Genomic DNA, 56,493 nt, shown 5'->3' with positions numbered 1-56,493 from the left:
TGCCGGGTCCGGGCAGTTCGGGCCAGGCATTTGCGTCAGCATGCCGACGAGCTCGGATCGCAGCGCCGCCAGCCGGGTCATCTCGGCGTCGATCTCGTCGACGTGGCGGCGCAGCAGGCCTTCGGCCGGCTCGCAGGCGCACACCCCGGTCTCCCGCACGGTGAGCAGTTCGCGGATCTCCGCCAGCCGTAGACCCAGTCGTTGCGCACCCCGGATGAACAGCAGCCGGTCCACATCACGCCGGTCATAGCGACGATGCTCGCCGGTGGTGCGCTGAGGGGCGGGCAACAACCCCGCCCGTTCGTAATAGCGCACCGTGTCGGCCCGCACTCCAGCGCGGGCCGCCAACTGTCCAACCGACAGCGCATCGGCCACCTGGTGAACCCTCATACCGCGAGGCTAAGACTTGGACCGCGCTCCAAGTTCAAGCCCATTCCAGCGGAATCTTGAAGCTCGCACTCACGCACCGGCAGTGGCATACTCCCGCACGTGCGGTAACGTATCATTCTGTGATGATGTCAGTTGAGAATGATGTGTTGAGGCTGCTGGCCGATCCGCTGCGGGCGCAGATCGTTTCACTGCTTGCGAGCGAGGCGCTGTGCACGTGCCATCTGGTCGAGGAGACCGGCGCCAGGCAGACCAACATCTCCAACCACCTGCGGGCGCTCCGTGAGGCGGGCCTGGTCGATACCGAGCCGTGCGGCCGCTTCACCTACTACCGGCTGCGTCCGGAGGCGCTGGACGACCTGGCCGGCCAGTTGACCTGGCTGGCAGAGGCCGCCCGGCAGGCGGCCGCCAACGAGCGAAAGAGACCCTGTCCTTGACCAGCACCGAATCGGCGTCCGCCTCTGTCGGCCGCCGGGAGCCCAACGTCGTCGCCGGGCTGTCGAGGCTGGACCGGTTCCTTCCCGTCTGGATCATCGCCGCGATGGCGCTCGGCCTCGGGCTCGGACGCGCCATCCCCGGCTTGGACGACGCGCTCAGCAAGGTCGAACTCGGCGGCATCTCCGTCCCGATCGCGCTCGGTCTGCTGATCATGATGTATCCGGTGCTGGCCAAGGCGCGCTACGACCGGCTCGACACCGTCACCGGCGACCGCCGCCTGATGGTCTCCTCGCTGGTGCTGAACTGGATCGTCGGACCCGCCGTGATGTTCGCGCTGGCCTGGATCTTCCTGGCCGACCAACCCGAGTACCGCACCGGGCTCATCATCGTCGGTCTCGCCCGCTGCATCGCGATGGTCATCATCTGGAACGACCTGGCCTGCGGCGACCGGGAGGCCGCCGCGGTGCTGGTGGCGCTGAACTCGGTGTTCCAGGTCGTCGCGTTCGGCGTCCTCGGCTGGTTCTACCTGCAGGTTCTTCCGGGCTGGCTCAACCTGGACACGAGCGGCCTGAACTTCTCCACCGGCAAGATCGTGGTGAACGTGCTGGTGTTCCTCGGCGTCCCGCTGCTGGCCGGCTACCTCACCCGCCGCTTCGGCGAGAAGTCCCGCGGCCGCGAGTGGTACGAGTCGCGGTTCCTTCCCCGCATCGGGCCGGTCGCGCTATACGGGCTGCTGTTCACCATCGTGATCCTGTTCGCCCTGCAGGGGAAAACGATCACCTCCCAGCCCGCCGACGTCGCCCGCATCGCGATCCCGCTGCTGGCCTACTTCGCGCTGATGTGGGGCGGTGCGTTCGCCCTGGGCCGGGGCATTCGGCTGCCCTACCCGCGCACCGCGACCCTGGCCTTCACCGCCGCCGGGAACAACTTCGAGCTGGCCATCGCGGTCGCGATCGGCACCTTCGGCGTCACCTCCGGTCAAGCCCTGTCGGGTGTCGTCGGGCCGCTGATCGAGGTGCCCGTGCTGGTCGGGCTCGTCTACGTCTCGCTGTGGCTGCGCCGCCGCTTCACCGCGCCGCCCGAACGGCCGTCGAGCCGACGATGAGCGCGACCGTCGACCGGGCCGTCTTCGACCGCATAGCCGCGCGACTGGCCGCCCGCTTCCACGGCCTGGTCTCCGCCGAGACCGTCAAGCGTCTGGTCATCGACTCCTACCAGCAGCTGCATTCGACCTCCCGCGTCGGCGGCTACGTCGTGGTGCTAGCCGAGCGGTTCGCGACTGAGCGGCTCACCGCGCTTGCCCAGGCCGACGGCCGGCTCGCCAAGCCGGTTCCCGAGGTGCTGTTCGTCTGCGACGCCAACGCCGGACGCTCCCAGATGGCTGCGGCGCTCGCCAAAGCGAGGGAACGAGGCCGGGTGCATGCGCGCTCGGCGGGCACCACGCCGGCGGCCGAATTGGAGCTGGCCGTTGTCGAGGTCTTGGCCGAGATCGGCGTTGACCTGTCCGCCGAGTTCCCTAAGCCGCTGACCGACGAGCTGGTTGCTGCCACCGACCTGGTCGTCACGCTGGGCTGCGGCGGTGCCTGCGCCCTTGTGCCCGGCGTCCGCTACCTGGACTGGACCGTCCCCTACCCTGCCGGCCAGCCCCTGGACGAGATGCGCCGCATCCGCGACGACCTCGACCTGCTCATCACCGACCTGCTCGCAACTCTCGACCCGCAACGGAGCCCCGATGCCTGACAAGCCCAGCGTGCTGTTCGTCTGCGTCCACAACGCTGGACGCTCGCAGATCGCCGCCGCCTACCTGACCCATTTCGCCGGCGACCGGGTCGAAGCCCGCTCCGCCGGATCCGAGCCTGCCGACCATGTCAACCCCGCCGTCGTCCAGGCCATGGCAGAAGAGGGCATCGACATCTCCGCCGAGATCCCCAAGGTCCTCACCGTAGACGCCGTCCAAGCCTCCGAGATCGTCATCACCATGGGATGCGGCGACACCTGCCCCGTCTTCCCCGGCAAGCGCTACCTCGACTGGCAACTCGACGACCCCGCCGGTCAAGGCGTCGACGCCGTCCGCCCCATCCGCGACGAGATCCGCAGCCGCATCGAGAAGCTCACCGCCGAACTCACCAGCGCAGCCGAGCGGTCCTGACCACCGCGCTCTATTCAAGGGGCGATCAAGTCCGACTCGCCGCCGGCCGCACGCTTGAGGCTTACTGTCTGCTCGCCGATGCCGTCCTCGCCGGTCACGCCACGACCGTCTAACCGGCCCTGCGCTCGCCTAGATCGTTCGATGTGCCGCCGTCCAGTGCGGGCCACTCGGCAGGGAACGCCTCACGGAGACGGTCCTTCACTTTCTGCCGGATTTCGGCCGACCCGTGTTCGACGATCGGCTGGATGCAGTACTGGCGGACGGCCCAGTGACGACGGGGTTCCCGGCACATCAGGACGGCCAGGACACGGGCGGGCCAGATCAGGCGGAACACGTCGCCGACGGCCACACCACCGGTCACGAGCCTCGGCAGTTGCTCGAAGACCAGGTCCACGGCTCGTTCGATCACGACCCGCTCCTTCAGCAGTGCGGCCCAGCCGTCCGGATGCTGGTCGCCCTCCCCGGTCAGCGCCGTGACGACCGTGCTCTTGGCCTCACCACAGATCCTTTTGGACACGCACAGCGCCTGAGCGGTCTGGGCCAGCAGTTCGCACCAGAAGTGCACCTTGCCGGCCTGTTTCTGGAAGTCGTTGATCTTCGGTACGCCGAAGTCATCCCGCAATCGTGGGATCACATGCTTCTCGATGAACTCTCTTTGCTCCTCAGGCGTGAGCTTTCGGCGTGGCTGATCCGGATCAGTGTCGCGGGAGATGCGGAACGGCTCGCCGAGCCGCCTGGTGTTGTTGTGGAGACTTCGGTCGCGCCGCAGCCACTTGATGACGTCCGCAATGAACGATCTGATCGCCGCGTGCTGCCCCTCGACGGTCTCCGGGCCAGGCTTGCGCTGCCCAAGACGAGGCTGCGTGGCCTGCACCCAGGATTTCTCGGCAGCCTGCCTCAACCTGTCCAAGCTGGCGGAAGATGAGGCGGCGGCGATGGAGAGGGCGCCCTGCCAGCCGTGCTCGGCTCCTCCGCACGCGCAGGCGCACGGCGGCTTCTCTGCTTGCTCGCAGTTCTTGCTGTGACCGGTTCGCTCAGCCGACGTCATGCAGACCTCCAGGTGATCGGACTGGACAACGCATCGTCCGTTGGTTCCGGCTGACCATGAATATACTCGTCGGCTATTCAGGTCTTACCAAAGAGTTTGCTGCCATCGATGACCAGTGCGTTCGCTGGAGAATCGCTTCGCGACCGTCCAGTTGAGGCCATTGAAAAGAGGATCGCTGCCAGCTGGTTGCCTTCCTGGCCTGGGGAGTCTCGTCTCGACGGGAGCCCGACTTTTTTGGTGTCAGAAGTTGAGCACGCGAGAACTGGGACGGACGGTACGGCCCTGCTGGACGGAGGGGCCAGCGCTCGCGCGCCGTCTGCCGAGTATGCGAAAGAACCAGCCAAGATCCTCCGGAGCGCACCGAGACCTCCCCGCTGGGGTGAACGAGCCGACCCGGCGATAAATCCGGATGACCTTTCATGTTTGGAGGGGGGTCTGTCGGGGTTTGCGCTGGCGTCTGATTGGTGAATGACCTCCTGCGCCGCCGGGGTCGACTCCATAGACTCGGTGGCATATCGAGTACAAATGAGGTCGCGTCCGGTGTCGAGTAAGGGCGCTTCCGAAGGCGACGGGGCAGCGTCGTCGCCGGATGCGACCACGGTGCACCTGTCCGAAAGGCGTATGAGCGACGAGCTAGTGTCATGCGCCTGAAATTCGGCGGCTAAGTCTCTACTGTGTTGGCCATGGCGTCTTCGGGTCCTTCTGCGGTTGAGGTCAAGCTGACCGATGTCGAGCGTGCTCGGCTGGTCGGGGTGTCGGCTGAGCCGTCGCGGGTGGCTGTACGCGCCCGGATCGTGCTGGCGTGTGCCGAGCCGGGGGCCAGTAATGCGCAGGTGGCGCGGGAGCTGGGGATGTCGGTGGCGACCGTGCGCCGGTGGCGGGCGGCGTTCGCCCGGGGCGGGCTGGACGCGCTGCTGGACGCGCCGCGGGAGGGGAGGCCCAAGGCGGAGCTGGCGGTGAGCGAGGCCGAGCGGGCGACGCTGGCCCGGTGGGCTCGCCGCGCCGAGTCCGCGCAGGTTTTGGCGATGCGGGCGAAGATCGTGCTGGCGTGCGCGGACGGTAAGAGCAACACCGACATTGCCGCCGAACTGCGGGTGCACCCCGGCACGGTGTCCAAGTGGCGCACCCGGTTCATCAAGCTGGGTCTGGAGGGCCTGATGGACGAGGACCGGCCGGGCCGGCCGCCGTCGGTCACCCTGGACCAGGTGGAGCAGGTGGTGGTGGCCACCTTGGAAGAGACGCCCACGAACGCCACGCACTGGTCGCGGGCCTCGATGGCCGAACGGTCGGGGTTGAGCCGCTCCACGATCGGGCGGATCTGGCGGGACTTCGGCCTCAAGCCGCACCGCACCGGCACCTTCAAGCTGTCGACCGACCCGCTGCTTGTGGAGAAGGTCGTCGACATCGTCGGGCTCTACCACGACCCGCCGGAGAAGGCGGTGGTGCTGTGCACTGATGAGAAGTCCCAGATCCAGGCGCTGGACCGCTCGCAGCCGGTGCTGCCGATGATGCCCGGCATGCCCGAGCGCCGCACCCACGACTACGCCCGGCACGGCACCACGACCCTGTTCGCGGCGTTCGACATCGCCGGCGGCACGGTGATCGGTGAGCTGCACCGCCAGCACCGCGCGACCGAGTTCAAAAAGTTGCTGGCCACCATCGACAAGAGCGTCCCGGCCGAGTTGGACGTCCATCTGATCTGCGACAACTACGGCACGCACAAGAGCTGCCGCACGAAGATGATCGGCATGATGACAAGATTGACGTGAAATGAGAAGTTGGTCAGCGCGCCGGCGAAGGCGATCGGCCGCAGAATCGGGTGGCCGAGGACGAACCGCAGCCCTTTCCACATCTGTCAGCAGGTGAGCCGGGCTTCGAGGCACTGATTTATATCCGTGAGATCACCGAGCTGAATCCGTACAGCCGTTAGGCGCGGTAATGATAGGAGCACGCGCCGCTACCGGGACGAGGGGTGCAGCAGAGGAGATTCGAAGATCACCATTCTCGTGTGCTGGTCTGAGACCTCGGGCGTCACGAAGATCCGGACCATGGTCTTGCACTGCTCCAGGATGCTAACTATGCTCTTGACTACCCTGATATCCGGTGGGCCGTAATGATCTTTCACGCTGCAGGCTGATGCCACCGACTCTGTGACGTCTCCCGTGCAGAAGTCTTCCCATGTCGACCTAATGGTGAGCGCCCCGCACAGCATCATCCGTCCGATGATATTTGCAGGCGGGAGAATTGTGCCTACACGGACCCCCGGTACTCCATCAGGCGAAGAGTTCACTCAGCGCGCCTCAGGCAGGTGACACGCGTGTCCGATGAACTGGCTGAACTGCGCGAAATCCTGGTGATGGCGCGGCCAGCGGAATTGCGTGCGAGCCGGAGCGAGTTGGCGCGACGTCTGGGCACCGTCGCCCGGCGGAACCCGGCGAACATCGTTCATCTCCTGTTCGACCTGCTGTCGGCGGACCCGGAATTCGTGCGCTCGGACGCCATGAACGAAGTCATGCGCGTTTGGCTCACTGCCGCGGCCCGTGACGAGTCCCCACGCGCCTGGGGGGCGCTTTACGCCCTGCTCCGGCGATATGACGCCGATCTCGTCGCATGCTTGTCCGCCGCGCTGCCGCGGTCCGCGGCGCTAGAACTGAGGGACTCGGTACGGCGCTGGCTGGCCCGAAGGCTGCTGTCCACTCTCGACGCGATCCCGGACGTTGAGACCGGCGACCACAGGACCTCATGGAATCTGCTGTCGCGCGTGGCCCCGCCCAAGACTCCGGCCAAGGCCGCCGACTGGCTGTGCGTTCTCGGTGACCTGGCTCTCCGCCGCGGTGACACCGCCACGGCCATGCGGAGATATCTGGCGGCCGTCGCCGGTGGAAGGAGGGACGCCGCGGCACGCGCGGGGGAACTGTCGCAGCGTGAGGCCCGGCGGTTGCTCGCGTCCGGCGACATCGCGGCCGGACGGTCCTGGCTCGCCGACGCGCTCCGCTTGGAGAAGCCCACGCCCGAGCTTCGCCTGCTCGACGTCTGCACCCGCATCGCGACATCGGACACTGATGCGGTCGACGACATACGCCAGCTCACGAAGCGGCTCCCGGCCGCGTCCTTCTGGTCGGGCATCGCGTCGGTCATCCGCGGCGACGAGACACATGCCGCCGACGCGTTCCGTGCCTTCCTGGCCGATCCGGGCGTCGCCGGCACCGAAACAGCCGAGGTGGCGACAGTGCTCCTGGGCGCGCTCGACGGCAACGCCGGACGAGTGGCCGCTGGTGCCCGAGCGTTGGTCGAACGGCATGGCCCCGCCTGGAAGGACCGCGCACCATTCGTTCCCGGCGCGCTGACGTCCCTCCTCGTCACGCTCGACGCCACCGACCGTGATCCGGAACTACTGACGGAACTGGCGGAGGCGGTCTCGCATATGCCGGACGCTGCCCATCGCCTGCTCACCGCCGCCGACCAGGCGATCGGGCACCAGCGGTTCGGCGCCGCACGGCAGCGACTCCGCGTCGCCGAGACGCTGCTCGCAGACGAGGACTCCACGTTCCGAGACCACGCTCGGGCGCTGCGCGCGTACCTCGACTTGGCGGAAGGCGCCGACTCCGAGACGTACGACCTGCTCTTGGAGGACGGCCAGCGGCAGCCGTGGACCGAGCGGGCCCAGCGAGCCTGGGAGCGCGGCGGAGGCATCTGGCGTGGCCACCACCTGGCCATCGTGCACCACGCTCGCGCCTACGACCTGGAGGCGGCGGGGGACGGGCGCGCGTTCGGGTACTGGTCGACGGCACTGGCCGACTGGGGGGCCTTGCATACCGACGACGCATTCTGGGAGCGCCTGGCGCGGCATCTCACCACCGTGATGGGCCCGTCCGCCCTGATCGGCGACGGCGGGCCGGCCGCCGCAGCGGAGCGGGTGCGCGAACGGCTGCCTCGCGCCCTGCTCGCACCGCACATCACGCTGGCCCGGGAACTGCGCATCAGCGACCCGAAGCGGGCACGCCGGCACGTCGATGTCATCCGTGACGCCCCCTTCCCCGCGTCGATCGTCGCGGAGGCCCGCGCCGCACTCGTTCACGACGCGGTGCAGTGGGTCACCGTCCCCGTCCGAGAGGGGCGCCACAAGGCGGCGCTCGATGAACTGCGTACCTGGCTGGCCATCGACCCCACCAACCAGGGTTTGCTGCGTGCGGTGCTGTTCACGGGGCGGAAGCGGCTCGAACAACTCAGCGAAGAGGAAGGCGAGGACTGGGCCAGACTCGGCAGGCCGCTGCTACAGGAGCTGGCTCGGCTGGTCAGGCCGTTCACGGACGCGAAGGAGGAACCGGCGGGCGAACTCGTCACGGAGCTGGCGCGTTTCGAGTACTGGCGAGGTCGCGAGCTGCTTGATTCCCCTCAGAACATGATGCTCCTGTCGGCCTCCGGCCCCTGGCACCTTAAGTTCAGTACGGGAGTCGGCCCGGCGAGCGCCGTGCCGTCCGCGTTGTCGGAGTCCGTTGCGCGCTTCGAGGCCGCTGTCCGGCTGGACCCGAGCGTGCGTCCACAAGCCGATCCGCTGCGCGGCGTGGCGCTGGTGTACTGCGCGATGATCGCCCAACGCACAGGTGACCACGACCGCGCACACGGCTGGCTCGCAGCCCTCGACGAGCTCACCGCCGCGCACTGGACGGTGTGGTCCGCCGGCACCGAGACGCTGATCGCCCGGCCCGGACGCCCGGGCGATGTCGAACTCGCCCGGAGGCTGTGCCAGCGCGCCTTCGACCAGGTCCAGGCAGACCCAGATGCATCGGAGGACGACCGGTCGCGGATCACCGCCCTGCGCGCGAAGGTCGCCAGATGGAAGGGACCCGCATTGTGAACGAGCGAATGACACGAAACCCGTGGGAGTGGCGCGAAGGCCGCAACCCCTACCGCGAGACGGCCTTCCAGATACTCGATCTGGCACCCGACGTCGCGGGACGAGCGGCGATCGACTCGGTGGTGCGCAAGCGCCGCAACCGCGTCCAGCGGGCGCCGGAGCGGTACCGGCTGTTCGGGCGAACGCTCAGTGTGGCCGAGGTCAACGAGGCCGCCGCCCAGCTCGGCGATGCCGAACTGCGGCTGCTCGCCGAACTGCGGACGCACCAGACCGAGACGTCCGGCGCTGTCGCGCCGCCAGACCCGCTACCCGAACCGCCGCCGGCACCGCCCATGCCGCTTCTGGACCCGCGCAGGCTTCCGCGCCTGGCGCCCGATCCCGGGCCACGGACGTTCCCGCAGCTCTGGCCCTATGACGAGGACTGATGCGATGCGCCCCGACGACGACTTGCCCGAGCGTCCGGTCCCGGTGAAGCCGCCACCCCCGGTGAAGGTCCTGCACCAGGTCATGCGCTCTGCCGCGCAGGAGATCAACGCTGCCCGGGGGCACCGGGAAGCCGGCGCCGCCCATCAACGGTTCTGCACGTTGGCCACCGATATCGCCCTGGTACGTCACCAGATGCGCGGTTTCCTCGACCGGCAGGAGGAGCAGCTGCGGGCCGCCGGACTGGACGGGCAGGCCGACCTGCTCGCGACGCTGGACCGCAAACTCGTGAAGGCACTCGAAGGGGCCGGGGTGCAGATCATCGATCCGGTCGGCGAGCCCTTTCGGGCGGTGGCCGACCACATCGACGTCCGGGGAGGCGCGCCCGGCGACGAGGAGACCCTGGTGGTCGGCCGCACGCTCAGCCCCGGCCTGCGCCTCGACGACGGTGAGCTGATCCGGCCGGCCCAGGTGATCCTCGGAACCGAGACCGCACCGGCGCACAGCCACAGCCACGGGGAGGGCAACTCCAGATGAGTCTGATCGTCGGAATCGACCTCGGCACCACGAACAGCTGCATCGCCGTACCGGTCGAGGCCGATATCCCGGGGAAGGACCGGCTGATCGCCGACCGGCGGCTGCGGCCCTTCGGCGACGCCCTGATCGTCACGACCCCCGACCGCGCGCCCGCCGTCCCGTCCGTCGTGTGGATCGGCCCCGACGGCGCGGCGCTCGTCGGGTTACGCGCCAAGCACAAGGCGCGCAATGACACTCATCCGCCGGCGCGCTTCTTCAAGCGGGCGATGGGCACCGACGAGATCGTCCAGGCCGGTCACGCCGAGCTCACGCCCGTCGAGGCGTCCGCCCACGTCCTGCGTCACCTCAAGCGGATGGCCGAGGAAACGCTCGGCGTCCCGGTGGAACGGGCCGTCATCACCGTCCCCGCCTTCTTCGAGACCCCCGCGAAGAACGACACTGCCACGGCCGGTGAACTCGCAGGGCTCGAGGTCACGGAGACGCTGATCGAGCCGGTCGCCGCCGCGCTGGCGTACACCGGCCCAGATTGGCCCGACGAGCCCCGCACGTTCTGCGTCTACGACCTCGGCGGCGGCACGTTCGACACCGCCCTGGTGACGCTCGACCCCGATGTCGGATTCGACTGCCGCGCGTTCGGTGGTGACCGGTACCTGGGCGGGTACGACTTCGACCGTGAGATCGTCGGCTGGCTCGTCGGCCGGCTCCCCGGTCATTCGCTGGACTTCGATGCCGAGAACCCCGGGCATCGCCGCGTGCTCGCCCAGCTCACGGCGGTCGCCGAGGAGGCCAAGCACGACCTGTCGCGCTTCGCCGAAACCGAGATCGTCGACGAACACGCCGTGGATCTCGCCGGGGAACCGATGAGCATCAACGTCCCGATCTCGCGGGACGAGTTCGAAGCCCTCATCGAGCCCGCTCTGTACGCCACCCTGGCGCACTGCGACCGCGCCCTGGACAAGGCCGGGATGACGGCCGACCAGCTCGATGACATCGTGATGGTGGGCGGATCGTCACGGATTCCGGCCGTCACCCGCCTCCTGGCCGAGCATTTGGGCCGCGAACCTCAGCTGCTGAACCCCGACCTCTGCGTTGCCGTGGGCGCCGCGCGCAAAGCGGCCACGGCCGCCGTCCGCAGCGGCAACCTGGAACTGGACAAGCCCGACCTGACGCCGCCGTCGACCGACGTGAGCGGCCGGGTGCTGCCGGGCGGCGAGCTCGGTTCCGCGGGTGGTGTCACCGTCCTGCTGTCCTCCGATGACGGCATGACGGAGCTGGAGGAGACCACCGACGCGGCGGGGCGCTTCCTCTTCGCCGACGTGCCGGTGGACGAGGACTCCGAGAACGCGTTCTCCGTCCGGATCCGGGCATCGGGCCGAGACATCGCCACGTGCCGTCTCGTCATGGACCGCCGTCCCGGACCGGAGACCGATGTCGCGGGAGACGTTCTCTCCCACGACTTCTTCATCGAGCTGATCAACGGCCCCCACCGCGTCGTGCCCTCGGAGACTCGCGTGCCCTACCGCACCGGCGGCGTCACCTTCGAGACCGCGCGGCGCGGTACCTTCCTCTCCGTTCGCATCATCGAGGACCTGCTGCCGATCGGTGATGTCATGGTCACCGACCTGCCGCCCGATCTGCCCGAGGGCACACCGGTAGAAATCACGCTGGAATTCCAACCGGACTGGACGATCCGGGCCGAAGCCCGCATTCCCTCCGTCAACGCCCATGCCACGGCGGTCATCGAGCTTCCACGCCGGAAGACGCCGGCCTGGAGCGATCTGGAACGGCGCATCCAGGAGTTGCGCAGATCATGGGATGAGAAGCGCGGCACCGCCGTGCCGGCGGACGCGGTGCGCCTGGGGCCCATGCTGGATCGGCATCTCGACGAAATCGAGGCGCTGCTGGTCGAACGGCAGGACCGCGCCAAGACGCACCACAAGACGCTTGAGGCAGAGACGTTGTTGGGCCGCGTCCGAGGTACCGCCGACACCGACGTCACTCTAGGTCCCACCATGGAGGAGTTCCGCGAGACCGTCGAAGAACTCGAGCGGGCGATCAGCGACCTCGCCGAGCGGGACACCGCCGCAGCGAACCGCCATCGCCTGGAGGTACCAAAGCTGCTCGACGCCGGCACGGTCGCGTACCAGACGGGGAACCGGCTCGACTGGCATCGCGCCAACGAAGCGGTCATCGAGCAGCTTCGAGCCGTCTACGTGAAACTCCCGATGCCGCAGATCAGCCCCGATGAGCTTCGCGGCCTTCTGCTACAGGAGATCGAGCGGATGCAGCGCACGGTCACCGGTCACCTCGCGAAAGTACACGGCCCCGTGCACGTCCAAGGCAACGCGTTCATCCCACGCCTGGACGAACTGCTGCGCGACGCCATCGCGGACGGGCCGGATGACACGGCGCACCTCGGCCGCATCTACCGACGGTTCAGGGGCTTGAAGGCCCAGATCGACGCGTGGATCGCGCGAATCCATGGCGACGGGGACACCGGGATCAAGCGCCGGGACGTGTGACATGCCGATTGCCACGATCGCCTGCCCGCACTGCACCCACCGGATGTCCGGCCCACCGGCGCGATGTCCGCGCTGCCGCGGTGACCTGGGACCGCTCGCACGACTCGCCGCCTTCGCCGACTGGCATTACAACGAGGCTCTGCGCCTGTACCGGACCCGGGAATGGGTTCGTGCCGCCGAGTCCATCGGTGTGACACTCGCGCTGAACCCCGGTGATACCGAGGCCAAGGCACTGCGCCGGAAGATTCGCGCGAAGCTCAACCGCCGTCGCTAACGGATGGACCCGGGAGACTCCGGTGCAAGCGGGATTGGCGTGGCGTTCCTGATGCGCGTCCCACCTGTAACTATGACGCCGAACGCGTCACCGGCAACGGCGGCCCTGCGGACGGCCGTCGAATCCGCCGCCGGAAGGCACTGACCGCCGTCTGGACGGCCCCACCGCCCCTACGCCTGGACCTCACCCGGATGGCGGGCGGCGGAGAGGGTGGCCGGCTGGTCTTTCCGTCTTTCCAGGTGTCAGGTTCCTGTCGCGCCCCTTCGCTCGGGGAATGGCGCACTTGAGGCCGCGCACCGGCGGCTCGCGGAGGGTTACCGGGACGGTGTCGCAGGGCGGCGGGCGAACAGGATCGCGCGCGGCTTCGGCTCATCCGGGTTCAAGAGGTGCTGCGCCTCCACGGTGAATCCCGCCTCCCGGAGCCAGTCGGCCACGCGGGACGGTTGGCGGTGGTGCACATACGCCTGGACGGCCTGGTCGCCGTCACCACTCGTGTCGATCTTTGAAACGTCACCGACGTGGAAACCGACGGCCAGTACCCCGCCCGGCCGCAGGACCCGGTGGAAATGTCTGAGCACGCCCGGCACCGCCTCGTCCGGGATGTAGATCAGCGACCACCACGCGAGCACACCGGCCAGAGAGTCGTCGGCGAGTTGCAGGTCGGTCATCGAACCGATCTCGAACCGCGCGCCGGGGTGCTCGCGGCGGGCAATCTCGATCATCGCGGGTGACAGGTCGATGCCGAACGCGTCCGCGCCCAGCTCCCGCAGCAGGGCGGTGGTGTGCCCGGGCCCGCAGCCCACGTCGGCGACGGGCCCGCCGCCGATCGCGCGGACCAGGTCGGCGAACAGCACCACTCCCGCGCGCACGTGGAGCAGCCTGTCGAGCAGGTCGCGGGTCTCGTCGGCGTAGCGGGACGCGACGGCGTCGTAGACGTTTCGGGTATCGGTCAACCAGGTCATCGGAACAAGGTCAGGTCCGGCGGGTGCCTCGGCGAGCGACAGGCTGTTCCCATCCGGGTCCAGCACCACTACATGGCGCACGCCGTTGCTGTACGTTTCCACGGGTTCGTGACTGATGCCGTGCGCGGCGAGACGGGCCAGAATCTCGTCGAGGTCGGTCACGCCCAACGTGACCATGGCCTGTCCCACCCGCTCGGCACGGACGTCCTGATCGTCGACGACGACCCATGCGTTCGCGCCGACCTGCCACAGGCGCTCCTCGCCGATCACCTCGTCCTCCGGACGGCCGAAGAACACCTTGAACCATTCCACCGCCTTGGCACTGTCGCTCACCGGCATGATGCCCTACAGGTCCACTCAGACCACTCCCGTGATTGGCTTTGGAGGTTCCGACCTTCTTTGCGCCCGGAACTCACCGCGAGAAGGCCTCGCGGCTTTCAGAGAGGAGAGGGCGGCGTTGGCATCGCAGGCACGCGGATGCACGCTCATGCCGCAAACACGGTGTGATGCCGGTGGGTTCCGCCTGCTAGGAGTACGTCTCGTCTGAATCGTCCATGCCGAGTTTCGTGCGCAGGCGGGTGACGCCGGCATGGAGGACGGGCGGCACGGTGATCAGGGTGACTGTGGCGTCGATGAGGCTCGTCCGGGCTGTCCCCACGATTACCCAGCCGACCAGGAGGACCAGCGGCGTCCAGGTGCGCAGGTCGCTCCGCAGGAGCCAGCGGAGGGCGTCCAGAAGCCGGTGAGTGAGAGTGCCGTGCGAGGGGCGGCGCAGTGCCAGAGAAAGTGCCGGCATGCCCAGGATGAGCCGCAGCGTGAAGTGGAGCCGGGCACGACGACTCGGCAGGACACCGAGCTCGCCGAGCCATTCGTCCAGATAACGCGGCCTGACCGCGGGCGGGAGCAGGAGCGCGCCGAGAGCGAGTGCTCGGTGACCGGTGGGGGCGTCCTCGGGCAGGGCGGCCAAACGGTCGAGGGCGATCGAGGTGAGTTCGTCGGACACGTCGCGCAGCCCGAGCCGCCGGGCCAGCGGCACCATCGACTCCAGGGTGTGCCGGGACTTGAGCCGCTGCTTGTCCTCGTCGAGGTAATGCAGGGTGCGCATGTTGTGCAGCCTGTCCAGCACCTTCAGCGCGAGGACGCGGTCGTCGGCGGTGGCGATGGCCGCCTCGTCGCGATCCAGCTCGATCATGCTCTCGACCATGGTGGCGATCTCGTCGCCGAACTGCTCGCGGAGCCGGTCGTCATGGGATCCGGTGTCCTCGATGACGTCGTGTAACAGCGCGGCGCAGACGACCGCGTCGTCCAGTCCCGAGCAGGCAGCGATCTGTGCGACCGCCACCGGATGGGTGATGTAGGGATCGCCGCTCTTGCGGCACTGGCCTGCGTGGCGGCGCGCGGCGAATTCGTACGCCCGCCGGATCCTGTCACGTTCGGTGACCGGCAGATCGGGGGGCAGCTGTGCGAGCAGCGGCTCCAGGGCGGCGGTCATGAGGTCGCCGTCCGGAGGTTGACTGCCGGTCCGCGCGATTGCCGGGCCTGCTCAAGCGCGGTGCGAGCCCGCGCAGCACCCTCGTCGGTGAGCGTGTAGTAGTAGCGGGCGCGCCGCCCTCCGGCCAGGTGCTCGGCCGGAGACTCCTTGCGGCCTTCGATCCAGCCAAAGCGCTCCAGCCGGGCCAGAATCGGGTAGATGGTGCCGCTGGGCTGGCCGGTCTCCGTGCACAGCTCAAGCCCGAAGCGCCGCTTGGCCGGATCGGACAGCATCGCGTCCAACACGAGCATCGTCTGCAGGGTCATCCGAGGACCATCCGCCATATATCGAACTCTAGACATCCAACGCGGACAGTGACATGCCTCCGGAGGCCACATCCGTCTACCCAGCGGCAGTTGGAGGACGTCCTGTCAGACGTGGCGGCGCTGCCGTCGTATAAGGCGTGGATCGTCCGAGGCCCACGTCCAGTAACGAGCAAAGAAGCTGCCACTGATCCGCCAGAGGCGGAGTCGGCGCGATGACTGGTCGCCCCTCCTCATCACCGTCCCCGTCGAGAAGGCTCCCCATGGAGAGGACGGCGAGGCTGGCTGCGGCCACTCAGTGACATATTGACAATTGGACGAGCATCGTCCCGACGCGAGGGCGCCTCAGCGAACTGCGGAGGCACGTCGAGAATGCTTCGGCGGCTTCGTCCTTGGACCAAAGACCAGACAGTCACTGGAGGATGGAAGTCATGTCGCACATCAGGCAGTTCGACCACGTCGGAATCACCGTCGCCGACCTCGACTCGGTCACGGCGTTCTTCGCCGACCTGGGGCTCGAGGTCGAAGGCCGCACGTTCGTGGAGGGCGAGTTCATCGACACGGTGATCGGCATCGAGAACTCGCGGGCCGAGATCGTCATGCTCCGGGCGCCCGGCGGAGGAACCGGAGTCGAGCTCGCGAGCTTCGTCAGGCCCGACCACGAGCCCGGGTCACCCAGCGCGATGGCCAACGAGCTGGGTATGCGCAGCATCTGCTTCGAGGTCGACGACCTCCGCGCGGCCGTCGACGGCCTGGCCGCGAACGGCTACGGGCTGGTCGGCGGGATCGGTCAGCACGAGAACACCTGGCGAATGGCCCATGTGCGCGGGCCGGAGGGAATCGTCGTCTCGCTGACCGAGCGGATCGACTGACGCCGAGTGGCTGCCAGCAGTTACCCGGCGGGAAGATCGTGCCGGTCGGGGCAACCTGAACATCCACGCTGCGCGGCAATGCGGCGTTCATCGACGCCCACGCCGACTGGCTGAGGCTGGGCTTCGTCCCTTCCGTCGGCACGAGCACTATCCAGTGCTTGCCCATCTCGTGCCGAGGAAGTATCCCAGGGCCTCCATCCAGAATGCGGCGCTGGTCAGTGCCGTCTCGCCGAGGGATCAGCATCGGCGTGGCAATGGATTATCGCCGGAGATGGTCGCGGCGTTCTCGTCACTGTGCCAGTCTTCGGTGAGATCAAGAACGACTTGAGCCGGATTTTCGTCCGGCAGCCCATTGGTGGGCTTGTGGTGAGGGCTCGCCTGGCTCCCATGTTCATCAGGGCCCGCACGGCCCCGTCCGCGCTGAGGTTGATGATGCTTTCCGTAGAGTTCAAGAAATCCCCGCCGGATTGGAGACAGAGCCGGACCGGGCGCGCGATGCGGTTGATGGGGCTGCTGGTCCTGTGGGGCTGCGGGCTGCTGACGTTCGCCCGTGCGGTTCCGCTGGACGTCCCGCCTTCGCGACTGGCCGACGACTTGGCCGAGGGGCGGGTGGGGCACCTTGAGCGTGAGAGCGGAGAGCATGCCTTGGCCGATGGCGGGTCGGTGCGATGGTCCACCGGCCTGCTGACCTGGTATCAGGCGTCGCTGCCGGGCCCGGGTGGATCGTCGGACGGGGCGGGCGTTTTCGGCGAGGATGCTCCTGAGGAGACGCTGGAGCGGCTGATCACCGACTCGCCCCAGCAGGTCAAAGTGACACCGGTGCAGGACCTGCATGGTGAGCGGAACTGGTGGGAGAACCGTCACCCGGCCCAGTTCGCTCCGGCGGCCGGGCTGCTTTGGCTGCTGCTGCTCGTGGTGATGGCCCGGCGGCCCGACCATCGCTCCGCCAGTCGGTGGGCCTGGTTCTGGCTGTTCACGGTCGGGCAACTCGGTGCTCTTGCGTATCTGCTGGTGGAACCGCGTCCGCTCTGGACGCGTGACGCCGGTGAGGCTCATGCCTCCGCGCCGCGATTGAGCGGCGTCAGCGGTTTCCTTGTGGCGATACCGCTGGGCCTCGCCACAGCGGGAGCGGCGTTCGCCCTGCGAGCGGCCCTCACGTGATCTGTCATGAGTCGCACTCGGCACGGCTACTCTGCCGGCCATGTCGACAAGCGAGGACGAGGTGTTCGATGCGGTGGTCCGGCGGATCGCTGCGGGCGGGTACATCGACGAGGTGCCGACCGCCCGGTTGGCGCCGCTGCGCCCGGCGTCGCCTGCCGCGGTCGCGGAGGCTGAGGAACTGGCCGGCCGGTCGCTGCCACCGCTGCTGCGCCGTCTCTACCTGGAGGTCGGCAACGGCGGGTTCGGTCCGGGTTACGGTCTCCTCGGCCTCCGGGGCGGGCACCGAGCCGGCGGCCTGGACGCGCTGACTGGGCTCAAAGGCGGTGCCCTCATCCTGTGCGACTGGGGATGCGGAATCAGCAGCACGCTCGACCTCACCGACGACCAGGTATGGGGCTGCGACCCGAACCCGGCGCCGGACGACGTGTCATGCACGTTCCCGCAGCATCTGACGATCGTCGACTGGTTCTCCAAATGGGTGGAGGGCACGCTTTACCAGCCTTGGCTGGTAAAGGACCCGACGACCGGCGAGTGGCGCGGCGCGACAGACGCCGAGTACGCAGAGATGATCGAGGAAGCGTTCGGCCCCGAAGGCACTCAGACTGACCTCGCTGGAGCCTGAGAAACCACATCGTCCTAGCGTGCCGTCGGCCAACGAGCACGCTGGTTGTGACCGTAAGAAGAAGAAACGTTCGTTCGCTGGTTTGTAGAACGGTTTTGGGGTCGTCGGGGTGGTGGGCGTACAGGGTTTGGTGCGTAGCTCGGGGCGGGTGGCTGCTGGTAGTTGGGCTGGCACCTTGATCTCAAGTGTGGTTGAGGTTGCATGCTTGAATTCCTTGTCAGTGCACGGTTTGGGGTGGTCGGTGTGCGGGTGGTTCAGGCGCTGCGGTTCGGAGGTCCGGAGGTGCTGGTGGCCGGTGAGGCTCCGGATCCGGTGGCTGGGGCGGACGAGGTCGTGGTCGATGTGGCGGTCGCGGGCATGACGTTCGTCGAGACGCAGATCCGGCGTGGCGTCGACAAGTGGCATGCCAAGCCGTCGTTGCCGTACGTGCCGGGCGGTCTGGTGGCCGGTCGGGTGAGCTCGGTCGGAGCGCGGGTGGATGCGACTTGGCTTGGGCGCCGGGTCATCGCCGGTACCGGCGAGACCGGCGGGTTCGCCGAGCGTGCCGTAGCCAAGGTCGAGGAACTGTTTCCGGTGCCGGACGGGCTGGGCCTGCCGGAGGCCATCGCCCTGCACAGCGACGGCAGCACCGCGCAGGGCCTGACCGAGAAGGCCGGTGTCGGCCCCGGTGATTGGGTGCTGGTCGAGGCGGCGGCCGGTGGCGTCGGCAGCCTGCTGGTGCAGCTCGCCCGTTCGGTCGGCGCTCGGGTCGTCGGAGCTGCCCGCGGGGCGCGCAAGCTGGACCTGCTCCGGGAGCTCGGCGCCGATGCCGTGGTCGACTACTCCGAGCCGGCCTGGACCAAACGGGTTCTCGAAGCGACCGAGGGCGCGGGACCGGACGTGGTGTTCGACGGCGTCGGCGGGCGTATAGGGCGGGAGGCATTCGAGGTGACAGCCCGCGGTGGCAGGTTCTCGGTGCACGGAGCCTCCAGTGGCGAGGTCACGCTCATCGACTCTGCCGAAGCCCGGTCCAAGGGGGTGGAGGTGATCGGCATCGAGCAGCTCTTCGATTTCGGGCCGAACGTGGCGCGGTGGGCGGAGCAGATGATGTCCCAGGCCGCCGCCGGGCTCGTCCGGCCGGTCATCGGGCAGACCTTCCCGCTGGAACGCGCTGCCGAGGCGCACGCCGCGATCGAGAATCGCACCGCCGTAGGAAAGACCCTGCTGATCATCTAAGGGACCCGCGCCAAGGCGTCAGCCGAGCCGCCGCCCGTCACGCTATGTCGGGCTCCTGGGCGGTCTTGGGCGCTGTTTCTGTGATGAGGGGGACGGAGCGGAAGCCCTTGGTGACCAGCCAGATGCCCAGGGACACTTCCCAGACGATTTCTGGCGCCGTGAACAGGAAATTCACCGGGGACTGTTGCTCGTAGGCGCCGAACAGGACGGCGGTCGCGGTGGCGCAGGCGATGGGGCCTCCGATGAGCCCGATGAACGCCATGGGGCGCGGTACCAGGCCCGACCGGTACATCAGGTAGCCCAGCAGCAGCCCGTTGCCGAACCCCGCGCAGAAGGCGGGGCCGATCAGGAACGTCTGATCCTTCAACGCCACCAGTGCCTGGCCGATCAGAGTGGCGTCGGCGGCGCCCCCGCCCGCCAGGTCCTGCCGCAACGTCACAACGGCGAGCACGCTGGCGACCCCCACCACGATGACGGTCGATTCGAGGATTCGCGAGCCGATGTAACCGAGGGCGATGCTTTCGCTCTGCCGCTTCAAGACCGGGAACAGGACGACCGCGGTGGCGATGTTCGCTACGGCGGTCAGGATCTCAAGGAGGGCTCCCATCCGCACTTGCGTGTCCGCGCCCGCTCCCACGATGTAATTCGCATCGTTGAGGACCGGGTCGTACAGCAACACCGCCGGGATCGAGAGGACGAAGGTGAGGATGAACCATACGCCGGCGATCCTGGCGGTCCGCTGAACGGCGTCCGCCGAGGTTTCCGGCATCCGAGGTTCGATCGTGTTCACGTGACTCTCCAAGGCTTTGATCGGCCCCGCCCGATTGCCGGGATAGTCGTAGGGAACCACGCTGAAGTGGCGCTGTCCCCACCCGATGGTGGCCGGTTCAAGCCTGCCGACGTCCGCTCACGCCACCGTCCATCGGGCGGCGCGCCCCGGCTCGCAGCGGGCACGTGATCAGCTGGGCTCGGCCGGCGACGGAGAATCTGTGTCCACTTTAGGACTGTTATGCCCCATTGACTGCTCTGCTCGTTCTTGATCAGGATCCAAGAGCATGAACCGACAACGATGGTGGAAGCGGGGTAGCCTCGCCTTGAGCCTGGCCATCTGCGCCATGATGCTCAATGTTGGTCCAAGTAGTGCGGCGACCGAGCTACGGCTGATGACCTGGAACGCGCTGACCCAGGACAGCGGAGGCGGCGTCGCGACCGCCGAGCACATCTGGGAGACCGGCGCCGACGTGGTCGCGCTCCAAGAGGTCTGCGAAGGCATGCTCGGCACCATCCAATCCGAGCTCGGCGATGGATGGCAGGTGTTCTATCACCACGCGTCGATCAACCTGAAGTGTGCCAGGGAGCCCGAGGTCAATACGTCCTTCGGCAACGCGATCCTCGTCCGTCCGGGTGTGGCGGTGAGGGACCCGATCAAGGTCGACTACCCCGCGTGCGACCCCCAGAATGACGAGTCGCGGTCGTTCGTCGCCGTTTCCGTAATCCTCAACGGGGTGCCGGTCAGGGTGCTCAGCACGCATCTGGGACGGTTCGGCGACGGCACCGCATGCCAGATTCCGCTGCTCGCCCAATACGCCAACAGCTGGCAGCGCGGCATCATCGCGGGCGACTTCAACATCCGCTCTGTCAAGAACATCCCCGGCTGCACCCGGCCTGACCAGGCAGGATGCAGGCCCGACGAGTTCGACCCGCTGATCGCGGCCCAGATGGTCAACGCCCATCCATGGAATTACTTCACCGTGGAGAACAACCGCGAGGACTGGAACGTCGAGCCGACCATCAAGATCGACCACATCTTCCACAAGGGCATCCAACGCACCGCCCGCGACACCCCTTCCTGGAACGACTCCTCAGACCACCGCGCACTGTGGATGGACTTCACCACGTCCTAACCGCGGCACGTGAGAAGCCGACGTTCGGCAGAATCCAGCATCCTCGGCTTTCTCCCGCGGTCGTCGCGCCGCGCCGGGCGGGGCCGCCCAAGCCCCGCCCGCCCGCGCTCCCGGCCGTCCGGTGCCCGCCCACGCAGTCCGCGACGCACGGTCACGTCCGCCCCTGGGTGGTGCCGGCACCTCCAGGGCGACGAAATGGGCATTACTCGCCGTCCGGGACGGTCGGGCTCCGGGGGCTCGGAACGTGAGAAGCTGGGCCCGGGACTCATCCGCCGAGGTTCCGGGGAGGACGCCGTGTCGACCGGTCAGCCGCTTCTCGGGCGTCCGGCGGGCGCCCAGGGGCGAGGAGACCCGGCGGCGCATCATCGCGGCCACCATGAGGTGCGTGGCCGAGGTCGGCTACTCGCGCGCGACCATCCGCGAGATCGCCCGGGCCGCCGGGATGACCAGCGGCAGCCTCTACCACTACTTCCCCAACCAGTCCGAGCTGATCAGGGCCACGTTCGCGGAGATCGCCGGAACCACCGTCCCCCGGCTGTCCGCCGCGGCCGACGGTGCGGACGGCGTCCTGGACAAGCTGATGGCCGTACCACGTCTCCGGCGTGCACCCGCAACTGCTCAACCGGATCGACATCGACCCGGCGAAGAGCCGCTACCTCTTCCTCGACAGGCACAGCGTGGCCTGTGCGCCCTTCGACGTGGCGAACGCCGAGGACTTCGGTCCTGAACAGCACGTCGAGGGAATCCGGGGGCTCCAGGAGACCTTCCCGTCGTTGCCGATGATCCTGCCCCGTTTCGAGGAGCTGGTCGCCGCCCACCGCGACGAGGACGGGAAGCTGGAGTTCCCGGAAGGCGTCACCGCCCGGACGATCCTGCAGCAGGCCACCCGCGACACCTTCACCGGCATGGGCCTGGACGTGAGCCGGCTGACCGACGCGCAGATGAGCGACAACCAGGGCTGGACCCTCTTCCCGAACTTCTTCATGACGATCCGCGCGGGCGAGTGCCACGTGGTCATGGCGATGCCGCACCCCGGCGGCGACCCCAACAAGTGCGTCTGGCACGTCAGCAGTTACATGTGGCTGCCCGACGAGCCGGCCGACCAGTTCCGGGCCGAGCTGATCGACGTCACCGAGCCGGGAAGCCACGAGTACTTCCTCGCCCTCCAGCAGGACTACGAGCAGATGCAGCGCCAGCAGGGGGGCCTGCGCAACGAGCGGCTCGACCATCTCTCCCTGGTGAAGGAGGAGGTCGTCGTCGCCCACTTCCACTCCGTCCTGGACCGTCACCTCGCGTCCACCGCGCGCGCCTGAAAGGCAGACCGTCGGCTCTCCGAGAGATCAGCGACGTCATCGACGACTACACCGGGAACTCGCGCAAGGCGCTGGAGTACGCCCTCACCACCAAGCGCATCGTCGACGGCGCCAAGCGGCCCGGTTTCTCCGCCGGGGACTGGGCACCGCTCGCCGCGCTGGTCGCGGTCGACGAATTCGAGCGCGTCGGCACTTCAAGGAAGTGATGACCTGGAACGAGTACGTCGGCTTCCTGACCGCCTGGGCGCCCTCAGCCGAGTGTGACTGCTCGTTCAAACGCGTCACCGAGACGCCGAACCTGGCGTTCCTCGAACTGGAGGAACGCAGCGCCGTGGGTAGGCCCGCTCGGCCGCCACCTGTACGGAAAGGGCCGGGACGCCCGAGCGCGAACAAGTCGCCGGGTCCGGCCCTGACCGGCCCACCACCTGCGCGTCCGCTGTCAGGTGGCGCGTTCGCCCAAGGTCGGACGGCCAGGCCCTCAATCTGACAACAACGATCTTCTTGTGGATTCGCGAGCGGATCGGGACTCTTGATCACGCCGGCAACGCTCCCCCAGTGCCTGCCATCAGGAGAACCCATGAAGTTGGTTTCATATGCCGCTGCCATCGCGGCGCCCGCACTCGCCGCAGCCGTCCTCTTCACCTCCCTGAGCGGAGGGTCCGAGGCGCCTGCGGTGCGGGTGGCCGACGCCGGGGCCCTGCCGAGCGTGAACATGGAAGCAACGGTCAAGGCGGCCCAGATCGACCCGCGGCGGGCTGACACCACGCTGACCCCGGGCGCCAAGGCCAGCGTGCTCCTCGTCGAACGGGCGCTGCGCGACCGGAAGCTGCTCGACGCGAAGTGGGTGGACGGCTACTTCGGCACCACGACGGTCACCGCCTACGCCAAGTACCAGAAGTCGCTCGGCTACACGGGTGTCGACGCCAACGGCCTGCCCGGAAAGTCGTCGCTCACCAAGCTCGGAGCCGGACGCTTCACGGTCACCCACGCCATCGTGCCGGGCGCCCGGGTGTCCAGCGGCGGTGTCGTCATCAACACCCGCACCCGCAGCATGCTGGCCGAGGCGAAGCGGCTGCTCGGCCGCAATCTCGTGCTGGAGCAGGGGTCTTACAACCCCGGCGGCGACACCACGTCCGCGGGCACGCACGACGGCGGCGGTGTCGTCGACATCTCCGTGAAGGGGATGAACGCCGCCACCCGCACCTCGGTCGCCCGCGCGCTGCGCCGGGTCGGCTTCGCGGCATGGGTGCGCAGCCCCTCCCAAGGCGACTGGCCGTGGCACATCCACGCCACCGCCATCAGCGACACCGACCTCTCCGTCCAGGCCCAGCACCAGATCGGTGACTACTACCTAGGCCGGAACGGGCTCGCCAACCGCGGCCCGGACGACGGCCCGAAGGTGACCGTCCGCACCTGGGACGAGTACCAGCGCCAATGACCATCCGTGATCCGGATCCCACAGAAGAAACAAAGGAGAACACCATGAGCAAGGTCAAGATCCTCTCCGCGACGGCCGCGGCCGTCGCGGTCGGCGGGGCGGCCGTGACGACCGCCGTCATCGCGTTCAGCGGGCCGGAGTCCGTCAACGCCTCGGCCGCCGGGGCGGCGGCCAGCCGCAACGGCGTGTGCGACAGCGGCGAGTTCTGCTACTACTTCAACAGCGGCAACAAGGGGTCGCTGTCGGACTTCACCGGCTCGGTCGCCGACCTCGGCGCCAAGCAGCCCTCCTGCTACGAATTCAAGAGCGCGGGCACCGGCAAGGGCAAGTGCGTCAAGAACAACGCCGCCTCGGTCTGGAACCGCAGCAGCAAAACCGTCCGGGTCTACTTCAACAGCGGATACGGAGGCAAATACCAGGACTTCAAGGCCGGCGCCAAGGGCAACCTGAACTCCAGCCTGAAGAACCAGAACGCCTCCCACCAGTTCTCGCCGTCGTCGCGCACGAACATGTCGTTCGGGCTGTACAAGCTGAGCGGCGGCCGGATCACCTGCGGCTTCGACGGCTACACCAGCACCGCCGGACGGCACGAGGGCATCGACATCGCCCGCGGCATCGGCTCGGACGTCCGCGCCCTCACGAGCGGTCAGGTCATCTACATCGCGCGCGGCGCCAACGGCAGGTCCGGGCTCTCCACGATCGCCGTCTACAACTCCTCGCTGAACAAGACGGTCATCTACCTGCACTCCGCTCCACGGTCCTCGCTGGCGGTGGGCCAGAAGATCAGCCGCGGCCAGGTCATCGCCGACGAGGCGTGGCGCGGCGTCTCGTACGCCTCGTCCGCGCACACCCACGTCGAGATGCGCCTCGGCAAGCAGACGCACGCGGCCAAGAGCGTCGGCGACTCGAAGCTGGAGAACCCGAACCCGACCTCGTTCTGGAACTCCCAGGGCTACAACGTCCGATAGAGCGCCGTGGCCACTGACAAGAGGAAGACGACAGTGTCGAGACGAAGAGCCCGGCTCACCGCGGGGATCGCGACGATCGCGGCCACGGCGCTCGGCGGGGTCGCCGTGACGACCGCCGCCATCGCGTTCGGCGGGGTGGAGTCGGTCAACGCGTCGCCCGCCGGAGCGGCGGCCGGCCGCAACGGAGTGTGCGACACCGGCGAGTTCTGCTACTACTTCAACAGCGGCAACAAGGGGTCGCTCTCGGACTTCACCGGCTCGGTCGCCGACCTCGGCGCCAAGCAGCCCTCCTGCTACGAATTCAAGAGCGCGGGCACCGGCAAGGGCAAGTGCGTCAAGAACAACGCCGCCTCGGTGTGGAACCGCAGTAGCAAAACCGTCCGGGTCTACTTCAACAGCGGCTACAGCGGCAAATACCAGGACTTCAAGGCCGGCGCCAAGGGCAACCTGAACTCCAGCCTGAAGAACCAGAACGCCTCGCACGAGTTGCTGAGCTCCGCAAAGCCGATCGGCTGCAAGACCGACGGCACGGACAGCAAGCTGCCCACGACGATCCTGGTGTACAGGACGTCTCTCAACCGCGTGGACCGGGTGCCGTTCAAGACATACGTCAAGAACGTCCTCCCCAACGAGTGGGTGTCGAGCTGGCCGAAGGCGTCCCTCAACGCCGGGGCGATGGCCGTCAAGAGCTACGGCTGGTACTGGGCGCTGCATTCGACGCGCAAGACCGCCGGCGGCCAGTGCTTCGACGTCTACGACAGCACGTCGAGCCAGGTGTACAAGCCCGGCTCCGCGAAGGCGTCGACGAGCGCCGCGGTGGACGCGACGTGGAGCGCCAAGATGACCCGCGGCGGGAAGATCCTGCGTGCCCACTACTGCGCCACGACGACGGCGTGCGGTGGGTGGGTCACCGGCGACTGGATGTCGCAGTACGGCTCTCGCGACAAGGCCAACGCCGGCTGGAGCTACTCCAGGATCCTCAAGTACTACTACAGCGGGATCGTTCTCTCCTGACCCCGTGAACCGCCGGACCCTGGTTCCCCGCCGTCCCCGCCACGGCGGGGAACCAGTGTTTTTCCACGATGGCCCGCGGTTGAGATGAGTGATCGGGTCGGCGATCGTCTGGCGGGTGGGACGGCCGGGCCGCGGCGGGCCATCACGCCCGCCTGGGTGAGCATGCACACGGTCAGCGCGGTCATCATTCCCCCGTACCACGCGGTGGGCCAGTGGGCGTTCGTGAGCGCCAGATGGGCGAGGACGGAGAGGACGATTCCACGGCCGACGATGGCGATCGCGGCGATGAGGTGTTCGTCGCGGCGCGCGCCTCGTTCCGTCGACAGGGCGCGCAAGAGCAGCAGCGCGGCGGCCAGGTATACGGCGTTGACGGCGGCCAGGTGAACGGTGGGCTGCCGGACGGCACCCACGAGCATGATCGTCCCGGCGATCCAGCAGACGGCGCTGAACTTACACGTCCAGCCGCGGCCGTGCCGCACCAGGAACGTGCGTTTGCCGAACATCTCGTCACCGCGGACATCACGGAAGTCCTTGAGCAGAATCCGGCCGATGAAGCCGACATACAGCCCGGCGAGCAACAGCAGGTCGCCTTGCCGCAGCGAGTCGCGCACCGCGAAGATTCCGATCAGATAAGGCACGGCGACGTAACAGGCGGGCAGCACCAGCGGCGCCAGCACGCCTCGGGCGGCCAGCCTGACCGGGCGAAGCGAATAGTTCGCGCTGATGGCCAGGCCCACCACGGTCACCACCGTTGCCGGCCAGTACAGGGTGAGGCTCGCCACCAGCGCCAGAACGCCGGCGGTGGCGCCGACCAAGAGCATGTCGCGGCGGTGCGCGGTGGCGGCCGCGAGAGGCCGCCCTGGGTCGCCGGGCAGGTTCACCCGGTCGATGGACACATCGGCGACGTCGTTGCAGGCCACCGAGAACACCAGGAACCCGAAGACCACGACGAGGGCTCGGGCCAGCAGCAAGTGATCTTCGTCGTGGCCCGCCTGGGCCAGCCCGGTGACCGTGAATAGCCCCAGCAACAGGACGACCGCCGGCCGGGCCATGCGGACGATCAGCAGCAACCGCGGGATCACTTGTTGCTCCCGAAATTGGACATGGCATAGACGAAGAAGAACAGGACTCCGACGACGGCCAGCCCGCCGACGAGCAGGACGACCCCGGCCACGATCGCCAGCGTCGTCACCAGCAGGCGAATCACGTCGCGCTGAGGTTGTCGGCCCATGCACCGACCCTGACCCGGAGCGGCGGACAGCGCATGAGTCCACCTACTCAGACCGGCTGAGTACTCCTACCTAGATTTCCACGAAGCCACTGGATGGCATCCTCTGCGGGGCACCTCGGGGACTCTTCGCTCAAGTGACCAAGAAGCCCCGCGAACTGTCCGGGTTACGCGGTAGCCGTCTACGAACTGGACCCGTCGTCTTCGAGGACGGCGCGGATCCGGCTCCACGCGTGTTCGGCATCGGTGTCGGGAGCGGGTTCGAAGACGAGCACGCCGTCCCCCAGGTCGAGCGTGAGGACCGGAGTGCCGGTCTCGGTGAGCATAGGCTCGCTCACGTCGACACCGTAGGGCGCCTCCAGGACGCTCATCTCGGCGTCCCCGCGCGGATCGAACATCAGCAGCCCCGGCGCCACCCACAGGGAACCGCGGAGCAGCGCCTTCTCGGGCACGGCGACCCGGTCGTACGGCAGCGGCCCGCACAACCGGCCGATCAGGCAGAGCCGGGGGCGGCGGCCCGCCGTCAACTCGGCCACGATCTCGTCGGTGTCGCCGAGCGCCGGTGGTATCACGTAGAACGCCAGGCCAGGCCGTGGACCGTCCAGCTCGCGACGGTACGAACGCAGCGACGGGCGGCGACGGAACAGTCGATCGGCGGCGGGCCGCAGAAGCAGGCCACCGCCGAACCCCAGTACGGACGCGACGATGACCGGCACAGCGAAAGACACCACGTCACCCTAAACTCCGGCGAAGGGGGTGCACATCGGCCATGTGGACGATGCTGGCCGGGGCGGTGAATCACCCCTCGAAACGCCAGCGCATAAGCACATCAGAATGACGTGAGCCCTTGTTTCCGTATTCCGGCTGGACATCAGTTCCGTCCTGCCCGCGCATCCGTCCGGGGCGTGGTGCGCGGTATGCGGCTCACATGTGTTCGCCGGGTTTGCGTGCCAGGACGAGCCGGTAGCGCGGACTGCCGTCCTGGCGTCGCCCCAAGGACGTCATCGGGGCCGTTGCCACGCTGAATCCGGCTGCTGTCAGGTCGTTGCGGACCGCGTGCAGCGGGCAGGTGCGGTAGTACATGACGAACGGGGGACGCCAGACGGCGTTCCGCATGCGCATGACCAGGTCGAATCCGAGCAGCGCCCAGTACAAGCCTGACGAGACCGGTGGCGGCGCGCCGATCGGGAAGGCGAAGAGCCCGCCGGGCCGTAGCGCGCGGTACACCCCGGCGAAGAGCGCGGGCCGTTCGGCGGGCAGCAGGTGGCCGAGCGCTCCGAAGGTGACGGCGAGGTCGAAGGCATCGGCGAAGGGCAGGGCCCGGACGTCGGCCCGTACCCACTCGGCGTCCGGGTGAGCTTCGCGCGCCTGCGCGAGCATTCCCGCGCTGAAGTCGACGCCGGTGATGCCTCCCTGGCAGAGGGGTTCGAGGGTCCGCATGCCCGCGCCGGTGCCGCAGCACACGTCCAGTCCCTGTTCGAAAGGCCCGAGCGGACGAAGAGCGTCGGTGGCCGCGTCGAGAATGCCGTCAGGGGTGCGGAACGGCGTGTGGTCGAACTTCGGAGCGAGCAGGTCGTAGCCGCGTTCGACCGAGGACAGCGCCTGGACCGCCAGTTCGCGCAGAGATGGGCCTTGAGCCGAGAACACCGGGCCAAGGGTACTTCTCCGACGCGGGATGGTCCGTGACGCTCAGGACATCGGCAAAGCGCGGGCACGGCCTGTGGGCCGCGCCCGCGCCGGGGTCGCCGTCAGAGCGGGTAGTGCGGTGGCTTGCCTCGCATGGTGATCCAGCGGGTTTCGGTGAATGCCTCGATGTTCGCCGCGGCGCCGCCGAAGCGGGAGCCGGTGCCGGACGCCTTCACACCGCCGAACGGGGCGTTGGCCTCGTCGTTGACGGTCTGGTCGTTGATGTGGACGATGCCGGTCGGGATCTGCTCGGCGACGGCCAGGCCGCGCATCACGTCGCGGGTCACGATGCCGAGTGACAGGCCGTAGTCGCCGGCGGCGGCCAGTTCCACCGCCTGGGAGACCGACGACACGCGCGTGACCGGGGCGACCGGGCCGAAGACCTCCTCGGCGAACGCGGGCGAGGTCAGGGGCACGTCGGCGAGCACCGTGGGCCGGTAGAAGAGCTGCTCGTAGGTCCCGCCGGAGGCGAGCGCCGCGCCCTGGTCGACGCTCGCGGTGACCATGCCGTGGATCTTGTCGCGCTGGCCGGAGTCGATGACGGGGCCGAGCGCGACCTCGCCGGTGGCCGGGTCGCCGACCGGGAGCGCGCCGGCCTTGGCGGCGAGGCGTTCCACGAAGTCGTCGTAGAGGCGGTCGGCGACCAGGTGGCGGCCGGCGGTCATGCAGATCTGGCCCTGGTGGAAGAACGAGCCCCAGGTGGCCAGGTTGACGGCCTCGTCCACGTCGGCGTCGTCCAGGACCAGCAGGGCGGAGTTGCCGCCGAGCTCCAGGTGGGCGCGCTTGAGGTGCCTGCCCGCCAACTCTCCGATGCGGCGGCCGACCGGGGTGGAGCCGGTGAAGGAGATGACCCGGACGTTCGGGTCGGTGATCAGCGCCTCGCCGACGTCCCCGCCGCCGGGCAGCAGCTGCAGGACGCCCGGCGGCAGCCCGGCCTCCTCGAACACGCGGGCCATCAGGACGCCGCCGGTGACCGCGGTGCGCGGGTCGGGCTTGAGGAGGACGGCGTTGCCGAGCGCGAGCGCCGGGGCGACCGAGCGGATGCCGAGGATGATCGGCACGTTGAACGGCGAGATCACCGCGACGACGCCGGCCGGCACGCGGCGTGCCATGGACAGCCTCGGCTCCTCCGACGGCAGCACCTCGCCGATCGACCGGCCCGGCAGGGCGGCCGCCTCGTAGCACTCTTCGGCCGCCACGTGCAGGGCGAACCCGGCCATGCCCGGGACGGCTCCGACCTCCCGGACGTTCCAGCCGCTGATCTCCTCGGCGTGCTCCTGCCAAAGGTCACCGGCCTTGCGCAGGACGGCGGCGCGGGCGGGGTAGGGCAGGGCGGCCCACTCCCGCTGCGCCTTGGCGGCGCTCGCGGCCGCCTCGGCGACGTCCTCGGGGGTCGCCTGCCCCATCCGGCCGAGTTCGGCACCGGTGGCGGGCTCGACCACGGCGTAGTCGCCGCCGGTTCCCGGCGTCCACTCGCCGTTCTTGAAGATGTTCCCCTGCCAAGCGACGCTGTCGAGCAGTCCCACGGGTGTCTTCCTTTCCTGTCAGTGCTTCATGCGCAGTACGGGCTTGAGTGCCTCGCCGCGACGGCTGTCGTCGAGGGCCCGGTCGATGTCGGCGAGGTCGTGGAAGCGGACCAGCCGGTCGAAAGGGAAACGGCCCTGGCGGTACAGATCTACCAGGGCCGTGATGAGGACCTGGCCGCGCCCGCTGCCCCCGAGCGTGCCGACGCCGCGGAACGGGGCGCCGAGTTCTTCGGCGACGGCGGCGGACACTCTCATCTGGGCTTCCTCCTCTCGCCGAGGTCCGGACGGGGCAGCCGCGGGTTCAGCCGCTCGACGAGGCGGGCCGCGTCGAGGACGCTGTCGTCGCGCCCGGCCGCCCCGGCGAGATGGAGCCCGACGGGCAGGCCGTCCGCCAGGGCCACCGGCACCGAGACCGCGGGCAGCCCCGCCGCGTTGAACAGCGAGGTGAGCCGGGTCAGCACCAGCTCGACGCCATTTCCGGCCCGCGACCGCGACCTCGGCGGTGCGCGGCGCCATGCGCATCAGCTCGGTGAGGTCGCGTCCGAACAGGGCGGGGTCCTGCTCGAAGGCGCGCCGGTGGAACGCGCCCGCCTCATCGAGGATCCTGCCCAGCACCGCCTCTGGCATGCGCGTTTCGTCGGGGACGACGACGTCCTCGATACGCACCCCGTGCTCTTCGAGCCGGGCGCGGGCGGCCGCGAGGGCCGTGCGCACCTCCGGGGCGAGCACCGCGTCGAACCAGCCGCCGAGCCAGCCCCCGCCGAGCCCGCCGCGGTCTTCTCGTCGCGCACCGCCATCAGCGACAGGCTGAGCCGGCTGCGCAGCAGCAGGTAGCAGCCGGCGATGGTGCTCAGCGCCAGCGCGAGCGCCACCCAGTACGTCAGCGCCCCGCGCAGCGTCTGGTCGATTCCCGACAGCCCGGTCAGCCCCTTGCCGCTGCCGCCGCCGACGCTGTCGATCCGCACCACCAGCAGCCGGTCAGCGTTCGCGACCAGGACCGCGAGTTCCCCTTCTGGCGCGGGACGGGTCAGGAGGCGCTGCGGAGCAGGTCGTGGATGGCCTCGCTCATCGTGACCGGGTCGACCTGCCCGAGGGGGACCGTGTCCGTCGGAGAGGGGGCGGGGGCGCGGCCCGCCCACAAGGTCTTGATCTTCTGGTCTTCGCCCTCGCCGTACATGTAGTAGTGGAGGCCAGGGCTCAGGCCGGCCACGACGTAGAGGCCAGCGGGGTCGCGGCGGGCCAGCCACCCGCCTGCGAACTCGCCGGATTCGTTCACCGATTCCCAGCGGCCTTCGGAGTGGCCCTTCGCCTTGCCGTAGGGCAGCACCAGGCCCTCCACGCGGGCGAGCCGGTGTGTCGCCCGTTCGGCGGCGGTGAGCCGGTGGACGGGGCGGCCGAGCTGCTCGAACGGCTGCAGGATCTCGTAGTCGGCGAAGAGTTCCGCCCAGCTGTCGAGGTCGTCCAGCTGGAGCGGATGGGCGATGCTGATGCGGGCGTCCTGCGCCGGGGTGAACGGGTCGTCGTCGACGTCGGCGTAGGTACGGTCCTCGGCGACGCGGAAGGCGGTGCCTCCGTCAGTGATCCAGACCAGCCGGCGGGCGATGTGCCCCAGCAGCGGGTGGACGACGAACAGGCCGTGGAAGTCGTCCGGCGTCCAGCCCCGCCGGGTGATCATCGCCAGTTCGAGGCGTTTGATCTCCTGGACGGCGATCGTCCGCACGTCCTTCTTGAGGCCGGTGAACAGGGCGTGCGCGGCCGGGGCCAGGGCCGGGTCGTCCTTGGGACCGGGCTTGGGCGCGCTCTTGCGGACCTTGCCGTTCGCCTTCACGACCAGCGGGACGAGTTGCTGGTCGAACGTCACCGTGAACTGGCGGGACCCGTAGTCCAGGACGAGGGTGCCGCGGTCGTCCAGGCCGAAGTCTGGGACGGCGCGGTCGGCGAGGGCGTCCCGCGTGATGCCGCGCGCGGCGGCGATCTCGTCGATCTTCAGGGCGGCCCTGGCCTTGAGGCCCTTGTAGTTGCCCCGGCGGGTCAGCTCGAACAGGTGGGTGAGGGCGACGTCGGAACCGATGCCGGCCAGGACGTCCAGTGCGGCGGTGGCCCGGCCGGTACCGCTCTCGCCCGGCCACAGTTTGATCAGCGGGGTGAGCCTGCGCACCGTCGTGTCGTCGCCGATCAGGCCGAGCTGCGCCAGCGCCCACCTGTGCTTGGCGGGCGCGCCGAGCGCGAACCAGCGCTCGAACAGCGCCCAGGAGAACTCGGCCAGCGAGTGCCGGTCGCAGAAGCCGCGGACGTCCGCGGCCTCCGGCGCCTTCCTGGCCAGCAGGTTGAGCAGGGCCCGGGTCGCGGTCGCGGGCAGTGCCCGGTCGCGGTCGCGGGTGAGGATCCGCGGCAGCCGTTCCGGGTCGGCCCAGTCGGTCTTCGAGCCGCGGGCGGGCGGCCTGCCCGCGAGGACATCGGGCAGGTCGTCGCTGTCGGGGACGGCCGGACGCGGCAGCAGCGCCTCGGCGGCGCCCGGCGCCAGTTCCCCGGCCAGCTGCGGCCTGGCGTGCAGAAGCCCGCGCAGGAGGCCGGCCGCTCGCAGGCCCCAGGTCGTCCCGTCGCCGGCCAGCGGCGCCAGCGCGCGGACGGCATGCTCCGGGTGCCGTTCGATCGCCTCCTGCAAGGCGGCGGGCACGCCGCTCTCACCGAAGCGCCGGAGCAGGATGGGGAAGATCCTCTCGTCGGCGATGGCCAGCAGCGCCTTCACCACGACCGGGCGCGTCTTCTCGGCTTCGTAGGAGTGGCTGAAATTCGTGTCGAGCAGCGGCAGCACGCTCTCGCCGAGCCCGTCCAGCAGCGTCCCGACCGTGGCCGCGGACACCGGTATCCAAGAGACCAGGGACGCGTGCGCGGCGCTGGACAGCGAGCAGATCACATGCTCGTAGCCGAGGGCCATCGATCTGCCGGAGTCCTTGAGGGTCTCCTCCACCCAGGCCACCTCGGTCGGGACGAGGTAGGCGGCCGTGCGCCGCCGCGAGGCGTCGCCGCGGTGTGCCGCGAGGCGCGCGACCGCGTCGCGGTACTCGGCCTCGGACGCCCCCGCGAGCAGCGTGCGGAGGCGCTTGACCACCGCGTCCTCGGCGATCCACGCGATCGCGCCGAAGTGGTCGTCGGCGGTCGCACGCCGTATCTCGCCGCGCCATCCCGCCGGTGAGGCGCCGCCGGCGTAGGAGACGAGCATGATGAACCCGTTCCCGTCGGGCGTCGCCCGCCGGGGCGCGGGACCGAGCACGACGGAGGACGCCTCGGTGACGGCGCAGGCGGCGAAGGCGATCCCGTGATCCAGCGTCCAGGCGTCCAGCAAGGCCGCGCCGTCGGTGCCCTCCAGATATTTCACCGCGACGGCGGCGACGGCCGCCGCGCCCACCGGGTCGGGTTCACCGTCCAGCCACGCCCCTACGGCCCGGCCCAGCTCCGGGTCGGTGCGCTCGTGCCCCGCCATCTCCGCGGCGATCGGACGTGCCGCACGCTCCCACTGGCGTGCCTTTCGTGCCGCGTCCTCGTCCAGGACGATCCGGGGTCCGGCGATGCCGCCGCGCCTCGGATGGATGTGCTCGCGCCACTCGACCGGAATGTCCACCGTCTCGACCATGGCACCGCAAGCTAGCGATGGCGGCCGACATTCCGGTTCATGCCGGGGCCAGGACGCCGCCGTACTCGCGGAAGTCGCGGTTGAGTTTGGAGGCGCCGAGGAAGGTCTCGAGTTCGACCGGGGCGGGTTCCAGCGGCGGCTGGGACGGGTCGGGGCGCCAGTCGTCCACGTCGACCAGGCCGGGGGCGACGGGGGTCAGGCCGGTGAAGAGGGCGTCGACCTCCGCGCGGGAACGGGTCTGCCACGGGATTCCGGCGGCGGTCATGCGGGCCTGGAGGTCGGCGCCGCGGGCGGTGTTCTCGGTGACGACCTGGGAGAACGCGAGGCGGCTGCCCGGGGCGGCCCGGTCGAGGATGGTGCGCAGGACCCGTTGTGGATCGTCGGCGTCCGGAAGGTGGTGGCCGACGGACAGGAAGAGCACCGCCAGGGGCTCGTCGAAGTCGATGAGGCGGCGGGTGTCCTCGTGGTCGAGGACGCCGTCCTGGTCGCGCATGTCGGCGGGGATGACCGTCGTGGAACCGTTTCCGGCCAGAAGGGCACGGGCGTGGATGAGAACAATGGGGTCAATGTCGACGTAAACGACGCGAGCATCGGGCGCGAAACGCTGCGCGACCTCGTGCACGTTGTTGCCGGTCGGCAGGCCGCACCCCATGTCGATGAACTGCCGGATTCCCGCTTCCTGGACGAGGTGGCGCACCACGCGGTAGAGGAACAGCCGGTTGGCCCTGGTGATGTCGAGCGCTTCGGGGAATGCGGGCAGGTTCGCCATCGCGAACTGCCGATCCACCTCGTAATTGTCTTTTCCGCCCAGGTACCAGCCGTAGACGCGCGCGGAGGTCGGAATGTCGTGGGGAATCTCGTCCAGGCTCACTTACACTCCCGTGGTACGGCGTCGAGTAGCCAATACCGTAACTCGTGCCACTCCAATCCGGTCTTGCTTCAGCCGTTTCCGGACAAGCGGCGGGGGCGGCGCAGGACGAAAGGTCTCACGCGGCCCAGGCCCTGGAGGGGGCGAGCGCGTAGGGCGGCGATCTCGTAGGCGTCCTCGGGGAGGACCGTGGCGAGGTCGGGGTCGGCCAGGACCGTTCCCGGGTAGGCGGTGGACGTCAGCCGCGCCGCCATGTTGACCGGCGTCCCGAAGACGTCGCCCAAGCGCTGGATGACTTCGCCATAGGCCAGGCCGACGCGGACCTTGGGGAAGTCGGGGGCCTCGTTGAAACGGTCCGCGATGCGCAGGCCGATCTCGGCTGCGGCGGACGGCGTGGACGTGACGAAGAGGACCTCGTCGCCGAGCGTCTTGACGATGCGGCCGCCGGCCTCGGCGACGATCTCGGCGGCGGTCGATTCGAAGCGTTCGATGAAGGCGGCCAGGGAATCGCCGTCGAGGCGGCGGCTCAGCCGGGTGAAGGAGACGACGTCGGCGAAACCGACCGCGAGGTGGGCGAGGCCGGCGGCGGGGTCGGCCTGGGCGGTGGCGGTCGTGGCGGCGGCGCGCATGCCGACGGCGGTGAGCTGGCGGCGCCAGCCGTGCAGGAGGAGGCGCTCGAACGCCGGGCGCAGCTCCTCGGTGGCGATGAGCGCGGCGGTGACCCCGTCGGACGTGATGGGCTCGCCGGAGCGGAGTTCGCCGAGCCGCTGCAGCCAGACGTCGCCGAGCCAGCTCGCGAGGCGGCCCATCGTCTGGCCGAGGGCGCGGGCCAGCTGGAGGACCATCTCCTCGTCCACCATGTCGTGGGAGAGCAGATCCTTGATCTCGCGGAGGGCGGCGACGTCGCCGTCGGTGAACGCGACCTCGTCGTCGGGCGGGGCCGGGAAGCCGAGGGCCTGCCAGATCCGGCGCGCGTAGTCGTCGGTGACGCCGGAGAGCTCCACGACTCCCTTGCGCGTGTAGCGCAAAGGGCCTCCGAGGAGTGCCTCCTCGATGTCGTCCGCCATGGCCGGAAGCCTATGTGTCATCGAACGATGTAACAATGGTACGGGGAGTAAGATCACATCATCCGAACGGCGGGGCATGGCCGAGTACCGAATCGACGAGCTGGCGCGGCTGGCCGAGAGCACCGTGCGGAACATCCGCGCCTACCAGGACCGGGGCCTGCTGCCGCCGCCGCGCCTGGAGGGCCGGGTCGGGATGTACGACGACTCGCACCTCGCGCGGCTCCGGCTGATCGGCAAGCTGCTCGCCCGCGGCTACACGTTCGCGATCATCAAGGACCTGCTGTCGGCGTGGGAGACGGGCAAGGACGTCGGCGAGGTCCTCGGGCTGGAGAAGGTCCTGACCGATCCCTGGTCGGACGAGATCCCCGGCACCGCGACGTTCGAGGAGCTCGTCGAGATCTTCGGCGCCGGGCTGGACGAGGACGAGGTCGCCCGCGTCCGGCAGCGCACCATCGAGATCGGCCTGATCGAGCCGGAGGGCGAGAAGTACCGGGTCCCGAGCCCGCGGCTGCTGCACGTCGGCGCCGAGCTGGTCGCCGCCGGCATCCCGCTCGACTCCGTGCTCGACATCGCCGAGGAGATCCGCGCCGACTGCGACGTGATCGCCGGACGCTTCGTGAACCTCGTCGAGGAGCACGTCTTCCACCGGCTGGAGGGGCCGTCCGGGACGGAGGGCGGCGACAAGGGCGGCGACGAGGCCGGCAACGAGGGCGGCAACGAGGGCGGAGGCGACAGCGACGAGGTGGCCGAGGTCGCCGCCGTGGTGCGCCGGATGCGGCCGCTGGTGAAGATGGTCGTCGAGCCGTTCATCGCGCGGGCGATGGAGACCCGCGTCCAGGCGGCGCTCGGCGAACGCCTGGAGACGATCCGGGACGCGCTCGGGGAGCAACCCGGCCGCTAGCCCGTCACAGGAGCGTGGCGCCCCAGACGACCGTCACCTGGTGGGGCGCGCCCTCGGAGTCGGTGAACGTCAGCGTCCCCTCACCGGGCAGGCCGATGATCGCCGTGCGGAGGGTGAGCGTCAGGCTCGTCGTGCCGCCCTCCGCCATGCCGCCCTGCATCTCCGAAAGGATCAGCTGGTTCGTCGACGTCATCGCCGTCCACGTCACGGGCCCGCTCCTGGCGGCGAGGCTGACCTGGGCGGTCTTGGTGCCGTACATCTCGACCTTCGCGGGGTCGACCACGAGGACGCCGGGCTTGACCGGCCGGTCGGCCGGCGGCGACGGCGCCTGCGGGTTCCCGGTCTCCTGCGGGCTCTTCTCGTCGGTCTGCGGGCTGGCGGGCGGCTGGACCGGGCGGGTCGGCGTCCCCCCGCCGGGCCCCTCCGACGGCTGCCCGCTGTGGCGGGGACCGTTCTCCGGCGCCTCGCGGGTGATCGACGGCTGCGGGCGCGTCCCGAACGGCGGCCAGGACAGCGGCCCTCCGCCGATGCCGGGCCCCATCACCAGCACCGCGACGATGGCGGCGACCAGCGCGCCCGCCATGCCGCCCACGGTGAACAGCCAGCGGCGGGTGAACGGCGACGGCACGTCCGGCTGGCTCGGCAGGCCGGACGGGGTGAGCGGGCCGCCGCGCGCGGCGATGTCGGCCCGGTGGCCGGCCAGTTCGGGATCGGTCGCCGTGTGCATGACGCGGTGCCGCAGCGCGGCCGGCAGCACCGGCGCGGGCGCCCTGCGCAGCAGCGCGGCGGGGGACACCCGGCCGCGCCGCAGGCAGGCGCGGCAGCAGGCGGCGTGCCGTTCGGTGCCGGTGTCGGCGGGGGAGTCGTCGCCCCGGCGGCGCAGGACCCGCGACAGTCCCCTGGCCGGATGCGGCGGGACGGCCCGCGCGGCCTCCTCCGCCGTCGGTGCCAGAGCTGCCAGGACGGCGACCGCCGGGGAGCCGGGCTCGCCCTCCCCCTCCGCCGCCCCGGTGGCGGCGGCGCACGCCCGTTCGGCGTCGCGGACCGCCACCCGCAGCGCGGCCTCCAGTTCGGCGCCGCTCTCGCGCACCCGCAGCGCGGCACGCCGCGCCGACAGGCCGAGCGTCCTCCCGAGCCTCGCCGAACCGAGCCCGTACCGGAGCGCCAGGAGCATCACCTCCTGGTCGGCGGGCTCCACCCTGGACAGGCAGGCGCGCAGCAGGCCGTGCAACTCGTCCGCGGGCGGCCATTCGAGGCCGAGGTCGTCCTCCTCCGCGCGGCCGGGGAACGGCGGGTCGGCGAACTCGCCGTCCCGGTCCCAGAACAGCTCCTTCGCCCGCCCCCGCCGGACGCAGCGCCGCCGGGCCGCTCCGTACAGCCAGGGGCCGAGGTCCAGGGGTTCGCGCATCCGGGGGGCGCGGCGGCAGGCGTCGATGAACGTGTCGTGGACGATGTCGGCGGCGACCTTCGCATCTCCCGACATTGACAGTGCGTAGTCATAAAGGCGCTCGGCGTACTCGTCATAGAGCGCGGCGAGCGCGGCCTCGTCGCCTTCGTTCAGCCCCTTGACCAGGTCGCGGTCGGCCGAGCGTGCGGAGGTGGACAACCTTGGCATTCACGCTCCCGGCGGCGACATGAGGGGTCCGCACCCACGAGGGTCGTCCGGACAATCAGCCCACCTTGCATACACCCGTGAACCCCATCCGCACCACATCATCTCCGGAAATCCACCATTAAGGTAACACCGGGGTGGGATATCGCCTCTCTCCGTAACCACGTGGCGGCTGACTCGCCGTCAGAATCGAGTCAGCCGCCCGGCCGCGCCGCCGAATCGGCCGCCTTCAGTCAGCGCGCCGAACCTCCAGGTCACCGTCCGCGTAACGGCGCCGCAGCACCTTCTTGTCGAACTTGCCGACGGACGTCTTCGGCACCTCGGCGATGAACGACCAGCGCTCGGGAAGCTGCCACTTCGGGATCCGCCCGGACAGGAACTCCCGCAGCTGCTCCGGCGTGACCTCGGCGCCGTCCCGCAGGACGACCGACGCGAGCGGACGCTCCTGCCACCGCTCGTCGGGGACGCCGACCACGGCCGCCTCCACGATGTCCGGGTGCGCCATCAGGTGGTTCTCCAGCTCCACCGAGGAGATCCACTCGCCGCCGGACTTGATGACGTCCTTCGCCCGGTCGGTGAGGACGAGGAACCCGTCCCGCGACAGCGTCCCCACGTCTCCGGTCCGCAGCCAGCCGTCGTGGAACTTCGCGGGGTCCTCGTCGAGGTGGTAGGCGCCGGTGATCCACGGCCCGCGGATCTCGACCTCGCCGACCGCCTCGCCGTCGCAGGCCAGCACCTGGTCGCCGTCCCCGACGATCCGCATCTCCAGGCCCGCCAGGACGCGGCCCTGGCTGATCCGCGCCCGCCAGGCGTCCTCGCCCCCGGCGTTCGCCGGCGGGTGCGCCACCGAGGCGACCGGCGACGTCTCCGTCATCCCCCACGCCTGGACGATGCGGACGCCGATCTCGTCGAAGCCGCGCATCAGCGCCGCGGGCACCGCCGACCCGCCGCACGGCACGAGCCGCAGCGAACTCAGGTCGGCCCCGTGCTCCCTCGTGTACCGCAGGACGTCCGACCAGATCGTCGGCACGGCCCCGGCGACCGTCGGACGCTCGGACTCGATCAGCCGGACGAGCGGCTCCGCCTGCAGGAACCGGTCCGGCATGACGAGCGACGCGCCCGCCATCACCGCCGCGTAGGGCATGCCCCAGGCGTTCGCGTGGAACATCGGCACCACCGGCAGGACGACGTCGGACGCGCTCAGCCCGATCGCGTTGCCCGTGCACGTCGACATCGAGTGCAGGTACGCCGACCGGTGCGAGTACACGACGCCCTTCGGGTTGCCGGTCGTCCCGCTCGTGTAGCACATCGCCGCGGCCGACCGCTCGTCGATCTCCGGCCACTCGAATGTCGCCGGCGCCGCCGCCAGCAGCGCCTCGTACCCGTGGAGTTCCTTGCCCGCGCCCTCCAGCGGCGCCGTGTCCCCGTCCCCGACCACGATCACGTGCTGGACGGTCTTCAGCTGCGCCAGCACCGGCGCCAGCAGCGGGATCAGCGACGCGTCGACGATGACGACCCGGTCCTCGGCGTGGTTGGCGATGTAGACGAGCTGGTCGGGGAACAGCCGCAGGTTGAGCGTGTGGAGCACGGCGCCCATCGACGGGACCGCGAGGTAGGCCTCCAGATGTTCCGCGTTGTTCCACATGAACGTGGCGACGCGCTGATCGCCGTCCACCCCGAGGCCGCGCAGCGCCCCGGCGAGGCGGGCGGCGCGCTCGCCGACCTCCGCGTAGCTCCGGCGGCGCGCCCCGTCCCCGGTCCAGGTGGCGACCTCGGTGTCACCGAAGACCCCCGCGCCGTAGCGCATGATCGTCGTAATCGTCAGCGGGAAATCCTGCATGGTGCTGTACACGGCACGCCTCCTGCAAGAACGGCTCCAGAAACCGGATTCTCGCAGCGTTGGCCCGGAGGAGCGACCCCCGAATAGCCCGATACGGTGCAAGCGGGACAGGCGGTGAGCGCCCTGGGCGAGCGCGGCTAATAGAGCTCGCGGAGGCGTGACATGGCGCGGGAGACGGTGGATTTCACGGTGCCCACGCTGACGCCGAGGACTTCGGCGATTTCGCGTTCCGACATGTCCTCGTAGTAGCGGAGCATGACGGCCAGGCGCTGGCGTTCGGGGAGGCGGTCGAGGGCGCGGCCCAGGGCGTCGCGCATCTCGCTGCGGTCGGTGTGGTCCTCGACGGGACGGTCGGGGAGGCGGTCGGTGGGATAGACGTCCAGTTTGCGGCGGCGCCACCAGGAGATCTGCGTGTTGACCATGGCGCGGCGGACGTAGCCGTCGACGGCGGCGCGGTCCTGGATGCGGTCCCAGGCGACGTAGGTCTTGGTGAGGGCCGCCTGCAGGAGGTCCTCGGCCTCGGCGCGGTCGGTGGCCAGCCGGTTCGCGGCGCGCAGCAGGACGGGCCTGCGCTCCGCCACGTACTCGCGGAACTCCTCGTGCCGCGTCGCGTTCACATCACCACCGGACCAAGGGGTTGGGGAGCCGCCTCCGGCCGCTCCCGGGTATGGTCGACGATCGCAGGAAGATCGTAATTACGGGCCTACATAAATCACATATCCGGGTCAACCAGTTCATAATCTTCATCCCAGGTAGATCAGACCTCCACCTCCGGCTGACTTATCGCGACAAATCCGTCGACAGGCGCGGTCACCGTACGTGAGCCTTGACTCGTTGTCTTCTGCCCAGTTGCCCAGAGTGATCATGCCGGAGTGCCGCGATGACGCCGTCCCCATGCCGTGAAGCGCGCCGTGAAGCGCGCCGCCGCGCGCGCGAGGCCGTGTTCGGGGCGTCCCCCGGCAGGCCGGCCGACCGGCCGCCGCTGAACGCGCTGAGCGGGACCGTCCTGGACGCCAGCCCGCACCTGCTGGTGCTGGCCGCGGGCGGCACGGAGGTCAGACTCGCGATGAGCGAGACCACGAAGGTCTGGCACGGCGGGCGCGGGGGCCTCGCCGCGCTCCGGCCGGGCCGCTCGGTGGTCGTCCGGCGGGGGGAGCGCGGCCTCAGCGGCGGCGCCGCCGTCGCCGACCGGATCTGGGTCGACATAGCGCGCGTCGCCGGCACGATCCTGGCCTGCGGGAGGGACGCCGTGGAGGTGGACATGGGCGCCCACCGCCGGCGCACCCACGTGGCGATCCCCCCGCACGCCCTCGGGCAGGTGCTGGTCCGGCATCCGCGCCTGGAACCCGGATACCTGATCGACCTGATCTGCGTCGGGTCCCCGGACGGGCCGCGGGCGGTGCGTCCCGGCACGGCCCAGCCGGGGTACCGGGCCGACGCTCTCGCCGCGCCGGAGCCGGCCGCGCCCGTGCAGGGCGTGCTGCGCGGGACGGCGACCTGGTTCGGGGACGCGGCCGACGAGGCGCCGGACGGGGCGGCCTATCCGGCGGTCGACTCCGAGGGGAGCGCCGGAGGATGCGCGGACGCCCCGTCCGGTTGCGTTCCGTTCCCGTACCTGTCGGTGGGCAGCGAGGTGACCGTCCACAACGCGTGCGGCGGGCGGGCCGCGACCGTCCCGGTGGTCGAGTGCGGCTGTGCCGCGGCCCGCTTCTGCGACCGGTGCGTGGACTGCGACGCGTCCCCGCGCGGCCGGATCGTCGAGCTGACCCCGGCGGCGTTCGCCGGGCTCGGCGGTGATCTGGACGCGGGCTGCTTCAACGCGTCCGTCCGGGTGGAGGGGCCATGGTGACGTTCCAGAACACCCAGGTGCTGCTGCTCGCGGCGGTGCTGCTGGCCGCGTGCCTGGCGAAGCTGATCGTCCGGGAGCCCGCGGACGCGACCGACCGCGTGCACGGCGTGCCGGTGCCGGCCGGTCTCGCCCGGGTGACGGCGGTGCGCCGCAGCCGCGGCCTGACGGTCGGGCTCGGGCTCGGCGAGGGCGTCCTCGGGCTGGCCCTGCTGGTGACGTCGCACCTGTCGGTGCGGCTCGCGACGACGGTCGCGTTCGCGGCGGCGACCTGGGTGGTCGGCGAGCTGCGGGTCCGCAGGCCGGACGCCGGATGCGGCTGCTTCGGCGGCCTCAGCGGCAGGAAGGTCGGGCGGCGCAGCGTGCTGCGGGCCGTGCTGTTCACCGGCGCGGCGCTGGCGTCGCTCGGCGCGCCGCTCGCCGGCGTCGACGTGCTGCGGGACGTGCAGGTCCAGGTCGGGCTGGTGTTCGCGGTCGAGGTGGCGCTGTTCGCGGCGCTGTCCCCCGAGCTGGCCGAGCTTGCGGGGCGGCGCCGCCGGCCCGCCGATCCGCCCTGCGAGCGGCGGCGCAGCCCGATGTCGGAGACCTTTGCGACCCTTCACCGGAGCGAGGCGTGGGCCCGGCACGAGAACGCGGTCGTGAGCGCCGCCCCGCTGGACGTGTGGCGGGAGGGCTGCTGGCGGTTCGTCGCCTACGCGGGCCGGGTGGACGACCGCGACGTGGAGATCGTGTTCGCCGTGTCGACCGCCGAGCGGGCGCGGGCCGTCCGGTCGGCGGTCGTGGCCGCCGAGGCGGCCGAGGTGCCCGCGGCCGTCTAGCGGGCCGGGCGTCCGAGGCCGGCCGGAGGTTCCGCGCGCGCAGAGCGGGCACAGATCGCCCGTGGAGGGAGAAAACGGCGGTTACCTGCGCTTTCCGTCGATCTGCGGCGACAACGTCGTCTTCGTCTGCGAGGACGACCTGTGGACGGTGCCCGCCGCCGGCGGCCGCGCGTACCGGCTCACCGCGGGCGTCGCGGCCGCCTCCTACCCCCGGCTGTCCCCGGACGGGCGGCTGCTCGCCTTCGTCGGCCGCGAGGAGGGCCCGTCCGAGGTCTACGTCATGCCGGCGTCGGGCGGCTCGGCGACACGGCTGACGTTCCACGGGACGTCCTGCACGATCACCGGCTGGGATCCGTCCGGCGGGATCGTCTACGCGAGCGACGGGCGGCGCCCGTTCCGCGGCCACAACTGGCTGCACCGGATCGACCCCGCGGCCGGCCTCCCGCAGGAACTCCCGTACGGCCCGGCCTCCAGCGCGTCCTACGGGCCGGGCGGCGCGGTCGTCATCGGCCGCAACACCGCCGACCCGGCCCGCTGGAAGCGCTACCGGGGCGGGACCGCCGGAGACCTGTGGATCGACCCGGCCGGCTCCGGCGCCTTCCACCGCCTGATCTCCCTCGACGGCAACCTCGCCGCGCCCTGCTGGGTCGGCGACCGGATCTACTTCCTGTCCGACCACGAGGGCATCGGCAACGTCTACTCGTGCCTCCCGGACGGCACCGGCCTGCGCCGGCACACCGGCCACGTCGACTACTACGCCCGCAACCTCGCCGACGACGGGCACCGGCTGATCTACCACGCGGCGGCCGAACTGTACGTCCTCGACCCCGGCGGGTCCGGCGACCCCGGCGGGCCCGGCCCGCGCCGGCTGGACGTCCGGCTCGGCAGTTCCCGGACGCAGCGGAACCGGCGGTTCGTGTCCGCCGCCGACTACCTCGACACCGTGACCGTGAACTCGGCGGGCGACGGCCTCGCGATCACCACGCGGGGGAAGGCGTACTCGTTCCCGGCGTGGGAGGGGCCCGTCCGGCAGCACGGGCGGCAGGACGGCGTCCGCTACCGGCTGCTGACCTGGTTCAACGACGACCGGCGGCTGATCGCGGCGGCGTCCGGGGAGGACGGCCGGGAGCGGCTCGTCGTGCTGACGTCGGGCGGCGACCGGGACGCCGCCCACGCCGAGACGTCCGGTGACGTCGGACGGGTGGTGGAACTGGCGCCGTCGCCGTCCGCCGACCGGTTCGCCTTCACCAACCACCGCAACGAGCTGTACCTGCTCGACGCCGAAGCCGGTTTCGAGCCGGTGCCGCTGGACGTCAGCCCCTACGGGGCGATCACCGGCCTGGCCTGGTCGCCCGGCGGGGAGTGGATCGCCTACGCCTTCCCCGACACCGCGCAGACGACGGCGATCAAGGTGTGCGACGCGGAGACCGGGCTGACGCTGCCGGTGACCCGTCCCGTCCTGCACGACCGCGCCCCGGCCTGGGACCCGGACGGCCGCTACCTGTACTTCATCGGGCAGCGCGTGTTCAACCCGGTGCCCGACACGCTGCAGTTCGACCGGGGCTTCCCGCTCGGCGCCCGGCCGTACGCGATCACGCTGCGGCGGAACCTCGCGTCGCCGTTCGCCCCCGCCCCGCGCCCGCTCGCGGAGGACGGGGGCGCGCCGCCCCCGCCGTCGGGCGGCGCCCTCGCGGACGGTTCCGACCTGCGCGACGTCTCCGGCGACGGCCTCGGCGGCAGCGTGGCCGCCGCCACCCGGCTGGCGATCGACTTCGACGGGATCGAGAGTCGCGTCGTCGCGTTCCCCGTCGGCGAGGGACGTTTCGGACGCATCGCCGGGCTCAAGGGCAAGGTGCTGTACTCGGTCTTCCCCGTGCAGGGCGGGCGCGGCGCCGAACCGCCGCTCGGCCGCGTGGACGTGTTCGACTTCGCCACCCGGCAGGCGCGGACGCGGCTGCGCGACGTCGGCGACTTCTGGCTCGCGCGGGACGGCGTCGGCGTGCTGTACCGGTCCGGGCCCCGCGTCCGGCTCGTGTCGGCCGGGCGCGAGCAGCCGAAGGACGACGCGCCGGGCAGGCAGAGCGGCTGGGTCGACCTCGGGCGCGTCAAGGTGTCGGTCTCCCCGGCGATCGAGTGGCGGCAGATGCTCCGCGAGACGTGGATCCTGCAGCGCGAGCACTTCTGGGACGCGGACATGGCCGGTGTCGACTGGGACGCCGTCTACCGCCGCTACCGCCCGCTCGTCGACCGGGTGACGACCCGGGGCGAGTTCTCCGATCTGCTCTGGGAGATGCAGGGCGAGCTCGGCACGTCCCACGCGTTCGAGATCGGCGGCGAGTACCGCCGGCAGCCCGTCTACGACCAGGGCTTCCTCGGCGTGGACTGGACGATCGCGGACGGCCGGTTCGTGATCGCGCACATCGTCGGCGGCGACCCCTGGGACGCCTCCGCCACGTCGCCGCTGAACCGTCCCGGGGTGGACGTCCGCCCGGGCGACGCCGTGATCGCCGTCAACGGGGAGCCGGTCGCGCCGGGCCGGGTCGTCCCCGGCGAGCGGCTGGTCAACCTGGCCGACGCGGAGGTGCTGCTGACCGTTCAACGCGGCGGCGGGGAGCCGTTCACCGTCGCCGTCCGGACGCTGGCCGACGAGCGCCCCGGACGTTACCGCGACTGGGTCTCGTCCAACCGCGCCTTGGTCCACGACAGGACGGGCGGCCGCGTCGGCTACATCCACGTCCCGGACATGGGCGCGGATGGTTTCGCGGAGTTCCACCGTGGTTTCCTCGGCGAGCACGACCGGGAAGGGCTGATCGTGGACGTCCGCTTCAACGGCGGCGGCAACGTCTCCGGTCTGCTGCTGGAAAAGCTCGCCCGACAGCGGCTCGGCTACAACTTCCCTCGGTGGGGCGTCCCCACCCCGTATCCACGCCAGTCACCGCGCGGACCGATGGTCGCCATCACCAACGAGCGGACGGGCTCGGACGGCGACATCTTCAGCCACGCCTTCAAGTTGCTGGGCCTCGGCCCACTCATCGGCAAGCGGACCTGGGGCGGGGTCGTCGGGATCTGGCCCAGGCACCGCCTCGCGGACGGAACCGTCACCACGCAGCCCGAATTCTCGTTCACGTTCGACGACGTGGGGTGGAAGGTCGAGAACTACGGCACCGACCCCGACATCGAGGTCGACATCACGCCGCAGGAGCACGCGAACGGGGTCGACACCCAACTGGAGAGGGCGATCGACGAGGTCCTCGCCCGGATGACGAGGTTCCCGCCGCATACGCCGAACCCGTCCGCGCGCCCTCGGCCCGAACCGCTGTGATCGGCGGGCACCGCGAAACGCCGTGAGGACCGCGGCCCGTTGTGGGATGCGGCCCTCACCTCGGCCTGGCGGGCCGGGTCACCAGCCGCCGATCTCCTCGTCGCCGAACTCGTCGTCCTCGTCGAATGATCCGGGCTTCCTATCGGGCCGGTGGCCCCGCATGCCGTCGCCGTGCATGTTGGACGAGGTCTCGTCCTGCCCGAAGTAGCCGCCCTGCTCGTAGGTGTACTCGCTCTCCGCGTCCGAAGCCCGGCCGCCCTGGTCCTGGCGCATGGACCTGGACCACTCGTCCTGGCCGCCCATGGAGGAGGACATCTCGTCCTCGGTCGGGTAGTCGTCCTGGCTGAATTCGTTGTCCGGGTCCTGACCGCGGAACCGATCTCGGTCTGTCATGTTTCCCCCCGACAGAGACCTGTTGCCCACTGGATGGTCATACGAGGAGGCTCCTACCCCTGTGCCGCCCCGAGACAACACCGGGCTCAGCGCGCTCTCTGCGACCGTCTAGGGCTTTCTACAACGATTCTTAGAAAGTCCTAGACAAACCCAGAGACAAGGCAAGCGAAATCTACGGTTCTCTACGCCCAACGCTAGAGAGCCGAATATTCACCTGACGACGCGGCTCGATGCAGCTTTCTACCGTTCTCTAGCCTTTTCGCTAGAGAACTCGATAGAGCCGAAGCCGACAGGCGGTCAGGGCGACAGGGGTCAGGAAGTCAGGCAGGTCAGGCGGTCAGGCGGGTTGCGAGCGGAGGAACTTGCCGAAGTGCGGCACCGTGAACGCGACCATGCCGCGCTCGGCGCTGTAGATGAGGCCCTTCTTGATGAGCCCGTCGCGGGCGGGCGACAGGCTGGACGGTTTGCGGCCCAGCTCGTCGGCGACCGACGCCGTGGGCACCGGGTCGTCGCCGAGCATGGCCATCGCGCGCATGTAGTCGCGCTCGGCGGGGGTGGCGCGCTCGTAGCGGCTGCCGAAGAAGCCGACCGCGAGCTCGCTCTCCGCCTCCGGGGCGGCGACCTTGATGTCGTCCGCCGTGATCGGGGTGTCGGGTGCGACGTCCCAGACGACCTTGGCGTACGCCTGGACGAAGTAGGGGTAGCCGTCGGCCGCGCCGTACAGGGCGTCGAGGGCGTCCTCGGTGAAGGTGACGTCCTCACGCTCGGCCGGGGCCATCAGCGCGACGTCGGCCGACTCCCTGTCGAGCCGGTCGATCCGCGCGTACCGGAAGAGCCGCTCGGAGTAGGACTTGCTGGCGGACAGGACGGCGGGCAGGTGCGGCAGCCCCGCGCCCACCACGATGAGGGGCCCGCCGACCTGCGACAGCTCATGGCACGCGGCGCACAGCGCGGAGACGTCGTCGGCCGGGATGTCCTGCATCTCGTCGACGAACAGGGCGATGCCGACCCCGACGTCCGTGGCGACGGACGCCGCGTCGACGAACAGCTCGGTGAGGTCGATCTCCAGGTCGCCGGAGTCGGCGCGCCCGCGCGAGGCGGGCACGTCGATGCCGGGCTGCCAGCGGTGCACCCGCGCCTTGCCCTTGCCCGACGGCTCGGGCTCCGCCTGCGCGAACGCCTTCAGCACGCCGAGGAACTCCTCGATGCGGTCGGGCGCGCGGTGCCGGGGCGCCAGTTCCCGGACGGCCCGGTGCAGCGCCGAGGCGACCGGCCGCCGGATCGACTGGTCGGGCCGGGCCTCGATCTTGCCCGTCCCCCACAGGCGCTGGATCGCCATCGACCGGAACGCGTTGAGCAGCACGGTCTTGCCCACCCCGCGCAGCCCGGTGACGATCATGCTGCGCTCCGGACGGCCGCGGGCCACGCGTTCGAGCACCACCTCGAACTGCCTGAGCTCGCGGTCGCGGCCGGCCAGCTCCGGAGGGCGCTGCCCGGCGCCGGGAGCGTAGGGATTGCGCACGGGGTCCACGCTGTCGGACTCTATGAGGCGATATAGCTGCGGCCGTAGATTTGCGTAGAAAACACTGCGGCGTGTCGCGCGTTCTCCTCGCCGCCCGCAGCGCGCCGGGGCGTCATGCCCTCGCGTGGCCGTCGCCACCATGTCGCCTCCCCGGGCGAGCGCGTCCGAACAGGTCGAACTTCTGTTCGACTATTCGAACACACTAGCGCACGCCCGGGGCGCCGTCACGCGAACCGCGAAACAGCCGCGGGCGGGTCTGTCCGGCACGGGGAACCCGGACGGGCCCGCCCGCGGGGTCAGGCGAGCGACTCGTCGGCGTCGGACCGGTGCGGTACCTGCTCGGCCGGTACCGTGCCCATGCGTCCGGCCTGGAAGTCCTCGAACGCCTGGACGATCTCGTCGCGCGTGTTCATCACGAACGGGCCGTACCGGGCGACCGGCTCGCGGATCGGCAGGCCGCCGAGGACGAGGATCTCCCACCCGTTCGCGCCGGCCGACGGCTGGGCGTCGGCCGCGCGGACGACGATGCCGTCACCGGTGCCCTTGTGGTGGGACCCGGCGAACACGGCGAGCTGCCCCTCGTCCAGCGCGACCTCCTCGACACCGGCCGTCCCGCGCCCGGAGAGCACGTACACCAGTGCGTTGAAGTCGCGCGGCCAGGGCAGCGCCAGCCGGGCGCCGGGCGCGACCGTCGCGTGCAGGTAGTTGATCGGCGTGTAGGTGATGCCGGGGCCGTCGTAACCGGCGACCGACCCGGCGATGACGCGGACGAGCGACGAGCCGTCGTCGGCGGCCAGCAGCTTGACGTCGCGCGCCTTGATGTCCTGGTAGCGCGGCGGGAGCCACTTCTGGGCGCGCGGCAGGTTGACCCAGAGCTGGACGCCGTGGAACAGCCCGCCCTTGGAGACCAGCTCGGGCGGCGGCTGCTCGATGTGCTGGATGCCGGACGCGGCCGTCATCCACTGCGTGGCGCCATCGGAGATGAGACCGCCGCCGCCGGTCGTGTCCTGGTGCTGGAACGCCCCGTCGATGATGTAGGTGACCGTCTCGAACCCGCGATGCGGGTGCCACGGGGTGCCTTTCGCCTCTCCCGGCGCGTACTCGACGGCGCCCATGTGGTCGAGGAGCAGGAACGGGTCGGCCAGGGACAGGTCGATGCCCGGGAAGGGACGCCTGACCTGGAAGCCCTCGCCTTCGAGGTGGCGCTTGGCGGTCACGACCTTCGCCACGCGGCGCCAGTCGGTGCCGGCCTCCGGCAGCAGCGGGAGGCGGGGCAGGGTCAGCGGGTCGGCCATCACGGCAGGCATGGGATCTCCCCTTCGTCCGGGTGCCCGTCCGGCTGCCGGGCGGTGCACTGGACCGTGCAACACAGTTGATGGTTCAACTATTTCCACGGACGGCGGCTGCGTCGTCCTGCTACCGTGAAATTCACGATAGCCCGCACTAGTTGAATCTTCAACATATGATCTATACTTCCCGGTATGAGCGAACCTCGCTGGCTCGATGCCACCCAGCAGCGCGATTGGCGGGCATACGTGGACGGCAGCGTCCGGCTCACCGAGATCATGGACCGGGACCTCAAGACCAAGCACGGCCTGTCGGTGTCGGAGTACGAGATCCTCGTCCGGCTGTCGGAGGCGCCCGAGCGGCGGCTGCGGATGGCCGAACTCGCCGAGAACGCCAGCCAGTCGCGCAGCCGCCTGTCGCACACCTGCTCCCGCCTGGAGAGCAAGGGCCTGGTCAAGCGGGACAGCTGCCCCAACGACAAGCGCGGCGTCTTCGCGCACCTCACCGACGAGGGCTTCGCGACGCTGGAGCGCGCCGCGCGCGACCACGTCGAGACCGTCCGGGAGTTCTTCATCGACGCGATCGAGCCGGAAGACCTCGAAGCGGTCGGGCGCGCGTTCAGCATCGTCCTGAAGCGCCTCGGCCCCACCAATTGAACTGCCCCACCAACTCGGCCCCAAGAACTGAACGGCGGCACGGGCTGACACGCGGCGCGGGCTGACGGGCGCGGGCCGGCTACAGCGGGACGGTCACCCCGGTCAGGAATCCGACGGACACCAGGGTCAGGAACCCCCACGCGAGCATCATGCCGATGCCGAACGTCCGCCACCTGCCGCCGACCTTCCAGATGAGCAGGCCGCCGAGCCCGAACGCCAGCATCAGCAGCGTGATGAACTGCGGCAGCAGGCTCGGGCGGCGGCTCATCATCAGCGGCGCCCACATCATCACGACGTCGACGAACACGAACACGCCGAACCCGGCCACCAGGGCTTTCACGTCCCGTCCGAGGAACGCCCGCGCACGCTCGACGAGAACCTGTGCCTTGTCCGTCGGCAACAGCGGCTGTGCAGCCGCGCCTTGCTCGACCTCCACGTTGTGCGCCACGGAGAAGATCTCGTCTTCGAGGCTTGGGAGGTCGCTCTCCTTAGCTTCCGCCATCCCGGCTCCCTGGGACCGGATGTCACCGGGCGACATGCCCGGTGATTGAACGAGGGTCCACAGCCCGTCCGTCCCGGCCCCTATCCGGCGGGCGCGCCTTCAAACGCACGGTAGCGAATCAGCGCGTGGCGCGAGCACCTCCCCACCTGCGTATGCTGCAAAGATGCCAGGTAGAGGGCCGATTTTCAGCGTGCCGTTGCTCGCCGCCTCGCTCGCCGTGGCGCTCGCCGCGACCGGATGTGGCCGCGGCTCCGACGAGACCGGGGAGTCGTCGCCGCCCGCGACGCCGCCGACCGCGTCCGGCACTGCCGCGCCGCCGGCACAGTCGCCGTCGCCGTCCCCGACGAAGCAGGTCTTCCAGGCCGAGATCAAGAAGGTGACCGCAGGCGACCTGAAGTCGTCCTGGCGCAAGGGTTGCCCCGTGGCGCCGTCCGGGCTCCGGATGATCGAGATGACGTACTGGGGCATGGACGACAAGCCGCACACCGGCGGGCGGCTCGTCGTCAACGCCAGGGCGGCGGGCGACCTCGTCTCCGTCTTCAAGAAGCTGTACACCATGCGCTACCCGATCGAACGCATGCAGCCGGTCGACAAGTACGGCGGCAGCGACTTCGAGTCGATCGAGGCCAACAACACCTCCGCGTTCAACTGCCGCGCCGCGACCGGGTCCAGTTCGTTCTCCCAGCACGCGTACGGGCTCGCCATCGACATCAATCCCTGCCAGAACCCCTACGTCTACTCGGACGGACGCATCGCCCACCCGTCCTGCAAGAAGTACAAGAACCGCAAGAACGACTCCCCCGGCGTGATCCACGCCGGCGACAAGGTCGTGAAGGCGTTCGCCTCGATCGGCTGGGGCTGGGGCGGCGAATGGAGCGGCGCCAAGGACTACCAGCACTTCTCCGCCTCCGGCCGCTGAGCGCGCCGCCCCTACGGGGGCCATGGAGGACGATGAGGAGCGGGTCCGGCCCGGGGGACGCCGGAGGCTAGCCCAGCGCCATGACCGCGACCACGACGATCGCGACGACCGCCACCACGCCGAGGACGCCGACGATCAGTCCGACGTTCGGCCCGGACTTCTGCGGCTGCGCCTGGCTGGCGAAGTTCTGGAACTGGTGAGTCGTGCCCGCCGGATCATTCGGTGTCTGCGACATGCCGAAGAGAGTAACGGATGACTTATGACCGAGTCGCCCACCTTGTGAGCTTCCGCTAGCCCAGACTCCGTGCGGAGAGTGTGGGATTCGAACCCACGAGGACTGTCCCCAGCCCTGGGCGCTTTCAAGGCGCCTGCACTAGTCCACTATGCGAACTCTCCAGCGGCCGGTCGTCCCGGCCACCGCCCACGATAGCGGTCACGGCCCTCTGCCTTCGACCGCGTACCGGGAGTTCAGCCGAGGGCGACGGTGGCGTGCGCGCTGTCGCACCCGCACGGCTCCCTGCCCTTGGTGAACGTCATCGTTGCCGTGCCTTGCCGCACGTCCTGCCGTTTCCCCCTGGACGCGGTGACCCGCACGGGCAGATTCGCCACCGTACGCGGCTTGCCGCCGAGCGTGATCCGCAGGGCGTCGCCGACCGGGACACAGGAGACCCCCTTGCACGAGAGACCCCTCTCGGACGAGGAGACGTCCGTGCACGGCAGGTCACCGACGCAGACCCGCAGCCGCCCGGCGTCGCCCGCCGACCAGGGCAGGCCCGACACCGCGACCGTCACCGGCGACGGGCACGGGGCGCACACGACCTGCCCCGGCGAGGATGCCGAGCAGGCGGCGCACAATGCGAGGACCGCCGCGGCCGGCACCGACCGCGCTCTGCCGATCATGGTCGCTGAGACGCGCCCGGCCCGCCTACGGTTCCCGGGGGACGCGGTAGCCGGGAATGGAGGGCCAGCGGACGGTCATGACGATCGATTCCTCCTCGGCCTCCCAGGAGTGGTCGACGCCGCGGCCCCAGACCACGTAGTCGCCCTGCTCGGCCAGCACCACGTTCCGCCCGGGGAACTCCAGGCGGAAACGCCCGCTGATCAGGACGAGCAGGGCCGTGCGCTTCTCCCCGTCCGTCCACCGGGCGCGCCGCTCGCCCTTGCGATGGACGCCCCACTTGATCTCGACCTCGTCGCTGTGCCGCAGGTCGCCGGGCGCCTTGAAGTGCCCGAGCAGCCAGCCCCGGTCACCGGCCGCGTCCGGGCCCGCCTTCCCCACGTACACGCCATCACCGTCGCTCACGGAAGGGAACGGTAGTGCCCCGGCCGCACCCGGCGGTCAGGGCTGGGCGGGCCGCTGGAAGGCGAAGCCGTCACCGACCGCGGCGGCCAGGGCGAGGTAGGCCTCGCGGGTGGCGGGGGCGAGCTGCTCCAGCTCGACCTCGGCGCCCTCCTCCAGGTGGTCGTCGTAGGGGATGCGGACGACGGCGCGGCAGCGGCTCTCGAAATGCGCCTGGAGCTTGTCGAGGTCGACCTGGCTCCGGGTGCGGTTGCGGACCATCGACAGGACGACGACGCCGTTGCGGACGAGGTGGCCGTGGTCGTGCGCCTCCAGCCAGTCGAGGGTCGCGCTCGCGGACCGGGCGCCGTCCACCGACGGGGAGCTGACCAGGACGAGCTGGTCGGCGAGGCTCAGCACGCCCGCCATCGCCGAGTGCAGCAGGCCGGTGCCGCAGTCGGTGATGCAGACCGAGTAGTACTGCTCCAGGACGACGGCGACGGCCGCGTAGTCCTCGGCGGAGAACGCCTCGCTGACCGCCGGGTCGCGGTCGGACGCGAGGATCTCCAGCCGCGCCTCGTTCTGCGAGGTGAACGCGCGCACGTCCGCGTACCGGTGGATCTGGTCGCGGTTGTTGAGCAGGTCCCGGACGGTCGCGGCCGTCTCCAGCCGCACCTTGTCCGAGAGCGTCCCGCGGTCGGGGTTGGCGTCCACCGCGATGACCCGGTCGCCGCGGAAGGTGCCGAGCATCGACCCGAGGCCGGTCGTGGTGGTCGTCTTCCCGACACCGCCCTTGAGCGACATGACCGCGACCCGGTGGTGCCCGCCCGCGACGACGGTGCGGGCGCGCGCGATCAGGTCCTTGCGGCGCAGCTCGCCCTGCGACTCGCCGGGGTGGATGCTGCCCGCGGTCGCCTTGTAGACGGCCCGCCGCCATCCCGAGGAGGGCGCGATGCGGCGCTCGCCGAGGAGGTTCTCGGAGCTGAGGTTGTCGGTGTCCTGCGGCTGCTGCTGGGCGGCGTTCCCCGGCGGGGGCGCCTGCCCCTGCTGCGGCCCGGGCGGGTAGCCGTAGCCCTGGTAGGGCTGCCCCGTGCTCGGGTCGATGGGCGCGTACGGCTGCCCCGTGCCGGGGTCGACCTGCTGGTACTGCTGGGCGGCGGCGCTCGGATCCTGCGGGTAAGGCCGGCCCGTGTTCGGGTCGACCTGCTGGTACGGCTGGGCGAACTGCTCGGCGCCGGGGTCGGGAGCGTACGGCTGGCCGGTGGCTGGGTCGACCGCACCGTACGGCTGCCCGGTGCTCGGATCGACCGGGGCGTAAGGCTGGCCCGTGTTCGGGTCGACCGGGGCGTAGGGCTGGCCGGTGGCCGGGTCGACCGGGGCGTAGGGCTGGCCGGTGGCCGGGTCGACCGGGGCGTAAGGCTGGCCGGTGGCCGGGTCGACCGCGGGGTACGGCTGGCCGGTGGTCGGCTCGGCCGCCGGGTACGGCTGGGCGCCCGCGTTCGGCGCCATCGGCGGGAACGGCTGCTCGCCGGGGACGAGCGGACGGCCGGTGTTCGGGTCGATCGGCACGTACGGCTGGCCGGCGGCGTCGGTGTCCTGCGGGTAGGGCTGCCCGGTGGCGGGGTCGATCGGCTGGTACCGCCCGCCGGTGTCCTGCTGCCCGAACTGCCCGGACGGGTAGGGCGGCAGCTGGTCGAGGGGCGGAGCGGTGTCGCCGTTGGCGTCGTAGGGCTGCTGCGGTGGCTGCCGTCCCTGGGACGGGTCGTAGGCGGGGGCCGGGTAGTACGGCGGCGGGAGCATTCCTCCGTCGAACGGCTGCGGCATGGGGCCGCCTTCGTAGGGCGGGGGCTGCGGCGGGCCGAAGTTCTCGGGGCCGTGGCCGGGGCTCTCCGGGGCGCCCTGGAAGGCGGGCGGCGCGGCGAGCCAGGGGTTGGCGTCCGGGGCCGGCGGCCCGGCGGGGGCGGGCGGGGACGGCGGCCCGGCGGGGGCGGGCGGGGGCGGCGGCCCGGCGGGGGCGGGCGGGGGCGGCGGCGCGTTCTCCTGCTCGGCGGGGCCGGGCCGGGCCGCCTGCTCGCCTTCGGGGGACGGTTCCGCCGTGTCCTCGCTCAGCGCGTCCAGAGAGGCCAGCCGCTCCTCCAGGGAGCGCCCGTCGTGCTCGTTCCTCGCCACCGTTCTTCCCCCTCGGGCACGCCTCTGATGATCAACACGGTGCAGGTGGGCAAAAGGGCCCCCACGCAGGATACCCGTGCCCCAATACCACGCATGCCCCGCGTAGATCGACATTGGGCGGGGAAGGCCCGGACCCGGAGCGCCTCGCGAAACGCCCGGTAGCGTGACCGGTATGCATGCGATCGTGATCCGCGAGCCCGGCGGCGCGGAGGTCCTGGAATGGACGCGGGTGCCGGGCCCGGAGCTGAAACCCGGTGAGGTGCTGATCGAGGTGGCGGCGAGCGCGGTCAACCGCGCGGACGTCATGCAGCGGATGGGCTTCTACCCGCCGCCCGCCGACGCTCCCCCGTACCCGGGCCTTGAAGTGTCCGGGCGGATTGCCGAGATCGCCGCGGACGTGACCGGCCTGAACATCGGGGACGAGGTGTGCGCGCTCCTCAGCGGGGGAGGGTACGCCGAGGGGGTGGCGGTGCCCGCCTCGCAGGTGCTCCCGGTGCCGCGCGGGGTGGACGTCGTCGAGGCGGCCGGCCTCCCGGAGGTCGCGTGCACCGTGTGGTCGAACGTGTTCATGCTGGCCGGGCTGCGCGAGGGCGAGACTCTCCTCGTCCACGGCGGCGGGAGCGGCATCGGGACGCTCGCGATCCAGCTCGCCAAGGCGCGCGGCGCGCGGGTGGTGACGACCGTGGGCAGCCCGGAGAAGGCGGCCCGCTGCCGGGAACTCGGCGCGGACGTCGCCGTTGAGTACCGAGAAGACGATTTCGTCGACAGCGGCCCGTACGACGTGATCCTCGACCTTATCGGCGCGAAGTACCTGGCCCGGAACGTGGAGGCGCTGGCCGTCGGCGGACGGCTGATGGTGATCGGTCTCCAGGGCGGCGCGAAGGCGGAGCTGGACATCGGCAAGCTGCTGCGCAAGCGGGCGCTGGTGCACGCGACGACGCTTCGGGCCCGTCCGTTGGAGGAGAAGGCGGAGATAGTGGCGGGGGTCCGCGAGCACGTGTGGCCGCTGCTCGAGTCGGGGGAGGTCCGGCCGGTCATCGATCGCCGGATTCCCATGGCCGAGGCGGCGCGCGCGCACGAGCTGCTGGAAGAAAGCGGGCATGTCGGCAAGATCCTGCTGACCGTGTGAGGATGTGGAGTTTATGAGCGAGCCTTCGAAGAACCAGTCGGAACAGGAACCGCACGTGCTCGTGGTCGGCCCGAACGGCATCGCCCTTGAGGGCGGTAGCGGGGGCGAGTCCGAGACCAAGTCGGTGACCGAGATGGTGGAGCAGCCGGCGAAGGTGATGCGGATCGGCGGGATGATCCGCCAGCTCCTGGAGGAGGTCAAGGCCGCCCCGCTGGACGAGGCGAGCCGGGCCCGGCTGCGCGAGATCCACAAGTCGTCCATCAAGGAGCTCGAGGACGGCCTGGCCCCCGAACTCGTCGAGGAGCTGGAGCGGCTGTCGCTGCCGTTCACCGAGGGCACGGTGCCGAGCGAGGCGGAGCTGCGGATCGCGCAGGCGCAGCTCGTGGGCTG

At 70.2% G+C, this 56,493-nt stretch carries 53 protein-coding genes, 1 tRNA gene and 3 pseudogenes (2 of these 57 only partly in view); 29 read left to right on the top strand and 28 right to left on the bottom strand.

The window, feature by feature from the left end; all coding sequences use genetic code 11:
• Positions 1-375, bottom strand: the 5' portion of a protein-coding gene (locus tag SM418_RS26205; RefSeq protein ID WP_371943674.1) for a MerR family transcriptional regulator. Its footprint begins 48 nt before the window's first position; 375 of the gene's 423 nt are visible here — the first part of the coding sequence; the start codon lies at positions 373-375; its stop codon lies beyond the left edge, outside the window.
• A gap of 137 nt (positions 376-512) precedes the next feature.
• Here SM418_RS26205 and SM418_RS26200 point away from each other — a divergent pair, with 137 nt between their 5' ends.
• From SM418_RS26200 to SM418_RS26185, 4 genes are read left to right on the top strand one after another with little or no spacing between them, the layout of a single operon-like run.
• Positions 513-824 carry an ArsR/SmtB family transcription factor gene (locus SM418_RS26200; RefSeq protein WP_371943675.1) on the top strand — a complete coding sequence of 104 codons (312 nt, stop codon included), beginning with the start codon at positions 513-515 and terminating at the stop codon, positions 822-824.
• Positions 821-1,930: an ACR3 family arsenite efflux transporter gene (arsB, locus tag SM418_RS26195; protein ID WP_371943676.1), complete on the top strand. Its 1,110-nt coding sequence runs from the start codon at positions 821-823 to the stop codon at positions 1,928-1,930. The genes SM418_RS26200 and arsB overlap by 4 nt, the downstream gene beginning before the upstream one ends.
• Positions 1,927-2,565 (top strand): arsenate reductase/protein-tyrosine-phosphatase family protein, encoded by a 639-nt coding sequence (locus SM418_RS26190; RefSeq protein ID WP_371943677.1) that lies wholly within the window; start codon positions 1,927-1,929, stop codon positions 2,563-2,565. Before arsB ends, SM418_RS26190 begins: the two co-directional genes overlap by 4 nt.
• Positions 2,558-2,974: an arsenate reductase ArsC gene (locus tag SM418_RS26185; RefSeq protein WP_371943678.1), complete on the top strand. Its 417-nt coding sequence runs from the start codon at positions 2,558-2,560 to the stop codon at positions 2,972-2,974. Before SM418_RS26190 ends, SM418_RS26185 begins: the two co-directional genes overlap by 8 nt.
• Positions 2,975-3,083: 109 nt before the next feature.
• Here the strand turns inward: SM418_RS26185 and SM418_RS26180 are convergent, their stop codons facing one another.
• The gene (locus SM418_RS26180; RefSeq protein ID WP_371943679.1) at positions 3,084-4,022 is read right to left on the bottom strand and encodes a hypothetical protein; all 939 of its coding nucleotides are present in this window, start codon (positions 4,020-4,022) and stop codon (positions 3,084-3,086) included.
• 683 nt (positions 4,023-4,705) lie between these two features.
• On the opposite strand from SM418_RS26180, the pseudogene SM418_RS26175 reads away from it, so the two are divergent.
• The 6 genes and pseudogenes from SM418_RS26175 to SM418_RS26150 all read left to right on the top strand — a co-directional run.
• Positions 4,706-5,761, top strand: a pseudogene (locus SM418_RS26175) (IS630 family transposase); the annotation flags it as partial.
• Positions 5,762-6,339: 578 nt separating this feature from the next.
• Positions 6,340-8,880, top strand: coding sequence for a hypothetical protein (locus SM418_RS26170; protein ID WP_371943680.1), 2,541 nt, complete (start codon positions 6,340-6,342; stop codon positions 8,878-8,880).
• 8 nt (positions 8,881-8,888) lie between these two features.
• Positions 8,889-9,305, top strand: a complete 417-nt coding sequence (locus SM418_RS26165; RefSeq protein WP_371943681.1) for a hypothetical protein — start codon at positions 8,889-8,891, stop codon at positions 9,303-9,305.
• Positions 9,306-9,309: 4 nt separating this feature from the next.
• A complete protein-coding gene (locus SM418_RS26160; protein ID WP_371943682.1) occupies positions 9,310-9,840 on the top strand; it encodes a hypothetical protein in 531 nt (176 codons plus the stop codon).
• Positions 9,837-12,362, top strand: a complete 2,526-nt coding sequence (locus SM418_RS26155) for an Hsp70 family protein (RefSeq protein ID WP_371943683.1) — start codon at positions 9,837-9,839, stop codon at positions 12,360-12,362. The genes SM418_RS26160 and SM418_RS26155 overlap by 4 nt, the downstream gene beginning before the upstream one ends.
• 1 nt (position 12,363) lies before the next feature.
• The gene (locus SM418_RS26150; RefSeq protein ID WP_371943684.1) at positions 12,364-12,636 is read left to right on the top strand and encodes a hypothetical protein; all 273 of its coding nucleotides are present in this window, start codon (positions 12,364-12,366) and stop codon (positions 12,634-12,636) included.
• A gap of 314 nt (positions 12,637-12,950) precedes the next feature.
• Here SM418_RS26150 and SM418_RS26145 read toward each other — a convergent pair whose 3' ends face one another.
• The 3 genes from SM418_RS26145 to SM418_RS26135 all read right to left on the bottom strand — a co-directional run bounded on the left by SM418_RS26145 (position 12,951) and on the right by SM418_RS26135 (position 15,395).
• Entirely contained in the window at positions 12,951-13,868 is a 918-nt protein-coding gene (locus SM418_RS26145; RefSeq protein WP_371943685.1) for a methyltransferase domain-containing protein, read from the bottom strand.
• A 256-nt stretch (positions 13,869-14,124) separates the two neighbouring features.
• Positions 14,125-15,090 carry an HD domain-containing protein gene (locus SM418_RS26140; protein ID WP_371943686.1) on the bottom strand — a complete coding sequence of 322 codons (966 nt, stop codon included), beginning with the start codon at positions 15,088-15,090 and terminating at the stop codon, positions 14,125-14,127.
• The gene (locus SM418_RS26135; RefSeq protein ID WP_371943687.1) at positions 15,087-15,395 is read right to left on the bottom strand and encodes a PadR family transcriptional regulator; all 309 of its coding nucleotides are present in this window, start codon (positions 15,393-15,395) and stop codon (positions 15,087-15,089) included. Before SM418_RS26135 ends, SM418_RS26140 begins: the two co-directional genes overlap by 4 nt.
• 428 nt (positions 15,396-15,823) lie before the next feature.
• Here SM418_RS26135 and SM418_RS26130 point away from each other — a divergent pair, with 428 nt between their 5' ends.
• From SM418_RS26130 to SM418_RS26115, 4 genes are all read left to right on the top strand, one after another.
• A complete protein-coding gene (locus tag SM418_RS26130) occupies positions 15,824-16,264 on the top strand; it encodes a VOC family protein (protein WP_371943688.1) in 441 nt (146 codons plus the stop codon).
• A 387-nt stretch (positions 16,265-16,651) separates the two neighbouring features.
• Positions 16,652-17,425, top strand: coding sequence for a hypothetical protein (locus SM418_RS26125; protein WP_371943689.1), 774 nt, complete (start codon positions 16,652-16,654; stop codon positions 17,423-17,425).
• Positions 17,426-17,465: 40 nt separating this feature from the next.
• Positions 17,466-18,047: a hypothetical protein gene (locus SM418_RS26120; RefSeq protein ID WP_371943690.1), complete on the top strand. Its 582-nt coding sequence runs from the start codon at positions 17,466-17,468 to the stop codon at positions 18,045-18,047.
• A gap of 201 nt (positions 18,048-18,248) precedes the next feature.
• A complete protein-coding gene (locus tag SM418_RS26115; protein WP_371943691.1) occupies positions 18,249-19,262 on the top strand; it encodes a zinc-binding dehydrogenase in 1,014 nt (337 codons plus the stop codon).
• Between the two features lie 37 nt (positions 19,263-19,299).
• On the opposite strand, the gene SM418_RS26110 is transcribed toward SM418_RS26115, so the two are convergent.
• A complete protein-coding gene (locus tag SM418_RS26110) occupies positions 19,300-20,052 on the bottom strand; it encodes a DUF4386 domain-containing protein (RefSeq protein ID WP_371943692.1) in 753 nt (250 codons plus the stop codon).
• 265 nt (positions 20,053-20,317) lie between these two features.
• Between SM418_RS26110 and SM418_RS26105 the strand changes: the two genes are divergently transcribed.
• The 6 genes and pseudogenes from SM418_RS26105 (at position 20,318) to SM418_RS26080 (ending at position 25,899) form a co-directional block, all read left to right on the top strand.
• On the top strand, positions 20,318-21,166 hold the full coding sequence (locus tag SM418_RS26105) for an endonuclease/exonuclease/phosphatase family protein (RefSeq protein ID WP_371966113.1): 849 nt from the start codon (positions 20,318-20,320) through the stop codon (positions 21,164-21,166).
• A gap of 121 nt (positions 21,167-21,287) precedes the next feature.
• A pseudogene (locus SM418_RS26100) lies at positions 21,288-21,653 on the top strand (TetR/AcrR family transcriptional regulator); the annotation flags it as partial.
• A gap of 112 nt (positions 21,654-21,765) precedes the next feature.
• Positions 21,766-22,479, top strand: a pseudogene (locus SM418_RS26095) (SRPBCC family protein); the annotation flags it as partial.
• A 577-nt stretch (positions 22,480-23,056) separates the two neighbouring features.
• Positions 23,057-23,917: a peptidoglycan-binding protein gene (locus tag SM418_RS26090; protein WP_371943694.1), complete on the top strand. Its 861-nt coding sequence runs from the start codon at positions 23,057-23,059 to the stop codon at positions 23,915-23,917.
• A 44-nt stretch (positions 23,918-23,961) separates the two neighbouring features.
• Complete coding sequence (locus tag SM418_RS26085) at positions 23,962-24,885, top strand: peptidase inhibitor family I36 protein (protein WP_371943695.1); 924 nt, start codon at positions 23,962-23,964, stop codon at positions 24,883-24,885.
• A gap of 33 nt (positions 24,886-24,918) precedes the next feature.
• The gene (locus SM418_RS26080; protein WP_371943696.1) at positions 24,919-25,899 is read left to right on the top strand and encodes a SpoIID/LytB domain-containing protein; all 981 of its coding nucleotides are present in this window, start codon (positions 24,919-24,921) and stop codon (positions 25,897-25,899) included.
• Here SM418_RS26080 and SM418_RS26075 read toward each other — a convergent pair.
• The 7 genes from SM418_RS26075 to SM418_RS26045 all read right to left on the bottom strand — a co-directional run bounded on the left by SM418_RS26075 (position 25,875) and on the right by SM418_RS26045 (position 30,800).
• On the bottom strand, positions 25,875-26,969 hold the full coding sequence (locus SM418_RS26075; protein WP_371943697.1) for a UbiA prenyltransferase family protein: 1,095 nt from the start codon (positions 26,967-26,969) through the stop codon (positions 25,875-25,877). The two genes, SM418_RS26080 and SM418_RS26075, sit on opposite strands and share 25 nt — an antisense overlap.
• 8 nt (positions 26,970-26,977) lie before the next feature.
• Complete coding sequence (locus SM418_RS26070; protein ID WP_371943698.1) at positions 26,978-27,130, bottom strand: hypothetical protein; 153 nt, start codon at positions 27,128-27,130, stop codon at positions 26,978-26,980.
• A 179-nt stretch (positions 27,131-27,309) separates the two neighbouring features.
• Positions 27,310-27,855, bottom strand: coding sequence for a hypothetical protein (locus tag SM418_RS26065; RefSeq protein WP_371943699.1), 546 nt, complete (start codon positions 27,853-27,855; stop codon positions 27,310-27,312).
• A gap of 196 nt (positions 27,856-28,051) precedes the next feature.
• Complete coding sequence (locus SM418_RS26060) at positions 28,052-28,774, bottom strand: class I SAM-dependent methyltransferase (RefSeq protein ID WP_371943700.1); 723 nt, start codon at positions 28,772-28,774, stop codon at positions 28,052-28,054.
• 101 nt (positions 28,775-28,875) lie between these two features.
• Positions 28,876-30,339, bottom strand: a complete 1,464-nt coding sequence (locus SM418_RS26055; RefSeq protein ID WP_371943701.1) for a benzaldehyde dehydrogenase — start codon at positions 30,337-30,339, stop codon at positions 28,876-28,878.
• Between the two features lie 18 nt (positions 30,340-30,357).
• Complete coding sequence (locus tag SM418_RS26050) at positions 30,358-30,594, bottom strand: hypothetical protein (RefSeq protein WP_371943702.1); 237 nt, start codon at positions 30,592-30,594, stop codon at positions 30,358-30,360.
• The gene (locus tag SM418_RS26045; protein ID WP_371943703.1) at positions 30,591-30,800 is read right to left on the bottom strand and encodes a hypothetical protein; all 210 of its coding nucleotides are present in this window, start codon (positions 30,798-30,800) and stop codon (positions 30,591-30,593) included. The genes SM418_RS26050 and SM418_RS26045 overlap by 4 nt, the downstream gene beginning before the upstream one ends.
• Here SM418_RS26045 and SM418_RS26040 point away from each other — a divergent pair.
• Entirely contained in the window at positions 30,784-31,173 is a 390-nt protein-coding gene (locus SM418_RS26040) for a hypothetical protein (RefSeq protein WP_371943704.1), read from the top strand. The genes SM418_RS26045 and SM418_RS26040 overlap by 17 nt on opposite strands.
• 193 nt (positions 31,174-31,366) lie before the next feature.
• Here SM418_RS26040 and SM418_RS26035 read toward each other — a convergent pair whose 3' ends face one another.
• From SM418_RS26035 to SM418_RS26025, 3 genes are all read right to left on the bottom strand, one after another.
• Entirely contained in the window at positions 31,367-33,973 is a 2,607-nt protein-coding gene (locus tag SM418_RS26035) for a DUF4132 domain-containing protein (RefSeq protein ID WP_371943705.1), read from the bottom strand.
• 37 nt (positions 33,974-34,010) lie between these two features.
• Positions 34,011-34,844 (bottom strand): SAM-dependent methyltransferase, encoded by an 834-nt coding sequence (locus tag SM418_RS26030; RefSeq protein ID WP_371943706.1) that lies wholly within the window; start codon positions 34,842-34,844, stop codon positions 34,011-34,013.
• Between the two features lie 68 nt (positions 34,845-34,912).
• Positions 34,913-35,908, bottom strand: coding sequence for an adenylate/guanylate cyclase domain-containing protein (locus SM418_RS26025; RefSeq protein WP_371943707.1), 996 nt, complete (start codon positions 35,906-35,908; stop codon positions 34,913-34,915).
• Between the two features lie 76 nt (positions 35,909-35,984).
• On the opposite strand from SM418_RS26025, the gene SM418_RS26020 reads away from it, so the two are divergent.
• Positions 35,985-36,809, top strand: coding sequence for a MerR family transcriptional regulator (locus SM418_RS26020; RefSeq protein ID WP_371943708.1), 825 nt, complete (start codon positions 35,985-35,987; stop codon positions 36,807-36,809).
• Positions 36,810-36,813: 4 nt separating this feature from the next.
• On the opposite strand, the gene SM418_RS26015 is transcribed toward SM418_RS26020, so the two are convergent.
• The 3 genes from SM418_RS26015 to SM418_RS26005 form a co-directional block, all read right to left on the bottom strand.
• Positions 36,814-38,424, bottom strand: a complete 1,611-nt coding sequence (locus SM418_RS26015; RefSeq protein ID WP_371943709.1) for an RNA polymerase sigma factor — start codon at positions 38,422-38,424, stop codon at positions 36,814-36,816.
• Positions 38,425-38,650: 226 nt separating this feature from the next.
• On the bottom strand, positions 38,651-40,273 hold the full coding sequence (locus SM418_RS26010; protein WP_371943710.1) for a long-chain fatty acid--CoA ligase: 1,623 nt from the start codon (positions 40,271-40,273) through the stop codon (positions 38,651-38,653).
• Between the two features lie 125 nt (positions 40,274-40,398).
• Entirely contained in the window at positions 40,399-40,878 is a 480-nt protein-coding gene (locus SM418_RS26005) for a SigE family RNA polymerase sigma factor (protein ID WP_371943711.1), read from the bottom strand.
• Between the two features lie 263 nt (positions 40,879-41,141).
• On the opposite strand from SM418_RS26005, the gene SM418_RS26000 reads away from it, so the two are divergent.
• The 3 genes from SM418_RS26000 to SM418_RS25990 all read left to right on the top strand — a co-directional run bounded on the left by SM418_RS26000 (position 41,142) and on the right by SM418_RS25990 (position 46,247).
• On the top strand, positions 41,142-42,110 hold the full coding sequence (locus SM418_RS26000; protein ID WP_371943712.1) for a hypothetical protein: 969 nt from the start codon (positions 41,142-41,144) through the stop codon (positions 42,108-42,110).
• A complete protein-coding gene (locus tag SM418_RS25995; protein ID WP_371943713.1) occupies positions 42,104-42,925 on the top strand; it encodes a MauE/DoxX family redox-associated membrane protein in 822 nt (273 codons plus the stop codon). The genes SM418_RS26000 and SM418_RS25995 overlap by 7 nt, the downstream gene beginning before the upstream one ends.
• A 61-nt stretch (positions 42,926-42,986) precedes the next feature.
• Entirely contained in the window at positions 42,987-46,247 is a 3,261-nt protein-coding gene (locus SM418_RS25990) for a S41 family peptidase (RefSeq protein WP_371943714.1), read from the top strand.
• Between the two features lie 78 nt (positions 46,248-46,325).
• On the opposite strand, the gene SM418_RS25985 is transcribed toward SM418_RS25990, so the two are convergent.
• From SM418_RS25985 to SM418_RS25975, 3 genes are all read right to left on the bottom strand, one after another.
• Positions 46,326-46,640 carry a hypothetical protein gene (locus tag SM418_RS25985; RefSeq protein WP_371943715.1) on the bottom strand — a complete coding sequence of 105 codons (315 nt, stop codon included), beginning with the start codon at positions 46,638-46,640 and terminating at the stop codon, positions 46,326-46,328.
• A 337-nt stretch (positions 46,641-46,977) separates the two neighbouring features.
• Entirely contained in the window at positions 46,978-48,162 is a 1,185-nt protein-coding gene (locus SM418_RS25980) for an ATP-binding protein (protein ID WP_443098396.1), read from the bottom strand.
• Between the two features lie 296 nt (positions 48,163-48,458).
• Complete coding sequence (locus SM418_RS25975) at positions 48,459-49,469, bottom strand: pirin family protein (RefSeq protein WP_371943717.1); 1,011 nt, start codon at positions 49,467-49,469, stop codon at positions 48,459-48,461.
• Positions 49,470-49,643: 174 nt separating this feature from the next.
• On the opposite strand from SM418_RS25975, the gene SM418_RS25970 reads away from it, so the two are divergent.
• Positions 49,644-50,105, top strand: a complete 462-nt coding sequence (locus tag SM418_RS25970) for a MarR family winged helix-turn-helix transcriptional regulator (RefSeq protein ID WP_371943718.1) — start codon at positions 49,644-49,646, stop codon at positions 50,103-50,105.
• Between the two features lie 79 nt (positions 50,106-50,184).
• Here SM418_RS25970 and SM418_RS25965 read toward each other — a convergent pair whose 3' ends face one another.
• On the bottom strand, positions 50,185-50,607 hold the full coding sequence (locus SM418_RS25965) for a hypothetical protein (RefSeq protein ID WP_371943719.1): 423 nt from the start codon (positions 50,605-50,607) through the stop codon (positions 50,185-50,187).
• A gap of 163 nt (positions 50,608-50,770) precedes the next feature.
• Between SM418_RS25965 and SM418_RS25960 the strand changes: the two genes are divergently transcribed.
• Entirely contained in the window at positions 50,771-51,526 is a 756-nt protein-coding gene (locus SM418_RS25960; RefSeq protein ID WP_371943720.1) for a M15 family metallopeptidase, read from the top strand.
• Between the two features lie 67 nt (positions 51,527-51,593).
• Here SM418_RS25960 and SM418_RS25955 read toward each other — a convergent pair whose 3' ends face one another.
• From SM418_RS25955 to SM418_RS25935, 5 genes are all read right to left on the bottom strand, one after another.
• Positions 51,594-51,761 carry a hypothetical protein gene (locus tag SM418_RS25955; RefSeq protein ID WP_371943721.1) on the bottom strand — a complete coding sequence of 56 codons (168 nt, stop codon included), beginning with the start codon at positions 51,759-51,761 and terminating at the stop codon, positions 51,594-51,596.
• 72 nt (positions 51,762-51,833) lie between these two features.
• A tRNA-Ser gene (locus tag SM418_RS25950) sits at positions 51,834-51,922 on the bottom strand.
• 72 nt (positions 51,923-51,994) lie between these two features.
• Entirely contained in the window at positions 51,995-52,426 is a 432-nt protein-coding gene (locus SM418_RS25945) for a hypothetical protein (RefSeq protein ID WP_371943722.1), read from the bottom strand.
• A gap of 25 nt (positions 52,427-52,451) precedes the next feature.
• The gene (locus SM418_RS25940; RefSeq protein ID WP_371943723.1) at positions 52,452-52,829 is read right to left on the bottom strand and encodes a cupin domain-containing protein; all 378 of its coding nucleotides are present in this window, start codon (positions 52,827-52,829) and stop codon (positions 52,452-52,454) included.
• A gap of 36 nt (positions 52,830-52,865) precedes the next feature.
• Positions 52,866-54,974, bottom strand: a complete 2,109-nt coding sequence (locus SM418_RS25935) for a nucleotide-binding protein (protein ID WP_371943724.1) — start codon at positions 54,972-54,974, stop codon at positions 52,866-52,868.
• Between the two features lie 172 nt (positions 54,975-55,146).
• On the opposite strand from SM418_RS25935, the gene SM418_RS25930 reads away from it, so the two are divergent.
• Entirely contained in the window at positions 55,147-56,103 is a 957-nt protein-coding gene (locus SM418_RS25930; RefSeq protein WP_371943725.1) for an NAD(P)H-quinone oxidoreductase, read from the top strand.
• A 13-nt stretch (positions 56,104-56,116) separates the two neighbouring features.
• Positions 56,117-56,493, top strand: the 5' portion of a protein-coding gene (locus SM418_RS25925; RefSeq protein ID WP_371943726.1) for a bacterial proteasome activator family protein. It continues 163 nt past the right edge of the window; the window shows 377 of its 540 coding nt (coding positions 1-377); the start codon lies at positions 56,117-56,119; the stop codon falls past the right edge of the window.

This window comes from Actinomadura chokoriensis, assembly GCF_041463665.1.
Lineage (GTDB): Bacteria > Actinomycetota > Actinomycetes > Streptosporangiales > Streptosporangiaceae > Spirillospora > Spirillospora chokoriensis_A.
Note: the sequence above shows the minus strand (reverse complement) of the source record. Positions and strands in the feature narration are given on the sequence as shown.

Excerpts from the sequence above, each read along its gene's own strand:
- SM418_RS25970 (WP_371943718.1), top strand. The coding sequence starts at position 49,644 with ATGAGCGAACCTCGCTGGCTCGATGCCACCCAGCAGCGCGATTGGCGG.
- SM418_RS25960 (WP_371943720.1), top strand. The coding sequence starts at position 50,771 with ATGCCAGGTAGAGGGCCGATTTTCAGCGTGCCGTTGCTCGCCGCCTCG.
- SM418_RS26130 (WP_371943688.1), top strand. The coding sequence starts at position 15,824 with ATGTCGCACATCAGGCAGTTCGACCACGTCGGAATCACCGTCGCCGAC.
- SM418_RS26125 (WP_371943689.1), top strand. The coding sequence starts at position 16,652 with ATGTTCATCAGGGCCCGCACGGCCCCGTCCGCGCTGAGGTTGATGATG.
- SM418_RS26020 (WP_371943708.1), top strand. The coding sequence starts at position 35,985 with ATGGCCGAGTACCGAATCGACGAGCTGGCGCGGCTGGCCGAGAGCACC.
- SM418_RS26165 (WP_371943681.1), top strand. The coding sequence starts at position 8,889 with ATGACACGAAACCCGTGGGAGTGGCGCGAAGGCCGCAACCCCTACCGC.
- SM418_RS26050 (WP_371943702.1), bottom strand. The coding sequence starts at position 30,594 with ATGAGAGTGTCCGCCGCCGTCGCCGAAGAACTCGGCGCCCCGTTCCGC.
- SM418_RS25930 (WP_371943725.1), top strand. The coding sequence starts at position 55,147 with ATGCATGCGATCGTGATCCGCGAGCCCGGCGGCGCGGAGGTCCTGGAA.
- SM418_RS26105 (WP_371966113.1), top strand. The coding sequence starts at position 20,318 with ATGAACCGACAACGATGGTGGAAGCGGGGTAGCCTCGCCTTGAGCCTG.
- SM418_RS26200 (WP_371943675.1), top strand. The coding sequence starts at position 513 with ATGATGTCAGTTGAGAATGATGTGTTGAGGCTGCTGGCCGATCCGCTG.
- SM418_RS25975 (WP_371943717.1), bottom strand. The coding sequence starts at position 49,469 with ATGCCTGCCGTGATGGCCGACCCGCTGACCCTGCCCCGCCTCCCGCTG.
- SM418_RS26185 (WP_371943678.1), top strand. The coding sequence starts at position 2,558 with ATGCCTGACAAGCCCAGCGTGCTGTTCGTCTGCGTCCACAACGCTGGA.
- SM418_RS26160 (WP_371943682.1), top strand. The coding sequence starts at position 9,310 with ATGCGCCCCGACGACGACTTGCCCGAGCGTCCGGTCCCGGTGAAGCCG.
- SM418_RS26035 (WP_371943705.1), bottom strand. The coding sequence starts at position 33,973 with ATGGTCGAGACGGTGGACATTCCGGTCGAGTGGCGCGAGCACATCCAT.
- SM418_RS26000 (WP_371943712.1), top strand. The coding sequence starts at position 41,142 with ATGACGCCGTCCCCATGCCGTGAAGCGCGCCGTGAAGCGCGCCGCCGC.
- SM418_RS26085 (WP_371943695.1), top strand. The coding sequence starts at position 23,962 with ATGAGCAAGGTCAAGATCCTCTCCGCGACGGCCGCGGCCGTCGCGGTC.
- SM418_RS25985 (WP_371943715.1), bottom strand. The coding sequence starts at position 46,640 with ATGACAGACCGAGATCGGTTCCGCGGTCAGGACCCGGACAACGAATTC.
- SM418_RS25955 (WP_371943721.1), bottom strand. The coding sequence starts at position 51,761 with ATGTCGCAGACACCGAATGATCCGGCGGGCACGACTCACCAGTTCCAG.
- SM418_RS26120 (WP_371943690.1), top strand. The coding sequence starts at position 17,466 with ATGTCGACAAGCGAGGACGAGGTGTTCGATGCGGTGGTCCGGCGGATC.
- SM418_RS26150 (WP_371943684.1), top strand. The coding sequence starts at position 12,364 with ATGCCGATTGCCACGATCGCCTGCCCGCACTGCACCCACCGGATGTCC.
- SM418_RS26180 (WP_371943679.1), bottom strand. The coding sequence starts at position 4,022 with ATGACGTCGGCTGAGCGAACCGGTCACAGCAAGAACTGCGAGCAAGCA.
- SM418_RS25965 (WP_371943719.1), bottom strand. The coding sequence starts at position 50,607 with ATGGCGGAAGCTAAGGAGAGCGACCTCCCAAGCCTCGAAGACGAGATC.
- SM418_RS25995 (WP_371943713.1), top strand. The coding sequence starts at position 42,104 with ATGGTGACGTTCCAGAACACCCAGGTGCTGCTGCTCGCGGCGGTGCTG.
- SM418_RS26190 (WP_371943677.1), top strand. The coding sequence starts at position 1,927 with ATGAGCGCGACCGTCGACCGGGCCGTCTTCGACCGCATAGCCGCGCGA.
- SM418_RS26115 (WP_371943691.1), top strand. The coding sequence starts at position 18,249 with ATGCTTGAATTCCTTGTCAGTGCACGGTTTGGGGTGGTCGGTGTGCGG.
- SM418_RS26155 (WP_371943683.1), top strand. The coding sequence starts at position 9,837 with ATGAGTCTGATCGTCGGAATCGACCTCGGCACCACGAACAGCTGCATC.
- SM418_RS26090 (WP_371943694.1), top strand. The coding sequence starts at position 23,057 with ATGAAGTTGGTTTCATATGCCGCTGCCATCGCGGCGCCCGCACTCGCC.
- SM418_RS26025 (WP_371943707.1), bottom strand. The coding sequence starts at position 35,908 with ATGGCGGACGACATCGAGGAGGCACTCCTCGGAGGCCCTTTGCGCTAC.
- SM418_RS26015 (WP_371943709.1), bottom strand. The coding sequence starts at position 38,424 with ATGCCAAGGTTGTCCACCTCCGCACGCTCGGCCGACCGCGACCTGGTC.
- SM418_RS26140 (WP_371943686.1), bottom strand. The coding sequence starts at position 15,090 with ATGACCGCCGCCCTGGAGCCGCTGCTCGCACAGCTGCCCCCCGATCTG.
- SM418_RS26070 (WP_371943698.1), bottom strand. The coding sequence starts at position 27,130 with ATGGGCCGACAACCTCAGCGCGACGTGATTCGCCTGCTGGTGACGACG.
- SM418_RS26135 (WP_371943687.1), bottom strand. The coding sequence starts at position 15,395 with ATGACCCTGCAGACGATGCTCGTGTTGGACGCGATGCTGTCCGATCCG.
- SM418_RS25945 (WP_371943722.1), bottom strand. The coding sequence starts at position 52,426 with ATGATCGGCAGAGCGCGGTCGGTGCCGGCCGCGGCGGTCCTCGCATTG.